At 72.8% G+C, this 57,671-nt stretch carries 46 protein-coding genes (2 of these 46 cut by a window edge); 16 read left to right on the top strand and 30 right to left on the bottom strand.

The genetic code is table 11. The features are described from left to right. Together ACWGPF_RS03190 and ACWGPF_RS03185 are read left to right on the top strand one after the other, a co-directional pair. On the top strand, positions 1 to 422 hold the 3' portion of the coding sequence (locus tag ACWGPF_RS03190; protein ID WP_452331447.1) for a TetR/AcrR family transcriptional regulator. The gene continues 169 nt to the left of window position 1, outside the view; only the last 422 of its 591 coding nucleotides appear in the window; its start codon lies off the left edge, out of view; its stop codon occupies positions 420 to 422. Between the two features lie 62 nt (positions 423 to 484). After that, entirely contained in the window at positions 485 to 3,085 is a 2,601-nt protein-coding gene (locus tag ACWGPF_RS03185) for a family 78 glycoside hydrolase catalytic domain (RefSeq protein WP_452331446.1), read from the top strand. 230 nt (positions 3,086 to 3,315) lie between these two features. Here ACWGPF_RS03185 and ACWGPF_RS03180 read toward each other — a convergent pair whose 3' ends face one another. From ACWGPF_RS03180 to ACWGPF_RS03160, 5 genes are all read right to left on the bottom strand, one after another. Continuing rightward, complete coding sequence (locus ACWGPF_RS03180; RefSeq protein ID WP_452331445.1) at positions 3,316 to 3,771, bottom strand: hypothetical protein; 456 nt, start codon at positions 3,769 to 3,771, stop codon at positions 3,316 to 3,318. 279 nt (positions 3,772 to 4,050) lie between these two features. Further along, the gene (locus tag ACWGPF_RS03175; RefSeq protein ID WP_452331444.1) at positions 4,051 to 5,604 is read right to left on the bottom strand and encodes a GMC oxidoreductase; all 1,554 of its coding nucleotides are present in this window, start codon (positions 5,602 to 5,604) and stop codon (positions 4,051 to 4,053) included. After that, the gene (locus ACWGPF_RS03170) at positions 5,601 to 7,124 is read right to left on the bottom strand and encodes an MFS transporter (protein WP_452331443.1); all 1,524 of its coding nucleotides are present in this window, start codon (positions 7,122 to 7,124) and stop codon (positions 5,601 to 5,603) included. Before ACWGPF_RS03170 ends, ACWGPF_RS03175 begins: the two co-directional genes overlap by 4 nt. A gap of 147 nt (positions 7,125 to 7,271) precedes the next feature. Next, positions 7,272 to 8,183 (bottom strand): alpha/beta hydrolase, encoded by a 912-nt coding sequence (locus tag ACWGPF_RS03165; RefSeq protein ID WP_452331442.1) that lies wholly within the window; start codon positions 8,181 to 8,183, stop codon positions 7,272 to 7,274. Next, a complete protein-coding gene (locus ACWGPF_RS03160) occupies positions 8,180 to 10,096 on the bottom strand; it encodes a Gfo/Idh/MocA family oxidoreductase (protein ID WP_452331441.1) in 1,917 nt (638 codons plus the stop codon). Before ACWGPF_RS03160 ends, ACWGPF_RS03165 begins: the two co-directional genes overlap by 4 nt. A gap of 125 nt (positions 10,097 to 10,221) precedes the next feature. Here ACWGPF_RS03160 and ACWGPF_RS03155 point away from each other — a divergent pair, with 125 nt between their 5' ends. Further along, entirely contained in the window at positions 10,222 to 11,487 is a 1,266-nt protein-coding gene (locus ACWGPF_RS03155; protein ID WP_452331440.1) for an ROK family protein, read from the top strand. Between the two features lie 80 nt (positions 11,488 to 11,567). After that, a complete protein-coding gene (locus ACWGPF_RS03150) occupies positions 11,568 to 12,947 on the top strand; it encodes a hypothetical protein (RefSeq protein WP_452331439.1) in 1,380 nt (459 codons plus the stop codon). Positions 12,948 to 12,987: 40 nt separating this feature from the next. Here the strand turns inward: ACWGPF_RS03150 and ACWGPF_RS03145 are convergent, their stop codons facing one another. The 18 genes from ACWGPF_RS03145 to ACWGPF_RS03060 all read right to left on the bottom strand — a co-directional run bounded on the left by ACWGPF_RS03145 (position 12,988) and on the right by ACWGPF_RS03060 (position 31,804). Continuing rightward, the gene (locus tag ACWGPF_RS03145; RefSeq protein ID WP_452331438.1) at positions 12,988 to 13,989 is read right to left on the bottom strand and encodes a sugar phosphate isomerase/epimerase family protein; all 1,002 of its coding nucleotides are present in this window, start codon (positions 13,987 to 13,989) and stop codon (positions 12,988 to 12,990) included. Between the two features lie 52 nt (positions 13,990 to 14,041). Then, on the bottom strand, positions 14,042 to 14,458 hold the full coding sequence (locus tag ACWGPF_RS03140) for a C-glycoside deglycosidase beta subunit domain-containing protein (protein ID WP_452331437.1): 417 nt from the start codon (positions 14,456 to 14,458) through the stop codon (positions 14,042 to 14,044). 11 nt (positions 14,459 to 14,469) lie between these two features. After that, on the bottom strand, positions 14,470 to 15,501 hold the full coding sequence (locus ACWGPF_RS03135; RefSeq protein WP_452331436.1) for a sugar phosphate isomerase/epimerase family protein: 1,032 nt from the start codon (positions 15,499 to 15,501) through the stop codon (positions 14,470 to 14,472). Then, positions 15,498 to 16,607, bottom strand: a complete 1,110-nt coding sequence (locus tag ACWGPF_RS03130; RefSeq protein ID WP_452331435.1) for a sugar phosphate isomerase/epimerase family protein — start codon at positions 16,605 to 16,607, stop codon at positions 15,498 to 15,500. The genes ACWGPF_RS03135 and ACWGPF_RS03130 overlap by 4 nt, the downstream gene beginning before the upstream one ends. Next, positions 16,604 to 17,002: a C-glycoside deglycosidase beta subunit domain-containing protein gene (locus ACWGPF_RS03125; RefSeq protein WP_452331434.1), complete on the bottom strand. Its 399-nt coding sequence runs from the start codon at positions 17,000 to 17,002 to the stop codon at positions 16,604 to 16,606. Before ACWGPF_RS03125 ends, ACWGPF_RS03130 begins: the two co-directional genes overlap by 4 nt. Then, positions 16,999 to 18,537: a GMC oxidoreductase gene (locus tag ACWGPF_RS03120; RefSeq protein ID WP_452331433.1), complete on the bottom strand. Its 1,539-nt coding sequence runs from the start codon at positions 18,535 to 18,537 to the stop codon at positions 16,999 to 17,001. Before ACWGPF_RS03120 ends, ACWGPF_RS03125 begins: the two co-directional genes overlap by 4 nt. A 127-nt stretch (positions 18,538 to 18,664) precedes the next feature. Then, on the bottom strand, positions 18,665 to 19,459 hold the full coding sequence (locus ACWGPF_RS03115) for a TIM barrel protein (protein ID WP_452331432.1): 795 nt from the start codon (positions 19,457 to 19,459) through the stop codon (positions 18,665 to 18,667). Between the two features lie 14 nt (positions 19,460 to 19,473). Further along, positions 19,474 to 19,845, bottom strand: coding sequence for a nuclear transport factor 2 family protein (locus ACWGPF_RS03110; RefSeq protein WP_452331431.1), 372 nt, complete (start codon positions 19,843 to 19,845; stop codon positions 19,474 to 19,476). Further along, positions 19,842 to 21,362 carry a family 43 glycosylhydrolase gene (locus tag ACWGPF_RS03105; protein ID WP_452331430.1) on the bottom strand — a complete coding sequence of 507 codons (1,521 nt, stop codon included), beginning with the start codon at positions 21,360 to 21,362 and terminating at the stop codon, positions 19,842 to 19,844. Before ACWGPF_RS03105 ends, ACWGPF_RS03110 begins: the two co-directional genes overlap by 4 nt. Further along, positions 21,359 to 22,195, bottom strand: coding sequence for a carbohydrate ABC transporter permease (locus ACWGPF_RS03100; RefSeq protein WP_452331429.1), 837 nt, complete (start codon positions 22,193 to 22,195; stop codon positions 21,359 to 21,361). The genes ACWGPF_RS03105 and ACWGPF_RS03100 overlap by 4 nt, the downstream gene beginning before the upstream one ends. A gap of 1 nt (position 22,196) precedes the next feature. After that, entirely contained in the window at positions 22,197 to 23,165 is a 969-nt protein-coding gene (locus ACWGPF_RS03095; RefSeq protein ID WP_452331428.1) for a carbohydrate ABC transporter permease, read from the bottom strand. A gap of 41 nt (positions 23,166 to 23,206) precedes the next feature. Further along, positions 23,207 to 24,493: an ABC transporter substrate-binding protein gene (locus ACWGPF_RS03090; protein WP_452331427.1), complete on the bottom strand. Its 1,287-nt coding sequence runs from the start codon at positions 24,491 to 24,493 to the stop codon at positions 23,207 to 23,209. A 170-nt stretch (positions 24,494 to 24,663) separates the two neighbouring features. After that, positions 24,664 to 25,947 (bottom strand): ABC transporter substrate-binding protein, encoded by a 1,284-nt coding sequence (locus tag ACWGPF_RS03085; protein WP_452331426.1) that lies wholly within the window; start codon positions 25,945 to 25,947, stop codon positions 24,664 to 24,666. 232 nt (positions 25,948 to 26,179) lie between these two features. Next, entirely contained in the window at positions 26,180 to 27,658 is a 1,479-nt protein-coding gene (locus ACWGPF_RS03080; protein WP_452331425.1) for a C-glycoside deglycosidase beta subunit domain-containing protein, read from the bottom strand. 127 nt (positions 27,659 to 27,785) lie between these two features. Beyond that, positions 27,786 to 28,799 (bottom strand): sugar phosphate isomerase/epimerase family protein, encoded by a 1,014-nt coding sequence (locus ACWGPF_RS03075; protein ID WP_452331424.1) that lies wholly within the window; start codon positions 28,797 to 28,799, stop codon positions 27,786 to 27,788. Positions 28,800 to 28,816: 17 nt separating this feature from the next. Then, positions 28,817 to 29,899: a Gfo/Idh/MocA family protein gene (locus tag ACWGPF_RS03070; protein WP_452331423.1), complete on the bottom strand. Its 1,083-nt coding sequence runs from the start codon at positions 29,897 to 29,899 to the stop codon at positions 28,817 to 28,819. Then, positions 29,889 to 31,004 (bottom strand): Gfo/Idh/MocA family protein, encoded by a 1,116-nt coding sequence (locus tag ACWGPF_RS03065; RefSeq protein ID WP_452331422.1) that lies wholly within the window; start codon positions 31,002 to 31,004, stop codon positions 29,889 to 29,891. Before ACWGPF_RS03065 ends, ACWGPF_RS03070 begins: the two co-directional genes overlap by 11 nt. A 35-nt stretch (positions 31,005 to 31,039) precedes the next feature. Then, positions 31,040 to 31,804: a sugar phosphate isomerase/epimerase family protein gene (locus ACWGPF_RS03060; RefSeq protein WP_452331421.1), complete on the bottom strand. Its 765-nt coding sequence runs from the start codon at positions 31,802 to 31,804 to the stop codon at positions 31,040 to 31,042. Between the two features lie 149 nt (positions 31,805 to 31,953). Between ACWGPF_RS03060 and ACWGPF_RS03055 the strand changes: the two genes are divergently transcribed. Then, positions 31,954 to 33,117 (top strand): ROK family protein, encoded by a 1,164-nt coding sequence (locus tag ACWGPF_RS03055; protein ID WP_452331420.1) that lies wholly within the window; start codon positions 31,954 to 31,956, stop codon positions 33,115 to 33,117. 65 nt (positions 33,118 to 33,182) lie between these two features. On the opposite strand, the gene ACWGPF_RS03050 is transcribed toward ACWGPF_RS03055, so the two are convergent. After that, positions 33,183 to 35,408 carry a beta-glucosidase gene (locus tag ACWGPF_RS03050; RefSeq protein WP_452331419.1) on the bottom strand — a complete coding sequence of 742 codons (2,226 nt, stop codon included), beginning with the start codon at positions 35,406 to 35,408 and terminating at the stop codon, positions 33,183 to 33,185. Positions 35,409 to 35,512: 104 nt separating this feature from the next. Here ACWGPF_RS03050 and ACWGPF_RS03045 point away from each other — a divergent pair, with 104 nt between their 5' ends. Next, positions 35,513 to 36,496, top strand: coding sequence for a LacI family DNA-binding transcriptional regulator (locus ACWGPF_RS03045; RefSeq protein WP_452331418.1), 984 nt, complete (start codon positions 35,513 to 35,515; stop codon positions 36,494 to 36,496). A 142-nt stretch (positions 36,497 to 36,638) separates the two neighbouring features. Here the strand turns inward: ACWGPF_RS03045 and ACWGPF_RS03040 are convergent, their stop codons facing one another. Together ACWGPF_RS03040 and ACWGPF_RS03035 are read right to left on the bottom strand one after the other, a co-directional pair. Then, positions 36,639 to 37,457 carry a M56 family metallopeptidase gene (locus tag ACWGPF_RS03040; RefSeq protein WP_345440973.1) on the bottom strand — a complete coding sequence of 273 codons (819 nt, stop codon included), beginning with the start codon at positions 37,455 to 37,457 and terminating at the stop codon, positions 36,639 to 36,641. A gap of 11 nt (positions 37,458 to 37,468) precedes the next feature. Then, positions 37,469 to 37,825: a BlaI/MecI/CopY family transcriptional regulator gene (locus ACWGPF_RS03035; RefSeq protein WP_452331417.1), complete on the bottom strand. Its 357-nt coding sequence runs from the start codon at positions 37,823 to 37,825 to the stop codon at positions 37,469 to 37,471. Positions 37,826 to 37,997: 172 nt separating this feature from the next. Here ACWGPF_RS03035 and ACWGPF_RS03030 point away from each other — a divergent pair, with 172 nt between their 5' ends. The 9 genes from ACWGPF_RS03030 to ACWGPF_RS02990 all read left to right on the top strand — a co-directional run bounded on the left by ACWGPF_RS03030 (position 37,998) and on the right by ACWGPF_RS02990 (position 54,793). Next, a complete protein-coding gene (locus ACWGPF_RS03030; RefSeq protein WP_452331416.1) occupies positions 37,998 to 39,578 on the top strand; it encodes a cytochrome ubiquinol oxidase subunit I in 1,581 nt (526 codons plus the stop codon). 12 nt (positions 39,579 to 39,590) lie between these two features. After that, positions 39,591 to 40,628 carry a cytochrome d ubiquinol oxidase subunit II gene (gene cydB, locus ACWGPF_RS03025; RefSeq protein WP_452331415.1) on the top strand — a complete coding sequence of 346 codons (1,038 nt, stop codon included), beginning with the start codon at positions 39,591 to 39,593 and terminating at the stop codon, positions 40,626 to 40,628. Beyond that, the gene (cydC, locus tag ACWGPF_RS03020; RefSeq protein WP_452331414.1) at positions 40,625 to 44,014 is read left to right on the top strand and encodes a thiol reductant ABC exporter subunit CydC; all 3,390 of its coding nucleotides are present in this window, start codon (positions 40,625 to 40,627) and stop codon (positions 44,012 to 44,014) included. Before cydB ends, cydC begins: the two co-directional genes overlap by 4 nt. Positions 44,015 to 44,093: 79 nt before the next feature. Next, positions 44,094 to 46,109, top strand: coding sequence for an APC family permease (locus ACWGPF_RS03015; protein WP_452331413.1), 2,016 nt, complete (start codon positions 44,094 to 44,096; stop codon positions 46,107 to 46,109). Positions 46,110 to 46,179: 70 nt separating this feature from the next. After that, entirely contained in the window at positions 46,180 to 49,458 is a 3,279-nt protein-coding gene (locus ACWGPF_RS03010) for a transglutaminase family protein (RefSeq protein WP_452331412.1), read from the top strand. Further along, on the top strand, positions 49,455 to 51,950 hold the full coding sequence (locus ACWGPF_RS03005; RefSeq protein WP_452331411.1) for a circularly permuted type 2 ATP-grasp protein: 2,496 nt from the start codon (positions 49,455 to 49,457) through the stop codon (positions 51,948 to 51,950). The genes ACWGPF_RS03010 and ACWGPF_RS03005 overlap by 4 nt, the downstream gene beginning before the upstream one ends. Beyond that, positions 51,947 to 52,852: a transglutaminase family protein gene (locus ACWGPF_RS03000; RefSeq protein ID WP_452331410.1), complete on the top strand. Its 906-nt coding sequence runs from the start codon at positions 51,947 to 51,949 to the stop codon at positions 52,850 to 52,852. The genes ACWGPF_RS03005 and ACWGPF_RS03000 overlap by 4 nt, the downstream gene beginning before the upstream one ends. Beyond that, positions 52,849 to 53,826: a zinc-binding metallopeptidase family protein gene (locus ACWGPF_RS02995; RefSeq protein WP_452331409.1), complete on the top strand. Its 978-nt coding sequence runs from the start codon at positions 52,849 to 52,851 to the stop codon at positions 53,824 to 53,826. The genes ACWGPF_RS03000 and ACWGPF_RS02995 overlap by 4 nt, the downstream gene beginning before the upstream one ends. Before the next feature lies 1 nt (position 53,827). Then, on the top strand, positions 53,828 to 54,793 hold the full coding sequence (locus tag ACWGPF_RS02990; protein ID WP_452331408.1) for a GlxA family transcriptional regulator: 966 nt from the start codon (positions 53,828 to 53,830) through the stop codon (positions 54,791 to 54,793). Positions 54,794 to 54,902: 109 nt separating this feature from the next. Here the strand turns inward: ACWGPF_RS02990 and ACWGPF_RS02985 are convergent, their stop codons facing one another. The 3 genes from ACWGPF_RS02985 to ACWGPF_RS02975 form a co-directional block, all read right to left on the bottom strand. Next, positions 54,903 to 55,901 (bottom strand): PHP domain-containing protein, encoded by a 999-nt coding sequence (locus tag ACWGPF_RS02985; RefSeq protein WP_452331407.1) that lies wholly within the window; start codon positions 55,899 to 55,901, stop codon positions 54,903 to 54,905. A gap of 213 nt (positions 55,902 to 56,114) precedes the next feature. After that, on the bottom strand, positions 56,115 to 56,633 hold the full coding sequence (locus tag ACWGPF_RS02980; protein WP_452331406.1) for a DUF1697 domain-containing protein: 519 nt from the start codon (positions 56,631 to 56,633) through the stop codon (positions 56,115 to 56,117). Between the two features lie 9 nt (positions 56,634 to 56,642). Then, positions 56,643 to 57,233 (bottom strand): TetR/AcrR family transcriptional regulator, encoded by a 591-nt coding sequence (locus ACWGPF_RS02975; protein ID WP_452331405.1) that lies wholly within the window; start codon positions 57,231 to 57,233, stop codon positions 56,643 to 56,645. Between the two features lie 86 nt (positions 57,234 to 57,319). Here ACWGPF_RS02975 and ACWGPF_RS02970 point away from each other — a divergent pair, with 86 nt between their 5' ends. After that, positions 57,320 to 57,601 (top strand): hypothetical protein, encoded by a 282-nt coding sequence (locus ACWGPF_RS02970; protein ID WP_452331404.1) that lies wholly within the window; start codon positions 57,320 to 57,322, stop codon positions 57,599 to 57,601. Here the strand turns inward: ACWGPF_RS02970 and ACWGPF_RS02965 are convergent, their stop codons facing one another. Beyond that, on the bottom strand, positions 57,602 to 57,671 hold the 3' portion of the coding sequence (locus ACWGPF_RS02965) for a DNA topoisomerase IB (RefSeq protein ID WP_452331403.1). Its footprint extends 932 nt past the window's final position; only the last 70 of its 1,002 coding nucleotides appear in the window; its start codon lies beyond the right edge, outside the window; it ends in the stop codon at positions 57,602 to 57,604.

Here is a 57,671-nt window from a genome sequence, read left to right as displayed (position 1 = left end):
GCAAGACCGAGCTGCTGCGGGCCGTGCTCGAGCGCCGCGACCAGGCCGCAGAGGGACTCCTCGACCACCGCACGGGCCGCGATTTCCTCGCCGCACTCGTCGACATCTCCCGGACGCAGCGCGACCAGCGCGGCGTCGTGCAGCTCTACACGATCCTCGCCGCCGAGGCCACCGACCCCGGTCATCCCGCCCGCCCGTACTTCACCGAGCGCTTCGCGCGCATCGCCGACGCCGTCACGGCCGCGTACGAGCAGGTGCGCGCCGAGGGCGGTCTCCGCGACGGCGTCGACCCGCGCCGCGCCGCGGTGAGCACCCTGTCGTCCGTCGAGGGGCTGCAGCTGCTGTGGCTCAACGGGCTCGACGTCGATATCGCCGACGACAGCGCCCGCGTCATCAGCGGGTTCCTCGTCGACCCCCTCTGACCCGGCCGTCCCGTCCATCCTGACCGACCCGGCCATCCGACACCGTCGTCCCTGGAGCACACATGAGCACCGTCGTCCGACCCGCCGTCATCGAGCACCATCGCGAACCCCTCGGCATCGGCGAGGCGTCGCCGCGCCTGTCGTGGACGGTCGACACCGACGTCGCCGGATGGTCGCAGGCGGCCTACGAGATCGAGGTCGACGGGCACGCGCACGGCCGCGTCGACTCCGCCGAGCAGGTGCTCGTCGCGTGGCCAACGGCGGCGCTCGACAGCCGCGAGCGCCGCACGGTGCGGGTGCGCGTGTGGGGAGCGGATGGCGGCGCCTCCGCCTGGAGCTCCCCGACCGTTCTCGAGACGGGTCTCCTCGACCCCGCTCTGTGGCGGGCCGACCTCGTCGCGCCCCGGCTCCCCGAGACGGGCTCCGGCGGCGAGCCGGCCACCCTGCTGCGTGGGGAGGCCGAGATCGGCGGCGGCATCGTGCGCGCCCGCATCCGGGCGACAGCGCACGGCGTCATGACCCTGCACGTCAACGGCGCGCTCGTCGGAGACGACGCGCTCCACCCCGGCTGGACGAGCTACGCCACGCGGCTGCGCTACCGCACGTGGGACGTCACCGACCTCGTCCGCCCCGGGCGCAACGCGATCGGCGTGCACCTCGCGGACGGCTGGTACCGCGGCTACCTCGGCTTCGGCGGACTGCGCGACCTCTACGGCGACCGCACGGCGGCACTCGTGCAGCTCGAGGTCGAGCACGCCGACGGCTCGCTCACGGTCGTCGGCACCGACGCGTCGTGGCGCTCGGCGCTCGGACCCGTCACGCGCGCCGACCTCTACATGGGCGAGACGTTCGTCGCCGACCGGGTCATCGCAGGATGGTCGGAGCCCGGCTTCGACGACACCGCATGGGACGCCGTCGAGGTCGTCGATCTCGACCCCGCGACTCTCGTCGCGCCCGATGGACCTGCCGTCCGCGTGACCGAGACCATCCGCGTGACCGAGACCCTCCGATCGCCCTCGGGACGGACCATCCTCGATTTCGGTCAGAACCTCGTGGGTCGCCTGCGCGTGCGCGTGCCGGAGGGGGCGGGGACGATCGTGCTCCGTCACGCCGAGGTGCTCGAGGACGGCGAGCTCGGCACGCGCCCGCTGCGCCGGGCCCGCGCGACCGACGAGATCGTGTCGGACGGCACGGCGTTCACGTGGGAGCCGTCCTTCACCTTCCACGGCTTCCGCTACGCGGAGGTGACGGGATGGCCGGGGACCGTCGACCCGGCGGCGTTCGAGGCCGTCGTCCTCCACACCGACATGCGGCGCATCGGCACGTTCTCCTGCTCCGACCCGCTCCTCGACCGCCTGCACGAGAACGTCGTCTGGGGCATGCGCGGCAACTTCCTCGACGTGCCGACCGACTGCCCGCAGCGCGACGAGCGCCTCGGATGGACGGGCGACCTCATGGCGTTCGCCCCGACCGCGGCGTACCTCTACGACACCGCGGGCATGCTCACCGGCTGGCTCGCCGATCTCGCCGCCGACCAGCACGACGACGGGAACGTGCCCGTGTACATCCCGTGGGCCGACGTCGACCCGCAGATGCCGCCGCTCGGCGCGGAGGCCGGATGGGGCGACGCCGCGACGGTCGTGCCGTGGACCCTGTACGAGCGGTACGGCGACGTGGGCATCCTGGAGCGGCAGTGGGCGTCGATGACGGCCTGGGTCGACGCGTTCGCGCGGCGCGCGGGGGATGCGATCGACTTCGTGAGCGGAGGGTTCTCGTTCGGCGACTGGCTCGACTCCGCCGCACCCGACGACCAGCCGTGGGCCGCGCGCCTGCCGTGGCAGGCTGTCGCGACGGCGTACCTCGCGCAGTCCGCGCGCATCCTGCGCGACGCCGCCGACGTGCTCGGGAAGCCCGAGGCCGAGGCGCGCTACGGCGCCCTGTTCGACCGGGCGGCGGCCCGGTATCGCGCCGAGTACGTCACGCCGACGGGGCGCGCGGCTTTCCCGTCGCAGACGGCGTACGCCCTCGCCCTGCGCTTCGGACTGCTCGACGAGACGCAGACCGCGCACGCCGGCGCGCTCATGGCGGCGCAGGTCGCGGCCGACGGCTTCCGCATCGGGTCGGGCTTCCTCGGCACGCCGCACGTGCTCGACGCCCTCGTCGACGCCGGCGAAGCCGCGACGGCGTGGAGGCTGCTGCTGCAGCGCGAGGTGCCGTCATGGCTGTACGCCGTGACGATGGGCGCGACGACGATCTGGGAGCGGTGGAACTCGATGCTCCCCGACGGGTCGATCAACCCCGGCGAGATGACGAGCTTCAACCACTACGCGTTCGGCGCCGTCGCCGACTTCCTGCAGCGACGTGTCGCCGGGCTCGCCCCGGCGGCCCCGGGGTACCGCCGCATCCGCGTCGCTCCCGTGCCGACGCCGGAGCTCACCTGGGCGCGGACGGAGCACGAGACGCCGTACGGCAGGGCGGCGGTGTCGTGGACGCTCGAGGACGGCGCCTTCGCGCTCGAGGTCGTCGTGCCGCCGTCGACCGAGGCCGAGGTCGCGCTGCCCGACGGCTCCGACACGGTCGTCGTCGGGTCGGGCTCGCACCTGTTCGCCTGCGCCTTCGCCCCCGGAGAGGCCGCCGGTCTCGCCGCGTCGTTCGGGGACTGAGCCCGCCGCGGGCCGTCGCCCTCTCGCCCGACGGTCCTCCCCTCGTCTTCTCGCCCGACCGACCTCCTCGTCTTCTCGCCCAACCGACCTCCTCCTCTTCTCGTCCAACCGACCTCCTCCTCTTCTCGTCCAACGGATATCCCCTTGTCGAGAGGACACCGGATTTCGCGTTATCGGATGGGCTCTCGGCAAAGGGATATCCGTTGGCGGAGAAGGCGAGAGGAGGACACCTAGCGGGGCAGCGACGTGCCGCGCTTCACGGCGTGCGCGCGGCGCTCGGCGCGCTCGACGGCCTTGCGCTCGCGCGCCTCGCGGCGGATGGCCTCGGCGCGCCACGCGGGGATGCTCACGACGAGGTACAGCACGATGACCGCGACCGCCATGGCGGCCCATCCGCCCGCGGCGACCCACCACGGCAGCGACGCCGCCTGCCCGGCGCCCGCCGCGAGCATGCCGCCGGCGAAGAGCAGACCCAGCGCACCCGCACCCCTGCGGATGCCGCGCGCGATGAGCCATCCGGCGACGAGGATCGGGCCGGCCACCGACACGGCGACCACGGCGATGGCCGTCGGCATGATCCATGCCTGCCCCGTCGCGCTCGCGACGACGAGCGCGACGCCGCCCAGCACGAGGCCCGCGGCGAGCCAGATGCCGAGCCACATCGCCGCGCGCTTCGGCGGGATCACGCGCCGCGGTCTCTCGGCACGGGCGGCGGGAGGAGCGGGGAGGGTCGAGCGGGCGCGCATGCGCCCATCCGACCGCCCGCGGCTATGAGCCGGTTATGCGCGGCGTAAGTGCGAGCCGAGCACCTCCCCTCCCGCCCAACGGATATCCGATTGCCGAAAGCCCATGTGATGACGCGTTATCGGATGGGCTCTCGGCCAACGGATATCCGTTGGCCGAGAAGCAGGAGAAGCAGGAGAAGCAGGAGAATTAAGGAGGAGAGACAGGCACTCGCCAGACCGCTACACCCGTCCCGCCGCGTCGCGCGCGCCGCGCACGGCGAGCGCGAGCGACATGAGCGTCGGGTTCATCGTCGTCGCCGTGGGGATCGTGCCGTTGCCGCCGACGTAGACGTTCTCGAACCCCCACACGCGCGAGTACGGGTCGGCCACCGAGGTGCCGTCGTCGGCCGTGCCGAGGCGCGTCGTGCCCTGGAAGTGCAGGCTCGACCCGTTCGGCAGCAGGCGGGGCTCCGCGATGAAGGTGCCGAGCGTCTCGCCGATGCGGCGCAGCCGCGCCGTCGCGTCGGCGATCTCCGCCTCCTCGGCCTCGGTCAGCGCGTACTCGATCGTCATGTTCGGCAGCCCTCGGTAGTCGAGCTCGTCGTCCGAGAACGTCACGCCGTCCTCCACCCGCGGGCGCTTGCGCATGCCGTAGCCCATGTTGACGTACCCCCACCGGTTGCCCGCGTGCGGGTGGTCGGCGGGCAGGGGGAACGGCGGCTGCTCGGCGTACATCACCTGCAGCGAGAACGGGTGCCCCGGCTCGGCGAACGGGATGCGGTTGACGGCGGCGACGGGATCGACGGGGTTCAGCGCGCGGCGGGCGAGCTCGGCGTCGAGGTCGGTCTCGGTCGCGAACCGCGACATCTGCCCGGCCGACAGCGCGACGGTCGAGATGACGACCGGGTGCTCGCTGAGGTAGCGGCCGAGCGCGGCGGGGCGGATGCCCGACGCCCACAGCAGCTGGGGGGTGCGGAACGCGTCGGCCGCGACGACGACGAGGTCGGCCGCGACCGTCGTCGTCTCGTGGGTGCGGAGATCCTCGACCTCGACGCCCGTCGCGCGTGCACCGTCCACGACGATGCGGCGCACGAGCGACAGATCGCGCAGCTCGAACCGCGCGGCGAGCGGCGAGGCGGGGTCGGCGAGCGGCCCGAGCACGACATCGGCGCCGGCCCAGCGCATGCTCCCGTCGGGCTGCGGATCGCCCGCGACGGGCAGGGTGGATGGCGCGGGCCCGTCTCCCTGCGCCTCGGCCAGCAGAGCGCGGATGGCCGCGCCCACGCCCGAGTCGGCGAACGCGGCGCTCTGCACGTGCAGCAGCTCCTCCGCGCGGCCGATCAGCGCCTCCCACTCGCGGTCGTCGATGAAGTCGACGCGCTCGGTGTCGGACGGCCGCGGTGTCGCGCACGTCCAGTGCGCGCCCATGCCGCCGACGTTCGTCGATGCGGCGGCCGCGGGGAACGTCGGCGCGTGGGCCGACCCCTCGCCGCCGAAGTCGAGCAGATGCGTGCCCTGCCGCGCCGTGAACATCCCCTCCACGACCGTGCCGGACGGCAGGCCCAGCGAGGCGCGCAGCGCGCCTGCCTGCGGCCCCTGCGAGCGCTCCCGGGCGAGGTCCTTCTCGCCCGGGTCGGTGATGTTGCGCACGCTCGCACCCGGCACGGCGGTGAGCTGCGGACCGGCTTCGAACATGACCACGCGCGCGGTCGGATGGGCTTCGAGCAGCTCGCGCGCGTAGGCGGAGCCGATGGGACCGCTGCCGACGACGGCGATGACGGGGGTGTCGTTCACGGGGTCTCCTCGAGGGATGGGCGGCCGGCGGCCTGGGACACGGCGTCGCCCCGGGCGGGCGGCACGACATCGTGCTGCTCGTCGGAGAGGCGCCCGGGCGGGAGCAGCAGGGCGACGGCGAACCCCGCCGCGTAAACGAGGGCGAGCGCGCCGAAGACGGGGCCGAGCACGGCGGCGTAGGCGGCGGCGACCTCGGCCTGCACGGCTGCGGGGGCCGCGTGCACCTCGTGCGGCGTGAGCCCCGCCGATGCCGGCACGAGGCGGGCGATGCCCGTGCCGATGACTCCTCCGATGACGGCCGTCCCGAGGGTCGAGCCGATCTGGCGCACGAGGTTGACGGCGGCGGTGGCTGCGCCCGTGGCCGAGCGCGGCGCCGAGCTCTGCGCGACCGCGACGACGAGGCTCATGAACAGCCCCGTGCCGACGCCGACGAGGGCCATGAGCGCCATCGGCACCCATAGCGGCAGCCCGAGCGGCAGCACCGACATCGCCGCGAGGCCTGCCGCGGCGAGCAGCGGGCCCGTGATCGCGAAGCGCCGGTACCTCCCGCTGCGGCCGACGAGCCATCCGCTCAGCAGGCTCGAGACGAGCATGCCGAACACGGTCGCGATGGGCACGAGCCCCGACACGGTCGCGCTCGTGCGGTACGCCATCTGGAAGAAGGTGGGCAGGTACGCCGTGACCGAGAACAGCCCGATGCCGATGATCGCCGACAGCGCGGTCGAGGCCGCCATCCGCCGGTCGGCGAAGAGGCGGAGGGGCACGAGCGGATGGGCGGCCCGCAGCTCGACGGCGAAGAACGCCGCGAAGCCCGCAGCCGCGCAGACGCCGGCGGCGCCCGCCAGCGCCGCCATCGCGGGCTCGGCCGCCCAGGTGACGGCGAGCACGAGCGCGACCATCCCGACCGCGAACGTCACGGCGCCGAGTACGTCGATGCGGCCGCGAGCGGCCCCGCTCTCGACGTGCGGAAGCACGAACGCCGCGAACGCGAGCGCGGCGCCGCCGAGCGGAAGGTTGATCCAGAACACCCACGGCCATCCCCAGGTGTCGACGATGAGGCCGCCGAGCACGGGCCCGGCGAGGATGGCGACGGGGAACGCCGCGCCGATGACGCTCATGTACCGCGCACGCTGACGGGGCGTCGTGATGTGCGCGACGATCGTCTGCGACATGAGGTGGAGGCCCGCCGATCCGATGCCCTGCACGACGCGCGCCGCGATGAGCCAGCCGATGTCGGGCGCGAAGCCGCACGCGAGCGACGCGATGAGGAAGACGGCGAGCGAGACGAGGAAGACGAGCCGCGCGCCGACCGTATCGCCGAGGCGCCCGATGACGGGCATGAGCACGGTGCTCGCGAGCGTGTAGGCGACGACGATCCAGCTCATGTGCGCGAGCGCGTCGAGCTCGCCGGCGATCGTCGCGAGCGACGTCGACACGATGGTGTGGTCGAGCGCGCCGAGGAACGACACCGTGAAGAGGGCGGCGACGAGGAGGCGGATGCGGAGCGGGGAGAGGTTCATGCGGGGGACCCGGACGCCCGGGCGTCGACACGACGGGGTGCGCTCCGCCAGCGCCATCGCCGACGGAACAGGCCGCGAGGCCTCGATGTCGCGTCCAGCCTAGCAGGCTTACGTCGAAAACCTACCTAAGTAAGGTGAAAAGCTGCTTCAGCGCTCCCGGATCCAGTCCGCGATCGCGTCGATCGTGCGCAGCGCCCCCGCGTCGCCCGGATGGTCGATGTGCCCATGGGCGGCACCCGCCTCGAGATGCACGTCGATCTCGCCGCCGGCCTGGCGGACGCGGCGCGCGAAGGCCTCGCCGGAGGGCCGCAGCGCGTCCTCCTCGCAGACGACGACGAGGATGGGCGGGTAGCCGGCGCCGCTGCCCAGCCCGGGGAAGGCATGAGGGTCGGCGAGCGCCTCCGCCGACCCGGCGAAGTTCAGCGAGAGCTGCGCGCCGGGCGAGGCGGGGTCGACGGCCCCTCCCGGCGCCGCGCCATCCGGATGCAGAGCCGGGTAGACGGGGACGACACCCGCCGGCATCGCGCCGTCCGCGCCGTCCCGCAGGCGCGCGACGACCCCCGTGACGAGGTTGCCGCCCGCGCTCGCACCCCCGATGACGAGCCGCTCGGCCGGCAGCCCGAGGAGCTGCGGAGCCGCATTCCACGCGGCGAGCACGTCGTCGGACGGCACAGGGAAGTGCGCCTGGCCGAGGCACTTCGTGTAGTCGACGGCGAGCACGGGGATGCCGCGCGCGGCGATCTCGCGCGCGACCCAGTTCGACTCCGGCATGTCGAGGGAGCCGCCGATGAACCCGCCGCCGTGCACCCAGACGAGCGCGGTCCGCGCCGCGCGCCCCGGCTTGCGGTATCGGCGCACGGGCACGGAGCCGTGCGGGGCGTCGACAGCGGCGTCATCCGCCTCGACGCCGCGCAGATGCGGGAAGCGCCGCTCGAGCGACGCGGTGTCGACGTCGTCGCGCGGGTCGGCCGGCTCCCCGTTCTCCGCGAGCCAGCGGATGGCCTCGGGGATCGGCAGCCGGCGGAAGTCCGGCAGTCCTGGCGCGTCGAGGTCGGTCATGTCGATGGCCTTTCGGTCAGCTGCGCCCGCAGGCGCTCATCGTGGAGGAGGTCGGCGATGTCGTCGGCGCCCTGCGCGGCGCGGCGGAGGGCCTCCCGCGCAGCGGATTCGCGGCGGGGCGGGAGCAGCAGCTCGCCTTCGGCCGTCGCGATGCGGATGGCCGTGCCGTCGACCTGGACGACGGCCTCGAGCCGCACGGGCCCGAGGGTGCGGGCCGTGATGCGCGACGGGCCGGCCGTCTCGGTCGCGATGAGCGTCACGGGAGCCCCCGTCGCCCCGTCGAACGCGGCCAGGAGCGACGTCGCCGTCGCCTCGACCGCCGATGCCGTGAGCGGGCCGCCGAGGAGCCGGCACCATCCGACGGCGTCCCGCAGCCAGGGTGCGGGGTCGGAGACCGGGAGCACGGCCTCGACGACGACCGCGACCGCCTCGCGCGCGGCGCGCTCGGCCGCCTCCGGAAGGGGCCGCACGCGCGCACGCTCGACGACGGCGTGCAGGCCGGCGAGCGCCGCCGCGTCGACGCCCGCCGGCTCGGGGAGGACGACGGCCTCCCCGCCGTCGCGCACGAGCACGACCCGCTCGGCGCGCGGACCGGATGCCCTGGTCGACGCCGTCGCACTCCCGGCGATCGTGAGCGGGAGCTCCGCCGCCGCGACGCGGAAGCGGTCGGCCGCGTCGCCCGCCGCCGGCAGGGCGATGCGCCAGGACGCGCCGGCGGCCTGCGCCGCCTCGTCCTGCGCCGCCTCGTCCTGCGCCGCCTCGTCCTGCGCCGCCTCGTCCGGCGCCGCCTCGTCCTGCACCGCCTCGTCCTGCACCGCCTCGTCCTGCGCCGCCTCGTCCGGCGCCGGCACCTCGCGCTCCGTGCGCGCGGGCGGCGTCCGGACGGCGCGTGCCGCGGCGTCTGCGAGCAGGACGCCGTGATGCGCGTCGGCGGCGATCTCGTCGTACTCGACGGGCTGCGTCCCGTCGAGCTGGGACGCGAGCGCCCGCCACAGCGCCGTGTGGCCGTCGACCGCATCGCGCTCATGGCGCACGACCCGCCCGTCCGCATGGGTCACCGTGACGGTCGCGGAGCCGTCGTGCACGAACGCGGGCGGGAAGTCGATGTCGATGCGGTCGTCCCCCGCGCCGATGCTCATGTGCCAGAGCGCCTCCGCGCCGCCGCCCGTCATCGCCGCGCCGATCTGCACGAGCGCGCCGCTCGCGACGAAGCCGAGCGCGCAGCCGACGGGCAGCAGGAGGCGCGCGAACGCCATCCGCTCGAGCGCGGGAGCGAGATCGCGCAGCAGCGGGACGTCGTGCACGCACAGTCCGCCGACGAGCCGGCGCACGATGTCCGCCGCCACGCGAGGGTCGGCCGCATCCGGCGGGGTGCTCCGCGGGGCGCCGCCGCGGCGTGCGCCGAGCGGGGCCTCGGACACGGCGGCGTGATAGCGGTCGTTGGGCGGCAGCGAGATCGTGAGGGAGACGTCGCGGACGGCGGCACCGCGCGCCGTGAGGTGGTGCCTGACGTGCGCCCAGGCGGGGTCGTGGAGGTGATGGGTCCCGACGACGAGCGCGACCCCGGCGGAACGGCAGGCGGCGACGACGGCGTCCACGTCGTCATGCGTCGTCGCGAGCGGCTTCTCGCAGAGGATCGCGCGCTTGCCCGCCGCCACCGCGGCGAGCGCATGCGCGGCGTGCCGCTCGGGCGGCGATGCGATGACGACGACGTCCACCCCCGGGTCGCCGAGCAGCTCGGCGGCATCCGACGACGCCCGCGCCCCGGAGCGCGCGGCGAGCGCCTCGGCGCGCCCGCTGCCGCCGTCGGCGACGTGAACGAGCGCGAACCGGTCGCCCAGGCGCGTCAGCGTCGGCGCATGCAGCGCCCACCCTCCGGGCCCCGCGCCGATGATCCCGACTCCCGTGGGCATCCGACCTCCTCGTCCGCGCCCGCACGGTGCCGATGGCACCCCACTTATGCATAAAGTACACGTAAGTAGCGACGCAACGTGCGATAGGAGCCGCGAAACCGCTCCCCGTGTGCCAGAATCCGAGGATGGCGAACGAGTCCACCCTCCGCTTCGGCGCCCAGACCGACGAGGTCACGAGCCTCCTGCGCATCGTGAACCTCGTGCGCACGGGTGAGGCGACGACGCGCCCCGAGATCGGACGGCTCACGGGACTCGGCCGCGGGGTCGTCTCGCAGCGGGTCGACCGCGCCATCGACGCCGGCTTCCTCGAGGACGCGGAGCTCGGGCCGTCGTCAGGCGGCCGTGCTCCCCGCAACCTGCGCTTCCGCTCCGACCAGGCCCGCATCGTCGTGTGCGCCCTCGGCGCGCTGCACATCCGCGTCGGCATCACCGACCTCGACGGAGACGTCCTCGCGCACGAGCACCGGCCGTGGGACATCGTGCGCGGCCCGGAGGAGACCCTCGACGCGGCGATGACACTCGTCGACACGCTGCTCGGACAGACGGGGAACACCCCGATCTGGGCCGTCGTCGTGGGCGTCCCCGGCCCCGTCGACTTCGCGACGGGGCGGCCCGTCGCGCCGCCGATCATGCCCGGCTGGAGCGGTCACGATGTGCGGGCCCGCTTCGAGGAGCACCTCGACGCCCCCGTCTGGGTCGACAACGACGTCAACCTGCTCGCCCTGAGCGAGCGCGCGCGCCGACGCGACCAGGATGCCGATCTCATCTTCTGCAAGATCGGCTCGGGCATCGGCGCGGGTCTCCTCTCGCGGGGCCGTCTGCACCGCGGCGCGAACGGCGCGGCGGGCGACATCGGGCACGTGCGCGTCCTCGGCTCCGAGGAGGTCTGCCGCTGCGGCAAGGTCGGCTGCCTGGAGGCCGTGGCGAGCGGATGGGCCCTCGTGCGCGACGCCGAGCGCGCGATCGCCGAGGGCGACACGGGAGCGCTCGCGCACCTGCGCGCGGAGGGCGACACTCTCACCCCCGAGATGATCATGATCGCCGCCAATCACGGCGATGCGCTCGCGATCTCGCTCGTGCAGCACTCGGCACGCATCATGGGCGAGTCGATCGCAACGCTCGTGAACATGTTCAACCCCGCGGTGATCGTCATCGGCGGTGCGATCGCATCGGCGGGCGAGGTGTACCTCGCCGAGGTGCGTCAGCGCGTCTACGAGCTGGCGATCCCTCTCGCCACGCGCGACCTGCAGGTCGTGACGTCCGCGAACGACATCACCGAGCCCATCCGCGGAGGAGCGCAGCTCGCGATCGAGCAGCTCTTCGACACGACCTTCCCGCGGTGGTTCGCGGACGGCCGGCCGACGGCGGCGGGAGTGCTCGCCGCCGCATAAGACTTCTTCCACTTTCAGACCTAAGTGAGTATGTTCTGAAGGGAAGCTGCGCGACGGCGCGCAGCGCGAAGGAGCGCCCGATGACCCTTCCCGTGCTCGCGGACGACGCCCTGTCAGCGGAAGACCTCGGCTTCTCGCTGCGGGTGTGCCTGCCGTGGATCCGTTCCCTGCCGCTCACCTCGCTGCAGGACGTCGCCGTCTCGATCGACGGCATCTCCGCGCCCGTGAGGGTGCGGCTCGGCGATCACGACATCGCACCGCCCGACCTCTCGGCCGAGCCCGGCTGGTGGTTCCTGCAGGACCGGGTGACGCTCGTCGGCGATCTCGTGCTCGCCGGCGCCCGCGAGGTCGCCGTGTCGTTCCGGCTGCTCATCCCGTATCTGCCCGCGGGGCCGGACTCCCCGCTCGTGCTGCCGTTCGCGGCGACGGCTCGGCTGGTCGCGAACGCGGCGCACGCCGCGCGCACCGCCGAGCGCCCGCCCGCGCGCGCGCAACCGGCGCCATCCGTCTGGCGGCTCGCCGCGAGCGCGTTCAACTGGACGCCAGAGGTCATCCGTGCGGGGCGCGACGCGGCCGACATCGCGGCCGGCATCGTGGCGGATGGCACGGCGTCCGAGATCGAGCTCGAGCTCGGCCAGTCGCTGCGCTCGTTCCCCGCGCTCGCGGGCGATGAGGCCGCCCGTCTCGGGCGGCGCATCCGCGACGCGGGAGGGCGCGTGAGCGTCGTCGGCGCGAGCATCGACGACTGGGCGGCGCCCTCGCGCAGGCGCTCTGAGGACGAGCGCCTCGCGTTCCTTCTCCCTCAGCTGCGCGCCGCGCACGCGCTGGGCGCCGAGGGCGTGCGGCTGCCGATCGGGCAGGCCGGCGAGGCCCTGCTGCGACGGCTGCTGCCGATGCTGCACGAGCTCGACCTCGTCCTCTACGAGGAGGTGCAGGGGCATCAGACGCCCGCACGCGAGGAGGCGGCGATCGACGCCGTCGCGCGCATCGACGATGCGCACGTGCGGCTGCTCGTCGACATCAGCATGCTCATGCCCGCGCTGCCCGTCACCTACCTCGAGCGGATGACGGCCCTGCCCGCCGACCTGCGCGCGCGTCTTCGCGACGCATGGCGCGACCCCGCGACGCACGGTGCCGTGCTCGCCGCGCTGCGCGCGGGCGACGTGCCGCCCGACCTGCACACGATGTTCATGAACCTGCTCGTGCGCTTCGGCCGCTCCGAGGCGTCGGAGCTGCGGCCCGTCCTGCCGCTCGTGGGCGCATTCCATCTGAAGTTCTGGGATCTCGACGACGACGGCGGCCGAGTGAGCCGGCCCATCCGCGACCTCGGCGACCTGCTGCGCGGCACGGGGTTCGCAGGGTCGCTCTGCAGCGAGTGGGGCGGCCACGAGTGGCTGGACGACGACCCGACCGCGATGACGCGCGCGCACCTCGCGCTCGCGCGGGAGGCGCTGGGCTGACCGGTCGGTGAGCGGGAGTGCTCACCGACCGGATGCGCCGCTACTTCGTCGAGAAGGCCGCGTCGAAGGCGGCCGCGGGCGGCGTGATGGCGTTGAGCTCCCGCACGAACGCGAGCGCCTCGGGTGCGCCGTGCAGCCGGTCCATGCCGGCGTCCTCCCACTCGACGCTCGTGGGGCCGTCGTAGCCGATGGCGTTGAGTGCACGGAACAGCGGCTCCCACGGCACCTCGCCGTGGCCCGTCGAGACGAACGTCCATCCGCGGCGGGGGTTCGCCCACGGCAGGTGCGAACCGAGCACGCCGTTGCGGCCGTCGAGGTTCGTCACCGACTCCTTCACGTGCACGTGCAGGATGTGCTCGGCGAAGTCGAGCACGAACGCCACCGGGTCGAGCTGCTGCCACATGAAGTGCGACGGGTCGAAGTTGATGCCGAAGCCGGGGCGGTGCCCGATCGCCTCGAGCGTCGCCTTCGCCGTCCAGTAGTCGTAGGCGATCTCCGACGGGTGCACCTCGAGCGCGAAGCGCACACCGACCTCCTCGAACACGTCGATGATGGGGTTCCAGCGGTCGGCGAAGTCGCGGTAGCCGGCCGCGATCATCTCATCCGAGGCGGGCGGGAACATCGCGACGTACTTCCAGATCGACGAGCCCGTGAACCCGGTCACCGTCTTCGCACCGAGCTTGGCGGCGAGCCGAGCGGTGTTCTTCAGCTCCTCTGCGGCGCGCTGCCGCACACCCTCGGGGTCGCCGTCGCCCCAGACGGCGTCGGACAGGATGTCGCGGTGGCGCTGATCGATCGGATCGTCGCACACGGCCTGCCCCTTCAGATGGTTGGAGATCGTCCAGACCTTCAGGCCGTGCCGCGCGAGGATGTCGAGCCTGTCCTGCACGTAGGCGTCGTCGTCCCACCGCCACGGGTCGAGATGATCGCCCCAGCAGGCGATCTCGAGGCCGTCGTAGCCCCACTCGCCCGCGAGGCGGCACACCTCCTCGAAGGGCAGATCGGCCCACTGGCCGGTGAACAGCGTGATCGGTCGCGTCATCGCGAGCACCTCCGGATTGTGGTTTGCTCCAACATAATCAGAGGGCAGCGGATCACGCCAGCACCACCTCGCGCGCGACCGGCACGCGGTTGGTCACGTACCGCCCCGGCCCGCCGTCGGCCCCCGGCACGATCTGCATGTAGAGCAGGCGCATCGTCAGGACGACCTCGACCTCGATCCGCTCCCCCGGCGCGGGAGCCGGGTCGAGCGGAATGACGATGTCGGGCCGGTCGGCGACGAACCAGAGCGTGTCCCACTGCTCGGGCAGCTCGGCGATCGTGTACGAGCGGCCCTGCAGTTCGAACCGCAGATCCTCCTTCGGGATCGCGACGCCGTTCACGGTCGCGGCGACGTCCGACACCGCCGAGAGCCAGAGGCTGCGGTACCAGGGCAGCTGCACCGAGACGGCGATGCCGCCCTCCCGGCGCACGACGTCCTTCTCGGCGAACAGCGAATTGTGCGTGGCCATGTCGTCTCCTCCTACACCGCTGCCGTCTCGGCGACGGCCTGCTCGATCGCGCGCGTCATGAGCGCGTGCTGCTTCTTCACGAGGTCGATCGGATCCGCCTCGCCGAGGTCGCTGAAGGCGTGCCCTTCCCACTCGCTGGAGAGGTAGCCCGTGTACCCGCCCTGCACGAACTGGCGCACGATGCGCGGGATGTCCATGGCCGGCTCCTCGCCATCCGCCCCGAGTCCAAAGAACTTCGCGTGCACGTGGAAGATCCGCGGCATGATGTCGAGCCACTCCTCGGCCGGGACGAGCCCGTGCATGTTGAACGCGAGGCGCGTGAACGGGCCGAAGCGCAAGTGGTCGACGCCCTCGCCCGCGAGGTAGTCCTCGAACGCCTGGTTGCGCACGTGCATGGGCTCGGGGCGGTGCCAGATCTCGTCCATGACGGCGAAGTGCCGCTCGTCCATCCCCATCTGCCCGAGCGTGCGCAGCAGGGTCGGCGACAGCGAGTGCATGGTCGACGAGAAGTCGGCCGTGAAGCCGAGGCGGTCGCTGCCGAGCTCGTCGTAGAGCTCTCGGATGGCCACGACCTTCGGGTCGTTGGGGCCCTGCGGCGCGTGGATCTCGTAGCCGAGCCGCTGGTCGTACTTCTCCGCGAGGGGCAGCAGGCTGCGCAGCAGCTCCCTGCCTGCCGAGCGGATGACGATGGTGCGGAACCCGAGGGTGTTCGCCGTCTTCAGCTGCCGGGCGAAGAAGTCGTGCTCCTCCTCCGGCGTCATGTCGCGGTCGACCCTGCGCCCCATGTCGAGGTTGGTGCCGACGGCGCTCGCCTCCAGGCCGTGCTTCTCGAGCGAGTCGAACCACAGCCGGGTGAAGTCGGCGTCGACGTCGGGGTACGTGCGCAGCAGCTGCGCGATGTTGAACTCCACGCCGGGGCCGATGCCGTGCTCCGCGACCGCGGCGATGAGCGTCTCGGGCGTGTAGAGCCCCGCCGCGAACTCGCTCGTGAGCGAGTACAGCGTCGTGCCGAGCCGGATGCCCGTACCCGCGATCCCGCTCATGCGCGCACCCCCGCGTTCGACGTGGAGAGGTGCGCGGCGAGCTGCCGCCGCGCCTCGTCGGCATCGGTCACCATGCGCGATCCGGCGGCCTCGGCCGCCGAGCGCTGCACCACCTGCTCGGCCGCGATGATGTCGAACGGGCTCTGCCAGTGGTTCCAGTGCCATCCCTCGTACTCGCTCGAGATGGCGCCCTGGTAGCCGTGCTCGACGAGCAGGCGCACGAGGTCGCGCACGGGCACCGAGGGCTCCTCGCCCGACTCGTCGATCCCGAAGAACTTGCCGTGCACGTGACGGATCCACGGCATGATCTCGAGCCAGTCGTCGACGGGGGCGGGGCCGAACAGGCCTGTCCCGTTGATGCCGAAGTCGATGCCGAACTGCGGCTGGCCATGCTGCCCGGCCAGCCCGATGAACCGGCCGAAGCGCTGCTCGTGCTCTGCCTGGTCGGCAGGCGGTCCCTGGCGGTAGAACTCCTGCCACAGGTCGACCACCGCGGCCAGCAGCTCCTCCGACGCGCCGCGACGGCGGTACGCCTCGACGAGCGACGGGGCGAAGCCGACGGTCGTGGCACCCCAGTCGGCCGTGAAGCCGAGCAGGGGCGAGCCGACCTTCTCGTAGCGGTCGCGCAGCGCGAGGATGCGCGGGTGGCTCGCGTACTGGTCGGCGTGCACCTCGAGCGCGAGCGTGACGCCGTAGCGCTCCGCGACGGGCGCGAGCGCCTCCATGGAGTCGGGCGTGAGGGAGATCTGCACACGGGCGATGGGGAAGCCGAGCTTCGCCGCCGCCTCGATCTGACGGCGCATGTACTCGATGAGCTCGTCCTGCGTGAGCAGGCGGTCGCGGTGGATGCCGATATCGGCATTGATGGCGAGCGACGTCTGCACGAGCCCCGTCTCGGCGACGAGGTCGCGGAACCATCCAGCGAACCGGTCGTCGACGTCGGGGAAGCCGCGGAAGCTCGAGAAGCCGATGATCTCGAGACCGGGGCCGAAGCCATCCGCCGCCGTCTTGCGGATGAGCGACTCGAGATCGTGCTCGCGGCCGTGGAACGCGCGCGTGAAGCTGTAGAGGGTGACGCCCTGGATGGGCGCGCCGAGAGAGGTCATGCTGCTGCCGCCTTCATGGTCTTGGCGTCGCGCTCCTCGATGTGGAGGGTCTCGTCGTCGCCGATGATGATGTACGGGATGTACAGGGTGAGGCCGACCTCGACCGTGTGGTCGGCGCCGTCGGCCGGCACCGCCACCCCGCCCGAGAGCACGGCCGAGTCGAGCGGGAACCACCAGCTGTCGGTGTCGTCGACCATCTCGGCGAAGGTGCGCTCCTCGCCGTTCAGGGTCCACCGCAGCGAGTCTGCGGGCGCCTCGACGCCGTCGACCGTGAGCGAGGCGCCGGCGATGCACGAGGCCGGCAGCGCGCGGTACCAGGGGATGCGCACCTCGACGGCGGCGCGGGCGCCGTCCGTCGTGAGGGTGCCGGGTTCGATGATGCGGTCGGGGATCACGATTCCTCCTGTGTGTCCGGGAAGATCCTGCTGATGATGCGGCGAGCGCCGCGGATGGCCAGTGCGACCGACGTCAGCGTCGGGTTGCAGGCCGTGGACGTCGGGATGACCCCGTTGCCGGCGACGAAGACGCCGGGGGCGCCCCACACCTCGCCGAACGGGTCGCACACGCTCGTGCCGTCGTCCACCGCGCCCATTCGCACGGTGCCCTGGTAGTGCAGCGACGAGCCGAGCGGCATGACGAACGCCCGCTCGTCGAGCGGCTCGCCCACCACGGCGCCGAGGCGCACGATCTCGTCTTTGGCGCGCTCGATCACGGCGTGGTCGGCGGCCGTGAGCGTGTAGTGGATCCGCATGGCCGGCATGCCGTAGCCGTCGACCTCGACGTCGTCGAACGCGACCCGGTCGGAGGCCTGCAGGTCCTTCGCGCAGAACAGCCCGAGCCCGACGATGGAGCCGGGGACGACCGGGTCGTCGTCGGCGAGGGGGACGGGCGACGCGTCCAGCTGCATGATCTGCCCGTGGAACGGGAACTCCTCGGTGAACGGCACCCAGCTGACGCCGCTCGTCTCGTTGAGCGCTCCCGCCGCGTCATCCCGCACGGGCGCCTCGACACCCCGCAGCCGCGACGCGAACACGACCTGCGCCTGGTCGTTGAGGTAGCGTCCGAGCGCCGCGGGGCGGATGCCCGACGCCCACAGCACCTGCGGGGTGCGCAGGGCGTCCGCTGCGACGACGACGTGCGGGGCGGCGATCTCGTGCACCGTGCCGTCGCGCAGGTCGCGGACCTCGACGCCGGAAGCGCGGCCATCCGTCTGCCGGACGCGCGTCACGAGCGTCTCGTCGAAGAGCGCGAACCGGGGGTTCGCGCGCGTGACGTCGCCGAGCACGATGTCGGAGCCCGACCACACGAGGCGGCCGTCGTCGCGGCGGTGCACCGCGAGCGGCATGCGCTGCACGCGGCGATCGGCGGGCCTGCCGTCGTCGACGACCGGCGCGAGGCGCTCGCGCACGATCGCGGCGAACGGCGCCGCGTCGAACGCGTCGGCCGTCACGCCCAGGATCCGGTCGGCGTCGTCGAGCAGCTCGTCGAGCTCGCCGTCGACGTCGAGGAACGCGATGCGCTCGCTGCCGCCGGGCCGAGGGCACGCGGCCGTCCAGTGCGCGCCCATCCCGCCGACGTTGCTCGAGAACGCCGCGACGGGCAGGCCGTCCTCCCCCGCCTGCACGTAGCCGTCGGGGAGGAGGTAGGTGCCGGGGCGCGCGCGACGGTCGCCGGCCTTGACCGCACCGGGCCCGTTGACGGTGGGCTCGCCCTCGCCCGGCCCCTGCGAGCGGCGCTGCGCGGCAGCGCGCTCGTCGGCGTCGACGATGTTCTTCACGTGCGCACCGGGCGGGTTCGACACGGTCGGCCCGACCTCGAGCATGGCGATCGTCGCGCCGGGCGCCTGCTCCGAGAGGATGCGGGCGTAGGCGGCCCCGGTGGGGCCGGAGCCGACGATCACGACGTCGACCTCCGCGGGGTACCTGCTCATCGCGCACCCCGCTCACACCCTCGTCCAACGGATATCCGTTGGACGAGAGGCCATCGGATAACGCAGAATCCGGTGTGCTCTCGGCAAGCGGATATCCGTTGGGCGAGAGAGGAGGAGGAGGAGATGCTCATGCGCCGGCCGCCCAGTCGACGATGCGGCGGACGGACGCGGAGGACTCCGTCGTCGGGTAGTACTCGAGGCCGATCGGGCCGGCGTAGCCCGCGGCTCGGAGGATGCCGAGGCGCTCGGGCCAGTCGAGCTCTCCCGTTCCCGGCTCGCCGCGGCCGGGGGCGTCGGCGAGCTGCACGTAGTGCACGAGGTCGCCCGCGTTCGCGAGCTCCGCCGCCATGTCCTCGCCCTCGACGGCCGAGTGGTAGATGTCGTACAGCACGCCGAACGCCGGCGAGTCGACGCCGCGCGCGACGTGCACCGCCTCGGCCGTGCGGTCGAGCAGCGAGCCGGGATGGTCGACGCGCACGTTGACGGGCTCGAGCACGAGCCCCACGCCCGAGCCGTCGATCTGCGCGACGGCCTTCCGGTAGATCTCGACGAGCTTGTCGAGCTGGACCTGCCGCTTCCAGCCGCCGAAGCCCGTACCGCTGCCGACGACGATGCGCGGGCAGCCGAGCTCGTTCGCGATGCCGACGCCCTCGTCGAGCTTGCGGAAGAACTCCGAGTGGTCCCACGGCGGGATCATGAACTGCGTGCGCGGCTCGGCGAGCTGCGCCGTCAGCTGCGTGCCCGTCTCCTCGAGCGCGGCCTTGAGCGCGGGGAGGTCCTTGGGCCGGGCCGGGGCGTCGACGCCCGTCGGGCCCCACATCTCCACGGCGTCGAAGCCGGCCGCTGCGGCGGCGCGCACGCGCGCGGCGTAGTCTCCCGCCTCGGTGAACAGCAGCTCGATATTGGGTGAGAGCCGGTACATCGGCGCTCCTCTCGTCAGAACATCGGATGGTCGTGGACGGCATGCACGGGAACGGGCTGCAGCACGTCCCAGTGCTCGACGATCCGGCCGTCCTCGAATCGGTAGATGTCCGCGACGGCGGCGTCCGGAGCGCCGGGTCGGGAGGCCTTCACATGCACCATCGCGAGGTCGCCGTCGACGATGATCCGCTGGATCTCGAAGCGGGCCTCGGGCGAGCCGTCGAACTTCGGGGTGAGCGCGGCGACCGCCGCCGCCGGTCCGTCGGCGATCGCCGGGTTGTGCTGCCGGTAGTCGTCCGACACGAGGAAGGCGAAGGCCTCGGCGACCCGCTTGCGCGTGTAGAACAGCTCGCAGAATCGGGCGAACGCAGGGCGGTTGCCGGTCATCGCGTCTCCTCCCCCACGACGCCGTATCGGAACGACCGGAAGGCGACCTCGCCGCTCCCGGCGGAGAACAGCGCGGGTCGGAGGCTCTTGAGGTCCATGACGGTGGCGGAGTGCGCGCCCTCGGTGTCGTACCGCACGCCGTAGCGGGTCCATTCCTCGCCCGGCCGGCGGAACCAGCCGGTGACGATGTGGGCGTCGTTCCGCAGCCGCAGCTGGATGACGTCACCCGGCTCGGCGGGCTCGCGGTGGTGCGTGCGGATGCCGCCCGCGTACCCGGCGAGCGCCTCGCCATCCCAGCCGAGCCCGAAGAAGAGCCGGCGGTTGAACCACAGCAGCAGGCCGCCCTGCGCCCCGCCCGACACCTCGAGCTCGACCTCGACCTCGTAGGCGCTGTCCATCGACCAGGTCGTGAGCGGCGACGCGTCGGCGGGACCGTCGCCCTTGCCGGCCAGAACGAGCGCGCCGCCGTCGAAGCGCGCGCGGTCGCGCTCGTCGCGCGCGGGGTCGTCGAAGACCCAGCGCTCGCCCCACGCCGGGGCGTCGAAGTCGTCGGACGGCGCCGGCACCGCGGTCGGATGGCCCTCGCCCGCCGGTTTCACGAGCGGGGCGCCCAGGTCGCGCGCCGGCGCGACGGGCCATCCGTCCGCCGTCCACTCGATCGGCTCCAGCAGGGTCTGCCGCCCCAGGGTGCGGTACCGGTTCGCGTACCCGTGCGAGACCATCCACCACCGTCCGTCGTGTCCCTCGAGCAGGGTCGCGTGGCCGCGCGACCACCACGCCTCTTCGGCGGACCAGGTGCGCGCGACGGGGTTGCCGGGTGCGTTCTCCCACGGGCCGTTCACCGAGCGCGACCGCGCGACGATGACCATGTGACCTGTCGCCGGGCCGCTCGTGCCGCCGATGGCGCTGACGAGGTAGATCCACCCGTTCCGGCGGAAGAAGGTGGGGCCCTCGAGCGCGTACGCCTCTGTCACCCAGTCGTCGGGGTGGCGCCAGCCGTCGTAGGCCTGCTCGAGCGGCGTCACGGCGGTCAGTCCGTCCGCCGAGAGCCGGCAGCGGCGGATGCCGTTGACGAACAGGTAGCGCTCGCCGCCCTCCCCCACGACGTGCCCCGGGTCGATGGCTCCGGAGATCCCCGTGAAGACGGGCTCGCTCCATGGCCCCGCGGGATGGTCGGCCGTCGCGACCCAGATCTGCGGGCTGTCGATGCGCTCGTCGCCCCAGGCGCTCGGGACGAACGGGATGTAGAGGAAGTACCGCCCGTCGTGCGCGACCAGCTCGGGGGCGAACACCGTGCTGAGCGGATGCTCGAGCGCGTTCGCCGCGAAGGTCCAGTTCACGAGGTCGGGCGAGCGCCAGATCTGCAGCCCCGGCGCCGCGTCGAACGACGAGAAGGTGAGGAAGTACTCGTCGCCCACACGCAGCACGGAGGGGTCAGGACGGTCTCCGGGCAGGACGGGGTTCGCGAACGTCCCGTCGCCGAGGTCGGCGGGCGTCCGCGGGGAGAGCGCGGTCATCCCTTCAGACCGCCCGCGAAGCCCTGGATGAACTTCTTCTGCGCGACGAGGTAGAAGGTGAGGATCGGGATCATCGAGACGAGCACGATCGCGAAGATCTTGTTCCACTGCGAGACGAGCGACCCGATGAAGTAGTACATCGCGACGGGCAGCGTCTGCGCGTCGGAGCCGCCCAGGAAGATGAGCGCCGTCATGAAGTCGTTCCACACGATGAGCCCCGTGAGGATGGCGACGGTGCCTGTCGCGGGCGCCATCAGCGGCAGCACGATGCGGAAGAAGATCTGCGTCTTCGTCGCGCCGTCGATCGCCGCTGCCTCCTCGTACTCCGTGCCGAGACCGCGGAAGAACCCGGCGTAGAGGAAGATCGCGAGCGGCAGCATCATGCCCGTGTAGAGGATGATCATGCCCCAGAGCGTCCCCGTCAGGCCGATCGCGCGCGCTCCGATGTAGAGCGGCACCGTGCCGAGCTGGGCGGGCAGGATGATCGCGATGAGGAAGAGGTAGTAGGCGCCCTTCGTCCACCGCTGCGTCGAGCGCATGATGACGTAGCCCGTGAGCGAGCCGAGGAGGACGAGACCCAGGATGGCGCCGAGCGTGAGGATCACCGAGTTCACGAGGCCGAGCACGATGTTGCTCTGCCCCTGCGCGGTGAACAGGTCGGCGAAGTTGCCGAACTGGGGAGCGGCCGGCAGCGCCAGCGGGGAGGACTGGAAGACCTCCTCGTCGGTCTTGAGCGCGGTCGACACGAGGAAGAAGAACGGCAGCAGGAAGACGAGGGCGAGCACCCAGATGAGCACCTCGCGCACGGCGGTGAGCTTGGTATAGCGGAACATGTCAGTCCTCCTTCTCCTGCGTCACGCGCTGCTGGATGATCGCGAAGACGAGGATGATGGCCGTGAGCACGAGGGCGAGCGCGGCGCCGTAGCCGAACTGGCCGAGCGAGAACGCCTGCTTGTAGACCTCGGTCGCGAGGGTCTCGGTGGCGCCGGCGGGGCCGCCGCCCGTGAGCGCCATGATCTGGTCGAAGATCCGCAGGCCGTTCACGAGGCCGAGGGTCGTGGCGATCGCGACGGCGGGGCGGATGGCCGGGAGCGTGACGTGCCAGAACCGCTGCCAGAGCGTCGTGCCGTCGATCGTCGCCGCCTCCTCGATCTCGACGGGCACGCCGGCGAGGCCCGCCGCGTAGATGACCATCGAGAAGCCCGTCTGCTGCCAGACGATGACGATGAGGATGGTCCAGATCGCGAACGTCGGGTCGCCCACCCATGCGCGGGCGAGGTCGCCGAGCCCGATCGCCGTGAGCGCGGCGTTAAGGGGCCCGTTGTAGTCGAAGATGAACTTCCACACGTAGGCCACGGCGAGCGGGCTGAGCACGACCGGCATGAAGAAGAGCGTGCGGAGGATGTAGCGCGTCTTGAGGAGCCGGTTGAGGGCGACGGCGAGACCGAGGCCGATGACGTTGGTGAGGATGACCGACCCGAACGCCAGGAAGAGGGTGTTCCCCAGCGCGAGCATCTTCGACGGGTCGGCGAAGATGCGGGTGAAGTTGTCGATGCCGATGAACTCGAACGCGCCGATGCCCGTCCAGTCCGTGAAGGCGAAGAATCCTCCCGCGATCGTCGCGGCGTAGTGGATGCCGAGCACGAGGACGATCCCCGGCAGCGCCCACCACCAGTGCCCGAAGGTCAGCAGGCCCGTGCGGCGCGGTCGTGCCTGGGCTCGGAAGCCGTTCCTCCGTCCGCCGCGTCGGGGGACGACGACGGCCTCCGTGGCCGATTCGCCTCGAGTCTGCGGCTGCATCATCGCAGTCATCTCGTCTCCTGTGCCTCGGTCTCGCCGTGCGGTCACTCGCCCCAGGCGCTGTCGAGGTCGGCCAGCACCTGGTCGACCGTCTTCTGCCCCGTGAACAGCCCCTGCACGCCCGTGCCGAGCGCGTCGTACACGGCCGAGTTCGCCCAGTCCGAGTTCGGCAGCGGCACGAAGTCGCCGTTCGCGAGCATGTCGGCGAGCGGCTCGAACGCCGTGCCGGTGAAGTCCATGTCGGCGTAGCCCGTGATCGGAAGGGTGCCGGACTCCTCGGCGATCCTCTCGGCCTGCTCGGGCTCGGCCATCCAGTCGAGGAAGGCGTGCGCGGCCTCCTTGTTCTGCGACGAGGCCGCGATCGAGTAGGAGTAGGTCGAGCTCGCGAAGCCGAACACGCCGTCGGCCGCGTCGACCGGTGGGAAGGTCTCGGCGAGGAAGGTGGCGGCGCCGTCCGCGGCCTGCGTGAGGTCGCGTGTCGTCCCGCTGGGGCCGAACATCGCCGTCGAGGTGCCCTGCACGAGACCGTTCGTGATGGCGTCGAACCCGGCGCCCTCGACGCCGCCCTGGAAGCACCCGGCATCGTTCATGTCGACGACGGCCTGCAGGGTGTCGGCCCATCCCTCGGAGTCGGCGAAGGTGACGTCGCCGTCCGCGCGCTGGGTGTTCCAGTCGGGCGTGTCGGCATACACGCGCGTGGCGGAGATGGCCTGCGCCATCATCCCCGCGTTCGCGCCGACCGCGCCCGCGACCACGAAGAACGATCCACCCGTCGCGGCGACCGTCTCGCAGGCGTCGAGCACGCCCTCCCAATCCGAGGGGTACTCCGTGATGCCCGCGGCCTCGGCGGCGGTCTGGTTGAACACGACGCCTGCCGCGGCGATGTTGAGGGGCTGGCCGTAGACGGTGCCGTCCACCTCGAACTGATGCTCGGAGCCCTCGGGGATGAGGCCGGCGGCCGTGTCCCCGAGGGGCTCGACCAGCCCGGCCTCGCCCAGCGGGAGGATGCTGATCGCCTGGCCGTTCCCCGGCGCGGAGAGGAACACGTCGGGAGCGTTGCCGCCCTGCAGCTGCGTGCGGATGTTCGTGTTGTAGCTCTCGCCCGGCATCCGGTTGATCGTGATCTCGACGTCGGGGTGCTCGTCCATGTACTGGGTGGCGAGGATCTCGTACGCGGTCTCCTCCTCGTTCGAGACGGGGAAGCCGAGCGAGAAGCTCGTCGACCCATCGGAGTCGTCGGTCGTGCCAGAGCAGCCGGCGAGGACGATCGCACCGATGGCGAGAGCTCCTGTGAAGGCGCCCGTCCGGATGAGGCGGCGGTGCTGTGTCATGATCTGTGCCCTTCTGACGTCGTCGTCACGCGGTGCAGGAGCCTCGCCCAGGTGCGGGGCTGAACCCAGTATGGCCGACCTAGGTAGAAAACACACATAAGTAATTTCGATAACCGACATAAGGGGCGAGGGCAGCCCGGGAGCCGCCCTCGCCCCTCGACCGGGGAGCGTCACTCGCCCCAGGCGGCGTCCATGTCGGCGAGCACGTCGTCGATCGACTTCTGACCCGTCAGCAGGCCCTGCACGCCCACCCCGAGCTTCTCGTAGACCTCGCCCTTCCAGAAGGCGTTGGGGAGCCCCGCGTACGCGCCCGACTGCAGCAGCTCCGCCACCGGCTCGTACATCGTCCCCTCGAGGTCGAGACCCTCGATGCCCGCGACCGGCAGCTCGCCCGAGAGCTCGGAGTAGCGCTCGGACTGCGCGGGCTGCGCGAGCCACTCGAGGAAGTCGGCCGCCGCCTCCTTGTTCTCGGATGCCGCGTTGATCGAGAGCGTGTAGTTCGAGCTCGCGATGAGGTACGGCTCGCCGCCGTCCGCCGCCGGGAACGGCTCGATGGCCCACTCGACGTCGGGCGCCGCCGCGCCGATCTCGACCGCCGCTCCCGAGGGGATGAAGCCGCCGAGCGACGCCCCCTGGCCGAGCCCGTTGGTGATGGCGTCGAAGCCGGCCCCCTCCGCACCGGCCTGGAAGCAGCCGGCCTCGCTCATGTCGACGATCGTCTGCAGCGTGTCGTGCCAGCCCTGGCTGTCCGAGAACGTCACCTCGCCCGCCGCGCGCTTGGCGTTCCACTCCGGGTCTTCCGCGTACACGCGCGTCGCCGAGATGGCCTGGGCCGCCATTCCCGTGTTGGGTGCGGCCGCACCGGCGAGCACCACGAGGGATGCACCGGCGTCTGCGGCCGTGGCGCAGGCGGCGAGGAGATCGTCCGTCGTCGTCGGGAACTCGTCGATGCCCACGCCTTCCGCGGCGGTCACGTTGAGCACGAGCGACGACAGGGTGAAGTCCAGCGCCTGGCCGTAGACCTCGCCGTCGATCGCGAACAGCGCATCGGCCCCCTCGGGCACGAGCGACGCCGCGGTGTCTCCGAGCGGCTCGAGGAAGCCGGCTTCGGCGAGGGGGATGATGCTGCGGGGATCACCGGATCCCGGCGTCGTCTGGATGACGTCGGAGGCGTTGCCCGCCTGCAGCTGCGTGCGCACGGTCTCGCCGTACGAGTCGTTGGGAACCGCGTTCGCCGTGATGGTGACGCCCTCGTGCGCCGCCATGTACTCCTCGGCGAGCGTCTGGTAGGGGCTCTCGAGGCTGTTCGACGTCGCGAAGGTGAAGCTGAACTCGACCTGCTCGTTCGTTCCCTCCCCTTCCGTCTCGGTGCTGCTCGTGCAGGCGGAGAGGGCCAGGAGGCCCACGGCGGGGATGGCGAGGGCGGCGAGGGGCCGCAGGGTGCGCTGTGTCATGGAGTTGCCTTTCTGACGTCATCGTCGGAAGTGCGCGGGTACGGGAGCCTTGCTGCTCCTGAGGAGAAGCATGCCCTCGTTCTGCCGGAAAGACACATAAGGGTTTCGGATGCCGCGCATCAGCTCCATGGAAGCGCGCGGCACCCGCACCATCCGCACGAAGCTCGCCCCCGTCGTCGAAACCCATGCCGGGAGCACTGGTTTCGACGACGGGGCTGGTCTCGAGGGCGGTTCAGGCCGGCTGCACCGCCCGGCGCATGCTCGCGCGGATGAGGTCGTGCTGCCGGCGCACGAGCGCGAGCGGGTCGACCTCGCCGAGCTCGGCGAAGGCGTGGCCCTCCCACTCGCTCGACCAGTAGCCGCGATATCCGCCCTCGACGAAGACGCGCACGAGCTCGGGGTAGTCGATCGCGGGCTCCTGACCCGTGTCGTCGATGTCGTAGAACTTGGCGTGCACGTGCAGGATCTGCGGCATGATGTCGGCCCACTCGCGCGGGTCGACGTGGCCGTGCATGTTGAAGGCGAGGTGCGCGAAGGCCCCGAGCCGGCCCGGGTCGAAGCCCCTCCCTCGCAGGTACGCGATGAACTGCTCCTGCCGCGCGCGCATGGGCTCGTCCGTCGCCCAGATCTGCTGCAGATGGCGGATGGCCTCGTCGTCGAGACCCGCCCGGCGCACGGCCCTCAGCAGCGTCGGCGACATCGCGTGCATGGTCGCCGAGAAATCGGCGACGAAGCCGAGCAGCGGGGAGTCGAGCTCGGCGTAGAGCTCGCGGATGCGCATCACCTCGGGGGCGTTCGGGCCCGACGGCGCGTGGATCTCGTAGGCGAGCTGCAGGTCGAGCCGTTCCGCGACGGGCAGCAGCCGTCGCAGCAGGTCCGGCTTGGCCGACTGGATGCGCACGAGCGGGAACCCGAGCCGCTTCGCCCCCTCGAAGAGCAGCTCGCTGACCTCGAACTCCTCGTCGGGCGTCATGTCGCGGTCGCGCCGGCGGCCCATGTCGAGGTTGGCGCCGAACGAGCTCGCCGCGAAGCCGTGCCGGTCGAAGGCGGCCCGCCACGTGCGCTCGAACTCGTCGGAGACGCGCGGGTACGTCGGCACCATCTGCGAGGCGACGATCTCGATGCCGGGGCCGATGCCCAGCTCCGCGACGCGGTCGAGCAGGCCGTCGAAGTCGTACCACCCGGCGCGGAACTCGGCGCTCGCGGAGTAGAGCGTGAGCCCGAGCCGGAACGGATCGCGCTCGTCGTCGACGGGGGCGGGCGGCACGGCCGTCTCGAGACCGACGGGGGCCGCGTCATGGTCGGTCGCCGTGAGGCGGAGCTCCTGGTGCACGACGTTCGGGACGTAGACGCCGGGCCCGCCGTCGGCCCCGGGCGCGATCTGCATGTACGGCAGCCGCAGCTCGCCGTGGATCACGACGTCGAGCGTGTCGCCGAGGGCGATGGGCTCGTCGCGCCGAATGACGAGCACCGGATGGCTCTGCAGGTACCAGAGCACGTCGCTCTGCGCGGGGAGGGCGCCGAGGGCGTATCGCACGCCGTCGAGCTCGAACGCGAGGTCCGCCTCCGCGACGGGCTCGTCGTCGATCCGGACGGCGAGCGATGTCACCGACGAGAGCCACAGGCTGCGATACCACGGGATCGTGAGCTGCAGCGCCGCGCCATCGGGATGGACGCGCAGGCTCGATGCATCGAGCAGGCCGTTCGGCATGGTGACTCCTTCGTCAGGGGATTTGTGTCGAGACTAGACCTACTTCTGCTGCTTTTCAACATAAGAGCTCGACGACGCGCAGAACGCCGCCCCGGACTTCCGGGACGGCGTTCTGTGCGTGCAGCGCCTACTGGTTGCTGAAGGCGGCGTCGAACGACGCCGCAGGGAGCTTCCACAGCAGCGAGCGGATGTAGGCCACCGCCTCCGCGGCGCCGTGGAGGCGGTCCATGCCGGCATCCTCCCATTCGATCGAGATGGGGCCGTCGTAGCCGATCGCGGCGAGGGCGCGGAAGGCGTCCTCCCACGGGATGTCGCCGTGCCCGGTGGAGACGAAGTCCCAGCCGCGGCGCGGGTCGCCCCAGGGGAGGTGGGATCCGAGGACGCCCTGGCGCCCCGAGGCGGCGCGGATGCGGGTGTCCTTGCAGTCGACGTGGTAGATGCGGTCGGCGAAGTCGCCGATGAACGACACCGTGTCGACGCCCTGCCACGCCATGTGGGAGGGGTCCCAGTTGAACCCGAACGCCGCGCGGCGGTCGATCGCCTCGAGGGTGCGCACGCTCGTCCAGTAGTCGTAGGCGATCTCCGACGGGTGGACCTCGTGCGCGAACCGCACGCCCTCGGCGTCGAACACGTCGAGGATGGGGTTCCAGCGGTTCGCGAAGTCCTCGTAGCCGGCGTCGATGACGTCGGCCGGCACGGGCGGGAACATCGCCACGTACGGCCAGATCTTCGAGCCCGTGAACCCGACGACGGTGTCGACGCCGAGCTTGCGCGCGACGCGCGCCGCGCGCTTCATGTCCTCGGCCGCTCGCTGGCGGACGCCCTCGCCGTCGCCGTCGCCCCACACGTAGTCGCGCAGGATGGCCTGGTGCCGGAAGTCGATGGGGTCGTCGCACACGGCCTGGCCGGCGAGATGGTTCGAGATCGCCCAGACCTTGAGGCCGTACTTGTCGAGGATGTCGAGCCGCGACTGCACGTAGGCGTCGTCCTCGTCGGCACGCCGCAGGTCGAGGTGGTCGCCCGACGCGGCGATCTCGAGGCCGTCGTAGCCCCACTCCGCCGCGCGCTGGGCGAGCTCCTCGAACGGCATGTCGGCCCACTGGCCGGTGAAGAGGGTGACGGGATGCCGTGCCTCGCTCATGGTTCCTCCTGGTCGGTTCATTCGTCGAATGGCGTCTCGACCCACGCGCCCGTGCGCGCGGACTCGACGACCGCCTCGGTCAGCTGCGCCGCGCGGAGACCGTCGCGGAACGTGGCGAGCCCCTCGGGCTCCGCGCCCGCCGTCGCCGCGTAGGCATCGGCGACGAACGCGTTGAAGGCGTCCTGGTACCCCATCGGATGGCCGGACGGCACACGGCACAGGCGCGCGGCGTCGGGCGAGAGGATGCCCTCCTCGCGCGGCAGCAGCAGCACGCCGTCGCGGCGCCCGATCCAGAGGTCCTCCGGCCGCTCCTGCTCGAAGCGGTATGCGGCGTCGCCCGTGTGCACCTCGAGCGTGAGCCCGTTCTTGCGGCCCGCCGCCATCTGGCTCACGAGCGCCGTGCCGGGCGCCCCGCCGGAGAGCTGGAACAGCACGGCGGCGATGTCCTCGTTCGCGACGGGATGGCCGGCGCGCTCGGCGAACACGGTGCGCGTGAGGGCGCTCAGCTTCACGACCCGCTCGCCCGTGACGAACTCGACGAGGTCGAACAGGTGCGAGCCGATGTCGGCGAAGGCCCGCGAGGCGCCGCCCGCGGCGCCCGCGCGCCAGTTGCCGTCCTCCTCGCCGAGCAGCCAGTCCTGCAGGTAGGCGGCGTCGACCGACAGCACGGCCTCGCCGCCCGCCGCGACGCGCGCCCGCGCCTCGCGCACCATGGGGTGGTACCGGTAGACGAACGGCACGGCGCCGACGAGACCCGAGCCGGCCTGGGCGTCGACCAGGCGGCGCGCGTCCGCCGACGTCGTCGCGATGGGCTTCTCGCACACCACGTGCTTGCCTGCGGCGAGCGCCGACAGGGTCTGCTCGGCGTGCTGCGCGTTGGGCGTGACGACGTGGACGACGTCGACGTCGTGCTCGGCGAGCAGCGCGTCGTAGCCCGCGAACGCGTTCTCGATGTCGAGGTCGGCCGCGGCCGACGACGCGCGCTCGGCCGACGACGAGCTCACGCCGACGAGGCGGGCGCCGGCGGCGCGCGCGGCACGGCTGTGCACGCGCGCCATGAATCCTCCGCCGACGAAGCCGGCGCCGATGTCAGAGCTCATAGGGCGTCCAGTCCGCGGGGATGGGCGCCGGCCGCTCGATGCGGCTCTCGACGGCGACCGTCTCGCCCGTCGCGATCGATCGGTCGATCGCGATCATCGTCTCCAGCACGTGCAGGCCGATGTCGCCCGATGCACGGTGCGGGCGGTTCTCGCGGATGCCGCGCACGAGGTCGACGACGCCGAGGCCGCGCCCTCCGACGATGCCGTCGACGGGGAGGTCCTCCCACTCCTGCTCGCGCGGGTCGCCCACGCCGCCCCGGAGGATGCGCAGCGGGCCCTCGAACATGTTCGGGTCGGGGATGACGAGCGTGCCCTCCGTCCCCGTGATCTCCACGACACCCATCCGGGTGAGCCACGACTCCCAGCTGAAGATGCTCGAGCTCGTGCCGCCCTCCACGAACTCGAGGTTCGCGTTCACGAGCGTGGGCACGAGCACGGGGAACTCCTGCCCTGCGCGGTCGCCGGCGACGACGGTGCGCGTCTTCGTGCTCGACAGGCCGAAGGCGGAGGCCTTCGCAACCGATCCGAACACGTTGACGAGCGTCGTGAGGTAGTACGGCCCCATGTCGAAGACGGGGCCGGCGCCCGGCGCGAAGAAGAAGTCGGGATTCGGGTGCCACTTGTCGGGGCCGATGCTCATCATCTGCGTCGATGCGCCGATGGGCTGGCCGATGTCGCCGCGCGCGATGGCGCGCAGCGCGCTCTGCACGCCCTGGCCGAGAACGGTGTCGGGGGCGATGCCGACGCGCAGGCCCTTCTCGGCCGCGCGGCGCACGAGCTCCTGGCCGGAGGCGAAATCGACGGCGATGGGCTTCTCGCTCCACACGTGCTTGCCGGCGTCGATCGCGGCGAGCGACACCTCGGCGTGCACGGCGGGGATCGTGAGGTTGACGATCAGCTCGACGTCGGGGTGCGCGAGGACCTGGTCGGGGGTGCCGGAGAACGGCACGCCGTGCTTCTCGGCCTGCGCCGCCGCACGGGCCGTGTCGATGTCGCCGACCGCCACGACCGTCACGTCGGGGAACTGCCCGAGGTGCTCGAGGTAGGTGTCGCTGATCATGCCGGCGCCGATGAATCCGACGCCGACGGGCTGCTGTCCGCTCACGGGACGCTCGCTTTCTCTCTGGTTCCGGGTGGACGTCAGGCGCCGAGGAGGGCGCGCGTGCCCGCGAGCCCCTGGGCGATGCCGTCGAAGATGTCGCCGCGGTACTCGTCGAACTCGACGACGAGCAGCTCGGCGTGGGGGGCGGCGGCGAGGACCGGCTGCCACTCGATCGCGCCCTGGCCCGCGGGGAGCTGGTCTTCCCGGTCCTTGCTGAGGGCGCCGTCGACGAGGGGTGCGTCCTTGATGTGGAGCTGCCGGACACGCGAGCCGAGCGACGCGAGCAGAGCCGGCACGTCCGCGCCGCCCACGGCGGCCCAGTAGGCGTCGACCTCGAGGCCGACCTCGGCCGGCAGGGCGCCGGCCAGCACCTCGAGGGCGGTCTCGCCGTCGAAGACGTTCTCGACCTCCCAGAAGTGGTTGTGGTAGCCGAACGAGAGTCCGTACGCCTTCGCCTTCTCGGCGTGCGCGGCGAGCTCGTCGGCGATGCGCAGCACCTCGTCGCGGTCGGCCCAGCGCTCGGGGGCGATGAACGGGTCGATGAGGGTCGTCACGCCGAGGGCCTGCGCGGCCTCGAAGAACGCCTCCGGCTCGCCGCTGGAGAGCACGGCGTGCGCGGTCGGGGCGGTGAGGCCGTTGGCGGCGAGACCCTTCTCGAGCTCGGCGCGCCACTCGACGATGTTGAAGAGCTCGATCTGCTCGAAGCCGATCCCGGCGGCGCGCGCGAGGGCGGCCCCGGCGTCCGCGGTCACCGCCTCCCGGATCGTGTAGAGCTGGAGCGCGATGGAGGGGGAGGCGGACATGGTTCTCTCTTCTCTGAGTCTGCGGGTCCTGATGACCGCGCTCTCACGGCCATCCCTGCGATGCTATCCGCACTTCTGTCGATGGACAAGCAAAAGTCTGGGTAACGGCGGCGGAAATCCTCTACGCTGGCACCCGACGAGGAGGACGGATGCCCGAAGCCCCAGGACCGCTGACCGCAGGCGGGCTGTTCCAGCCCTTCCGCGACGGCTCGGCGCGCACGCGCGGCGAGGTCGTCGCCGACACCGGTCTCGGTCGCGCCGCCGCGTCGACCCGGCTCGACGCGCTCGTCGGCGCCGGGCTGCTCGTCCCCGCGGGCGCGGCGACGTCGACGGGCGGGCGCCCCGCCCAGGTGCTGCGCTTCGACCCGCAGGCGGGGGTCGTGCTCGCGATCGACTTCGGCGCGCACCACGCGACGATCGGGCTCGCCGATCTCTCCGGATCGCCCATCGCGACGGTGTCGCGCGAGCTCGACATCACGGCCGGCCCCGCGGCGTGCCTCGACATCGCCCTCGGGCACGCGAGCGAGCTGCTCGCCGACGCCGGCACCGAGCTGTTCGGCATCGGCGTGGGGATCCCCGGCCCCGTCGAGCATTCTTCGGGGCGCCCGGTGAACCCGCCGATCATGCCCGGATGGGACGGGTTCGACATCCCCGCCGCCGTGCGCGCGCGGATCGACGGCGAGGTGCACGTCGACAACGACGTCAACATCCTCGCCATCGGCGAGCACGCGCTGCGCGGGGGCGAGGTCGACGACCTCGTCTACGTCAAGGTCGCCACAGGCATCGGAGCCGGCATCATCTCCGGCGGACGCATCCAGCGCGGCGCACTCGGCTCGGCCGGCGATCTCGGCCACATCCACGTGCGCCTGCCCGACTCGCCGCTCGTCGCCGACCCCGACGGCGATCTCGAGGCGGTCGCGAGCGGCACCGCCGTGGCCGCGGCGCTCCGGGCCCGCGGCGTCGACGCCGCCTCCAACGCGGATGTCGTCCGGCTCGTGCAGACGGGCCATCCCGAGGCCGTCGCGCTCACGCGCGAGGCGGGCCGCATCCTCGGCGAGGCGCTGTCGATCGTCGTGAACCTCGTGAACCCGTCGCTCATCGTCATAGGCGGAAGCCTCGGTCGCGTCGCCGACCACCTCATCGCCGGAGCGCGCGAGGTCGTCTATCGCCGGTCCATCCCTCTCGCGACGCAGCACCTGCGCATCGAGCCCTCGCGCGGCGGCGTCACGTCGGGTGTGCGGGGAGCGGCGACGATGACGCTGCAGTACGCCCTGTCGCCCTCCGCGATCGACGGGCGGCTCTCGCGCGCCTGAACGCGAGGCCCGCACGCGCCCTGAACGGGAGGCCCGCGCCCTGCCGGGTGCGGGCCTCCCGTTCGTCACACCTGCGCGAGCAGCTGCTGCGCGGCAGCCGTGCCGTCGACGTCGCCGCCGAATCCGAGCACGGTGCGCAGCGGCATCGACTCCATCATGCGGCTGATCTCGGGGTCGGCGAAGATCGCCGCCGACGCCCCGCCGTTCCCCGCGAGGGCGGACTCGAGGACGCCGGCGCCCTTCGGATGCCGCTGCCAGTCGCCGATCGTCGACTCGATGTCGAGCGTCGACTCCGGCACGGGCACCGCGAGCTCGATCTCGGCGGACGCCGTGATGTCGCGCGACGACGTACCGACCTCGACCGTGAACGCACCGGGCTCGACGGTCCATCCGTTCTCGCCCCAGAACGCGAAGGCGCGCTCATCGAGCTCGATGCGCACCCGCTCCGACGCGCCGGCGGCGAGGCGCACCTTCGCGAAGCCCTTGAGCTCGCGCACGGGGCGGTCGACCGACGCCTCCACGTCGCCGACGTAGACCTGCACGACCTCGGCGCCCGCACGCGCGCCGGTGTTCGTCACGGTGACCTCGACGACCGCGTGCGCGACGGCGGGGTCGGCGACCGACACCGCGACGTCCGACAGCGCGAACGTCGTGTAGCCGAGGCCGAATCCGAACGGGAACGCGACCTCGCGCTCGGTGCGGTCGTACCAGCGGTAGCCGACGTAGATCCGCTCGCCGTAGACGACCTTCTTCGGCGTGCCGGGGAAGTTCACGTGGGCGGGGTTGTCGGCGAGGCGCAGCGGCACGGTCTCCGCGAGGCGGCCGCCGGGCTCGGCGGCGCCGAACAGGATGTCGGCGGTCGCCGACCCGGAGGCCTGGCCGCCGAGCCACGTCTCGAGGATGGCCGGCACGCGCCCCGCGATGCCGTCGAGCGCCACGACGGCGCCGTTCGACAGCACGACGACGACGTTCGCGTTCACCTCGACCACGGCGTCGACGAGCGCGCGCTGCACGGCGGGCAGGTCGATGTGCGTGCGGTCGAAGCCCTCCGACTCCTCGGCGTCCGGCAGGCCGAGGAAGAGCACGACCGTCTCGGCCCCGGCGGCGAGGGCGACGGCCTCGGCGCGCAGCGCCTCGTCCTCGACGCCGTCGAGGCGGAAGCCCGCCGCGAAGCGCACCTCGCGGGACGCGGTCGTGCGGATGGCCTCGAGCGCGGTGTCGAGGCGGGTCGGCTGGATGTGCGAGGAGCCGGCGCCCTGATAGCGCGGGGTCTCGGCGAAGGCGCCCACGACGGCGATCGCCCCGCCCTCCGCGGGAGACAGCGGCAGCACGCCGCCCTCGTTCACGAGCAGCACGGCACTCTCCGCGGCGATTCGGCGCGCGAGCGCGTGGTGCGCGTCGACGTCGACCGGCTGGGTCTCGCCGCGCGCGTCGCGGAGGCGGTCGTGCACCGTGAGGATGCGCGAGACCGCGAGGTCGACGACCGACTCGTCGAGCGCGCCCGACTCGAGCGCGGCGCGGACGTCCGCCGCGTGTCGGGGGCCCGCGGCGGGCATCGTCAGGTCGAGGCCGGCCGCCACGGCGGCGGCCGGGTTCGACACGGCGCCCCAGTCGGAGACGACGTAGCCCTGGTAGCCCCACTCGTCGCGGAGGACCTCGGTGAGCAGCCAGTGGTGCTCGGAGGCGTACGTCCCGTTGATGCGGTTGTAGGAGCACATCACGGTCGCGGGCTGGGCGTCGGTCACGGTGCGCTCGAAGGCGGGGAGGTAGATCTCGCGCAGCGTGCGCTCGTCGACCTCGGCGCTCACGCGCATGCGCTCGGTCTCCTGGTTGTTGGCGGCGAAGTGCTTGAGCGAGGCGCCGACGCCCTGCGACTGGATGCCGCGCACCCATCCGGCGCCGAGCGCGCCCGCGAGGAGCGGGTCCTCGGAGAAGTACTCGAAGTTGCGGCCGCACAGGGGCGAGCGCTTGATGTTGACGCCGGGGCCGAGGAGCACGTCGACGCCGAGCGCCCGGCTCTCGCGGCCGAGCGCCTCGCCCATCTCCTCGAGGAGGGCGGGGTCCCACGTCGAGCCGGTGGCTGCGGCCGTCGGGAACGCCGTCGCGGGGTGGCTGTCGTTGATGCCGAGGTGGTCGGCGCTGCCCGACTGCAGCCGCACGCCGTGCGGACCGTCGGTGAGGACGGCGCCCTCGACGCCGGCGTGCGCGACGGAAGCGGTGGACCAGAAGCTGTCGCCGGTGAGCAGGGAGAGCTTCTCGTCGAGCGAGAGCTTCGAGACGGCGGGGTGCATGGGAGGCCTTTCTCTCGCGCGGACGCCCTCGTCGGCCATCCACTTACGCGCTTCAGTGTGGTGTTGAATGTATCTTGCCCGCCCCCTCGATCGCAAGGACGCGCATGGCTTCACAGGAATCCCGCCGGATCACGGCCGCCGACGTCGCCCGCGCCAGCGGCGTCTCGCGCGCGACCGTCAGCTACGTGCTGAACGACACCCCGGGGCAGACCATCCCGGAGTCCACGCGGCAGCGCGTGCAGCAGGCGGCGGATGAGCTGGGCTACGTCCCGAGCGTCCACGCACGCGCGCTCGCCTCGCGCAGCACGGGCATCGTCGTGATCGACAGCAGCACCATCCCGCCGGGCGCGCTCGTGGCGGGCGCGACGCGCTCGCTGTCGAGAGCGCTCGTCGACCGCGGCTACGTGCCGGTCGTGAACCAGTACACGGGCGCCGACGAGGCGGGAGAGGTCCTCGTCACGCTCGCCCAGCGACTGCAGCCCGTCGCGGTCGTCGCCCTGGGCGGGCTCGACCCCGCGCTCACCGCCCTCCTGGAGCAGGCCGGCGTCGAGCGCATCGTCGCCCCCTCACCCGGCGACGACCCCGCCTCCGAGCGCATCGGCGAGCTCGCGGAGGTGCAGATCGCGTACCTCGCGGATCGAGGCCATCGTCGTGTCGTCTACGTCACGCCCGCCGAGCCCGAGCTCGCGGCGCTCGCCGAGCTGCGGCTGGCCGGCGCTCGCGGCGCCGCGGCCGCGCACGACGTGTCGCTCACGGCCGTCCCCCTGCACGAGCAGGAGCGCCTCGCCGACGAGCTCGCCCGGCTGCACGCCGACGGTGCGACCGCCGTCGCGGCGTACAACGACGAGGTGGCCGTGGGCGTGCTCGGGGCCGCCGCGCGCGCAGGCGTCGACGTCCCGGGAGCGCTCGCGGTGATCGGCATCGACGACCTCCCCCTGGCGCGGCGCACGCACCCGCAGCTGACGACGGTGTCGCAGAGCGACGGGGCGGCGCAGTTCGAGATCGTCGACGTCGACGCCGTGCTCGCGGGCAGGACGGCCATCCTCCCCCACCCGCGCCCTCGGGTCGTCATCCGCGGGTCGGCGTAGCGGGCGGGGCGACTCGCGGCAGAACCGCTGCCGCGTTTCGCGGCGACCGTCACGCCGTTGGACGCGAAACGCGGCAGGGGTCCGGCAGAATCCGACTGTCGCCCCGAAACGCGGCGACACGCGCGCCCCGCCAGCGCCCCAACTACTCGGCGAGCCGACGGAAGCGGTCGCTCACGCGCGTCGAGCCGGAGACGGCCGCCTCGGCGCCCGGCACGCCGCTCGCGCCGACGTGCAGGATGGCCCGGGCCAGCACCTCGTCCCGCACCTCCCTGCGGGCATGGTCGTCCGCGAGCATCTCCACGAGCGCCGCGACCTCTGCCTCCGCGCGCGCCGCGATCGGGAACCACGGCAGCGCAGAGCGCCATGCGCGGAAGGCGAGGAGCAGGATGTCGTGCCGCTGCTCGACGTGCGCCCGCTCATGCGCGATGACGGCGACGAGCTCGTCGGCGTCGAGTCGGTCGAGCAGTCCCTGCGACAGCACCGTGACGGAGCCGGCGCCGCGGGGCAGGCAGTAGGCGACCGGCACGGCGTCGTCGATGACCCGCGTCCGCGCCCGCGTCGGGTGGGGCGACGTGAGCATGTCGAGGAGCGCCAGGTGCCGCCGGCGCTGGCGCGTGACCTGCACGACCGTGACGGCGAGGTGCACGAGCAGGTAGACCGTGAAGGCGATCGCCGGCACGACGGCGATCCATCCGTGCCGCGGGGCCACGGCATGGCCCGCGAGGGCGAGCGCCCCGATCATCGAGAAGCCTCCCGCGAGGCCGATCGCCTGCCACAGCAGGAGCGCGATGACGGGGTTGCGCATGGGCCACGTCGCCCGCGAGAGGGCGACGGGGACGGGCCACGCGAGAGCGAGCGCGACGACGCCGAGCACGACGGCGCCCCACACGATCAGATCGTGCGGGATGATCAGCGCGCCGTCGAGTGCCGGATCGGCGAGCGCGGGTAGCGCCGCGGCCATGGGATGTCGGCTCAGGCGGCGCCGCGCAGCAGCTTGCGGAGCACGGCGGCGTCCTCTGCCGAGACGCCGCCGACGAACCGCTCGAGCACGGCCATCCGGTCGGTCGACTCGCCGAGCACCTCGTGCATGAGCTCCGCGACGTGTTCGGCGCGGGACGCGACCGCCGTGTACCGGTGGGGGCGGACGGAGCGGTCGGAGGCGACGAAGCCCTTCTTCTCGAGACGGGAGAGCACGGTCAGCAGCGTCGTGGCGGCCAGCTGACGTCCGTCCCCCTCGAGCTTCTCCTTGACGTCGTACGCGGTCACGGGCACCTGCGCGTCCCAGACGGCGTCCATGACGGCGCGTTCGAGTTCGCCGAGCGTCCCCATGCGCACCTCCTCCCGGCCTGCGTCCGCGACGCGGACTCGCGATCAGGCCATCCTGCCATCCAATTCTACTCCCCGTCGAATTTCTTCTATGCTCTGTCGAAGTAGTTCTACAGAGCGTAGAATTGCGAGCAGGCCGGGAGACCCCGACCTCATCCCTGCGAAGGAGACCCGCGTGGACGTCCTCGACATCGCCCGCTGGCAGTTCGGCATCACGACCGTCTACCACTTCCTCATGGTGCCGCTCACGATCGGCCTCGGCATGACGGTCGCGATCCTGCAGTCGGCGTGGGTCCGCACGGGCGACGAGAAGTTCCTGAGGGCGACGAAGTTCTGGGGCAAGCTCTACCTCATCAACTTCATCCTGGGCGTCGCCACGGGTCTCGTGCAGGAGTTCCAGTTCGGGATGGCCTGGAGCGAGTACTCCCGCTTCGTCGGAGACGTGTTCGGCGCCCCGCTGGCCCTCGAGGGGCTGCTCGCCTTCTTCGCCGAGTCCACCTTCCTCGGCGTCTGGATCTTCGGATGGGGGCGCCTCCGCAAGGGCCTGCACCTCGCGGCGCTGTGGTGCGCCGTGCTCGGATCGTGGGTCTCCGCCTACTTCATCATCGTCGCGAACTCGTGGATGCAGCACCCCGTCGGCGTCGAGCTCGGCGACGACGGCCGCCCCGTGATGACCGACATCTGGGCCGTGCTGACGAACAACACCGCGATCGCGGCGTTCACTCACACCGTGTTCGGCGCGCTCGTCGTCGCCGGGATGTTCCTCCTCGGCATCTCCTGGTACCACCTGTGGCGCCGGCGCCACGACGGCATCGACACGGTCGACGCGTCCGGCCGCGTCGTCGTCGGCTCGGCTCCCGACGTGCCGGGCCGCGACGAGAAGGATCACGGCGTCTGGATCTGGTCGCTGCGCTTCGGCGCGATCGTCGCCATCCTCGGCTTCGCCGGCACCGTCGCGACGGGCGACATCCAGGGCAAGCTCATGTACGAGCAGCAGCCCATGAAGATGGCCGCGGCGGAGGCCGCCTGCCACACGGGCTCGGCGTTCTCCGTGCTCTCCCTCGGCGACCCCGGGTCGCGCGACTGCTCCGACGTCGTCACCCTCATCGAGATCCCCGGCGTGCTCGGGTTCCTCGGCACGGGCGAGTGGGGCGCGGAGATGCCGGGCATCAGCGACCTGGAGCCGCAGTACGTCGACCAGTACGGCGAGACCATCCCCGACGACGAGCTGTACGGCGACCGAGCGGGCAGCGAGGTCGAGTACGTGCCCGTCATGTGGGTCACGTACTGGGGCTTCCGCCTCATGATCGGCCTGGGCGGCATCGTCGCGGCGGCCGCCGTCGTGGCCCTGTGGCTCACCCGCAAGGGCACCGTGCCGCGCTCCCCCTGGATCATGCGGCTCGCTCTGCTCGGCATCGTCGCGCCCTTCGCGGCCAACATCGCCGGCTGGATCTTCACCGAGATGGGGCGGCAGCCGTTCGTCGTCGCGCCGAACCCCGACGCCACGGGCGTCGACGGCGTGTTCATGTTCACCGCGGCCGCCGTCTCACCCGGCGTCACGGCGGGCGAGCTGCTGTTCTCGGTCATCACCCTCGCCGCCGTCTACGGCGTGCTCCTCGTCGTCGAGCTCTTCCTCCTCGTGACGTACATCCGCGGCGGGGTCGCGAGCGCGATGCCCGAGCTCGCCCACGAAGCCGACGACGACCATCCCGACGACGACGCGAAGCGGGACGACGTCCTCGCGTTCGCCTACTGAACGGAGCTCCCCATGGACGCCCTTCCCGTCTTCTGGTTCATCGCCATCGCCGTCCTCTGGATCGGCTACCTCCTCCTCGAGGGCTTCGACCTCGGCGTGGGCATGCACATGGTCTTCTCGACCCGCGCCGAGAAGGACCGCCGCGTCATGCTCAACACGATCGGCCCCGTGTGGGACGGCAACGAGGTGTGGCTCATCACGGCGGGCGCGGCGATCTTCGCCGCCTTCCCGCACTGGTACGCGTCGCTGTTCTCCGCGCTCTACCTCCCGCTCACGATCACGCTCGTCGGTCTCATCGTGCGCGCCGTCGGCATCGAGTACCGCGGCAAGGTGGCGACGGCGCGCTGGGCGACGTTCTGGACGTGGATGATCGGCCTCGGCTCGACCATCGTCGCGTTCTGCATCGGGGCCGCGCTCGCGCTGACCTCGACCGGGCTGCCGCTCGACGAGAACGGCAACCGCGTGGGAGGGCCGTTCGTCTGGCTGACGCTCCCTGCCGTCGTGGGCGGCCTCGCCGTGGTCGGCTTCGCGCTCGCGCACTCCGCGACGTTCCTCGCGCTGAAGTCCGACGGCCCCGTGCGCGAGCGCGCCGGGCGCTTCGCGGCGCGCTGGGCTCCGCTGTGCCTCGTTCCCGCCGCCGTGTGGGCGCTGTGGGTGCAGCTGCGCTTCGGCGGCACGCCGCTGTCGTGGGCGCTCACGGCCCTCGCCGTCGCGGCCGCTCTGTTCGGATGGCTGCAGGCGCGGCGCCGGCGCGAGGGCCGCGCGTTCATCGGCTACGCGGCGTTCGGCTTCGCGGGCGCCGGGGCGATCTTCGCGGCCATGTTCCCGCGCGTGCTCCCCTCGACGATCGACCCCGCGTTCGACCTCACGGTGTGGAACGCCGCGAGCGGCTCGTACACACTGGGCGTCATGACCGCCGTCGCCGTCGTCGCCCTCCCCGTCATCCTGCTCTACCAGGCGTGGAGCTACTGGGTGTTCCGCAAGCGCGTGACGCCGGGCATGATCCCCGACGCGCACATCGTGCTGCCCGCCGTGCTGCGCGCGCGGTGAGCCGCCGCGCGGCCCCGGGCCTCGACCCCTGGGAGCTCGAGGCGGAGCGCGCGGCGTCCGCCCCCGGCTTCCGCCGCCCCGATCCGGGGCCCGTGCCGAGGGGGCGGCTGTTCTCGCTCGGCCTGCTCGCGGCATTCAGGGCGCTCGGCCTCGTGCTCGTCGCCGAGGCGGTCGCGCGCGGCATCACGGCGCTCGGCGCGGGCGGCATCGGGCCGGAGGCGACGCGGCTCATCCTCTCTCTCGGGCTCGCCGGCGCCCTCCTGCGCGCGGCCGCCGAGTGGGCGACCGCCGTGCTGGCACGGCGCATCGCCTCTGGCGTCAAGACCGAGCTGCGCGGGAGGCTCTGGCGGCGCATCGCACGGGGCGGGGCGGATGGCGGCGGCACGGCCGTGCTCGCCGCCGACGGGCTCGACGACCTCGACGACTACTACACGCAGTCGCTGCCGTCGCTCGTCGCCGCCGCCGTCGTCCCCCTGCTGGTCGGGGTGCGCATCCTCGGAGCCGACTGGCTGAGCGCGCTCGTCATCGTCCTCACGGTGCCGCTCGTGCCGCTCTTCATGACGCTCATCGGCAAGCACACCCAGCAGCGCACGGACGCCGCGCTGACGGCGCTCACCCGGCTGGGCGACCACCTCGCCGAGCTCGCGCGCGGCCTCCCCGTGCTCGTGGGCCTCGGCCGTGTCGAACGGCAGACGCAGGCGCTCGACGGCATCCAGCGGGAGTACCGCGCGCGCACGCAGGAGACGCTGCGCTGGGCGTTCCTCTCCGCTCTCGCCCTCGAGCTCGTCGCGACGATCTCGGTCGCGGTCGTCGCCGTGTTCCTGGGGCTGCGGCTCCTCAACGGCACGATCGGGCTGGAGGCGGCGCTCGTCGCCCTCATCCTCGCGCCCGAGTGCTTCGCGGCGCTGCGCGAGGTCGGCACGGCCTTCCACGCCTCGCAGGACGGCCTGTCGGCGCTCGAGCGCACGACGCAGCTCATCGCACGCCCCGCAGCGCGCGACGTGCGCACGGGCCCGGCGGGGGCCATCCGTCTCGAGGGGCTCGCCGTGCGCTACGCGGGTCGGGCGGATCCCGCCCTCCGCCCCGTCGACGCGGAGCTGTCGGGCGTCGTGTCGATCGCCGGCCCCTCGGGAGCGGGGAAGTCGACGCTGCTGGCGGCGCTCGCGGGCACGCTCCCCGACGACGCCGACGTCTCGGGCCGGATCGTCGGGGTCGACGCGGATGGCCTCGGCTGGGCGCCGCAGGCCCCGCACGGGTTCGCGGCGACACCGCGCGCCGAGCTCGCCCTCTACGGTGCCGATCCGGAGCCGGCGCTCGCCGAGCTCGGGCTCCGCGACCGCGCCGACGCGGCCGTCGCGGAGCTCAGCCCCGGCGAGCAGCGCCGGCTCGCCGTCGCCCGCGCGCTCGCCCGCGTCGACGCGGGCGCGAAGCTGCTCGTGCTCGACGAGCCGACCGCCCACCTCGACTCCGCCTCGGCGGAGCTCGTGCGCGCGGCCATCCTGCGCCGTGCCGGCCGCGCCGTCGTCGTGCTCGCGAGCCACGAGCCCGAGACCCTCGCCCTCGCGACAGCGACGGTGCCGGTATCCGGCCCCGCCGCTGCCCCCGCTGCCCCTGCCCCCGCCCCCGCCGCCGCCGCTGCTGCCCCTGCCGCTGCTCCTGCTCTCTCGTCCAACGGATATCCGTTTGACGAGAGCCCATCCGAAAACGCGTCTTCGCATGTCCTTTCGACAAGCGGATATCCGTTGGGCGAGGAAGGAGGCGGCGACGAAGCGGCACGACGGCGACCCCTCACCCTGTTCGCGCTGCTGCGGCCGCAGCTGTGGTCGTGGCTCGGCGCGGTCGGGCTCGCCGTCATCGCGACGGGGCTCGGCCTCGCGCTCACGGCCGTGTCGGGATGGCTCATCGTGCGGGCGAGCGTCGAGGAGTACATCATGTACCTCCTCGTCGCCATCGTCGGCGTCCGCGCGTTCGGCATCGGCCGCTCGGTCGGCCGGTACGCCGAACGGCTCGCGACGCATCGCGCGGCGTTCCGCGCCGTCGACGCGCTGCGGCTGCGGCTGTGGCGCGCGATCGCTGCGCGCGGAGCGGGCTCTCGGCGGCTGCTGGAGGGCGGTGCGCCCCTCGACTACCTCGTCACCCTCGCCGACGACCTGCGCGACCAGCTGCCGCGCGTGGTCGCCCCGCTCGTCGTCGGACTGCTCGTCGTCGCGGGCGCCGGCGTGACGACGGCATTCGTCGTGCCGCAGCTCACGTGGCTCGTCGTCGCCGTCCTCGCGGTCGCCACGGCGGCCGGGGCGGTGCTCGCCGTCGTCTCGGCGCGGGGGTCGGGGGCGGCGGGGCTCTCGGCCCGCTCGGGGATCGTCCGCGGCACGACGTCGCTCGCCGCGGCGGCCGGAGACCTGCGCGGCAACGGGCGCGTCGACGCCGCGCTGGCGGATCTCGACGCCCGCGCCGCAGCGCTCGCGCGCGCCGAGCGCCGGTCGGCGTGGTCGGCGGGGCTCGGCGCGGCCGTCGTGACGGCAGGCGCGACGGGTCTCGCCGTCGTGGTGCCCGTGCTCTCCGGGGGCGTCGCCGCCGAGAGCGCCTCTGTCGTGGCGCTGCTGTCGCTCGCGGTGCTCGAGCCGCTCGCCGCGTCGGTCGCCGCGGCGCACCGCGTGCCCGCCCTGCGCGCCGCGCTCGCACGACTCGGCGACGTGCTGCGCCCGGCCCCGCAGCCGGAATGGGGAGACGGCGACCCCGGACGGCCCGTGGCGGAGGTCGCGCTCGACGACGTCGCGATCGGCTACCCCGGCGCGACGGCCCCCGCGGTCGACGGGGTCGACGGCACGGCGCTGCGCGGACGCTGGCTCGTGCTCGACGGGCCGTCGGGCGCCGGCAAGTCGACCGTGCTGTCGGCCGTCATGGGCGCGCTCCCGCTCGCCAGGGGCGCCGTGCGCGCCGACGGCACGCCCCTCACGGCCTTCCGCGAGCGCGCCTGGAAGGACGCCGTCGCGTGGTGCCCGCAGGACGCGTACGTCTTCGACTCGACCCTGCGGGGCAACCTCCTGCTCGCCGATGCGTCCGCCGACGACGCGGCGCTCGAGGGCGCCCTGCGCCTCGCGGGCCTCTCCCCCCTTCTGTCGGCGCTCGACGAGGGCCTCGACGCGCGGGTCGGCGCGGGCGGCTCCGCCCTGTCGGGCGGCGAGCGCCAGCGGCTCGCCGTCGCGCGGGCGCTGCTGTCGCGCGCCGACGTCGTGCTCCTCGACGAGCCGACGGCGCACCTCGACGCCCCGACCGCGGCCGCGATGATGGCGGATGTGCGCGCCGCGACGCGCGACCGCGTCGTCGTGCTCGTATCGCATCGGATGGCCGACCGCCACGCGGAGGACGCCGTCGTGCGGCTGTGACGTGATCCGCGTCACAGCGGGCGACACGCCGTCGCCCGCTGCTTGCACGGAGGCCCGCGCAGGCGTAGTTTCGCCCGTCGTGACGAACGAGCCCCGTGATCCGGGTGACGGGTTCACCGCGAAGCGGTGGATCATCGGCGAGACGCTGCCGACCGACAAGCTGGACGACCAGCTGCTGCCGAAGAAGATGGCGCTGCCGATCTTCGCCTCCGACGCGCTCTCCTCCGTCGCGTACGCGCCGCAGGAGCTGCTCATGATCCTCATGACGGGAGGGCTCGCGTTCCTCGCGTTCAGCCCGTGGGTGGCGGTCGCGGTCGTCGCGCTGCTCGTCGTCGTCGTGACGAGCTACCGGCAGCTCATCAAGGCGTACCCCTCCGGCGGCGGCGACTACGAGGTCGCGCGCACCAACCTGGGAGAGATCCCGGGGGTGGTCGTCGCGGCCGCGCTGCTCGTCGACTACGTGCTCACGGTGGCGGTCTCGGTCGCCTCGGGCGTCGACAACATCATCTCGGCGGTGCCCGAGATCGCGCCGCTCCGGGTCGAGCTCGCGGTGCTGTTCGTCGTCCTCATCATCGTCGTGAACCTGCGCGGCGTGCGCGAGGCCTCGCTCGTGTTCGCCATCCCGACGTACCTCTTCATCGGCTCCGTCGCCCTCATGATCGTCGTCGGCGTGCTCCGCACCGTCGCCGGCGATCCTCCCGTCGCCTCGAGCGCCGAGTTCGCCGTGCAGGCGGAGGACCTCACGCAGGCGGGCGTCATCCTCCTCGTGCTGCGCGCGTTCTCGAGCGGATGCTCGGCCCTGACCGGCGTGGAGGCCGTGTCGAACGGCGTCCCCGCGTTCCGGCGGCCCAAGGTCCGCAACGCGCAGCTCACGCTCACGATGATGGGCGGCATCGCGATCGCGCTGTTCTCGGGGCTCACGCTGCTCGCGCTCGTATCGGGAGTGCACTACGCCGAGGACCCGTGCGCGCTCATCGGGTTCGACTGCGCGACCCCGCAGCCGAGCCTCATGGCGCAGGTGGCGGCGGCGACGTTCGGGGGCGGCTCCGTCCTCTTCTACGTCGTGCAGGCCGCGACGGCGTGCGTCCTCCTCCTCGCCGCCAACACGGCGTTCAACGGCTTCCCGCTGCTCGGCGCGACGCTGGCCCGCGACGGCTACGCGCCCAAGGCGCTCAACACGCGCGGAGACCGCCTCGTGTTCTCGAACGGGATGGTCGTCCTCGGGATCGCGGCGATCGCCATCCTCGTGGTGTACCAGGCCAACCTCACGACCCTCATCCAGCTGTACATCATCGGCGTGTTCGTGTCGTTCTCGCTCGGCCAGCTCGGGATGGTGCGGCACTGGCGGCGCGTGCTGCGCGAGCTCCCCTCGGCGTCGGCGGAGCGGCGGCCGGCGCGCACGGGGCTCGTCATCAACGGCGCCGGCGCGGCGCTCACGGTGCTCGTGCTCGTCATCGTGACCATCACGAAGTTCACCCACGGGGCATGGCTCGTCTTCCTCCTCATCCCGGTGCTCGCGACGCTCATGGTGGGCGTGAACCGCTACTACCGCGATGTGGAGCACGAGATCGCGGCCGACGACGACACGCACTTCGGATCGCGCGGCGACCTCGCGCTCGTCCTCGTCAACCGCGTGCAGAAGCCCGTCCTCAAGGCCGTCGACTACGCGCTCGCGGCCCACCACGAGAAGACCCTCGCCGTGCACGTTGCCGTCGACCCCGAGACGGCCGAGCGCGTGCAGCGGGAGTGGCGCGAGCACCGCATCCCCGTGCCGCTCGTCATCGTCGAGTCGCCCTACCGCGAGTTCGCGCATCCGGTGAAGGCGTTCATCGAGGCGTACCGCGAGAAGCACGGCCCCACCGTCGCGACCGTCTACCTGCCGCAGTACATCGTCGGGCACTGGTGGGAGGGGCTGCTCCACAACCGCCGCGCCCGCCGCATGGCGAGCCAGCTCATGCTCGTGCACGGCGTGAAGATCGCGCTCGTGCCGTGGCTGCTCGACTCGTCCGAGCTCATCTACGGGCGGCGCTCGCGTCCCGTCCCCGGGCAGGAGCGAGCCGGCCGGCCGGTCGAGCGCGCCCGTTCCGACGGCTGAGCCGGCTCGCGGTCGTCATCCGTGCGCATTCCGTAACCACCCCGCAACCGATTCGCGACACGATAGGCGCATGTCGATCAAGGTCGCGCTGACGCATGCCACCGAGTACCGCTTCGCGAAGCCCGTGGCGGTGTCGCCGCATCTCGTCCGGCTGCGCCCTGCCCCGCACACGCGCACGCCGATCGAGGCCTACTCGCTCGACATCAGCCCCGCGAACCACTTCGTCAACTGGCAGCAGGATCCGTTCGGCTGCTGGGTGGCGCGCGTCGTCTTCCCCGAGCGCGTCGACCACGTCGCCATCACGGTGGGCCTCGTCGCCGACATGAAGGTCATCAACCCCCTCGACTTCTTCATCGAGGAGCACGCAGAGCGGTTCCCGTTCTCGTACGTGCCCGAGCTGGCCGCCGATCTCGCGCCGTACCTGCGCCCGGTCGACGACGCGGAGGCGGCGGAGGCCTGGCGCACCCGCCTCCCCGCGCTCCCCGCCGACGGCGTCCCGACGGTGCAGTTCCTGTCCGACCTCAACGCCGCCGTCTACGGCGCCGTCGACTACGACATCCGCATGGAGCCCGGCGTGCAGGCGCCAGACGTCACGCTCGACCGCGGCATCGGCTCGTGCCGCGACAGCGCGTGGCTGCTCGTCAGCCTGCTGCGCGGGTACGGGCTCGCGGCGCGCTTCGTCTCGGGCTACCTCGTGCAGCTCGCGGCCGACGAGGAGTCGCTCGACGGTCCGAGCGGGCCGGCGAGCGACTTCACCGATCTGCACGCGTGGGCCGAGGTGTACGTCCCCGGCGCCGGATGGATCGGGCTCGACCCGACGAGCGCCCTGTTCGCGGGCGAGGGGCACATCCCGCTGAGCGCCGCTCCCCATCCCACGTCGGCCGCGCCCATCGAGGGCGCCACCGAACCCGTCGAGGTGACGTTCGCGTTCCGCAACGAGGTGCGGCGCGTGCACGAGGACCCGCGCACGACGAAGCCGTACTCCGAGGAGCAGTGGCGGCGCATCGACGCGCTCGGCGAGGAGGTCGACGCGCGGCTCCAGGCGGGTGACGTGCGGCTCACGATGGGCGGCGAGCCGACGTTCGTCGCGCTCGACGACCAGGTGAGCGCGGAGTGGAGCACCGAGGCGGACGGCCCGCACAAGCGGGAGCGCGCGAACGACCTCGCCGAGCGCCTGCGGAGGGCGTACGCCGAGAACGGCGTCGTGCACCGCGGGCAGGGCAAGTGGTATCCCGGAGAGCCGCTGCCGCGCTGGAACATCGCGCTGCAGTGGCGCACGGACGATGTGCCGCTCTGGCGCGACGCCGACCTCTTCGCCGATCCCTGGGCGGCGGAGCGCAACCCGCGGGCAGAGGAGGAGGCGGCCGAGCTCGCCCGCGTCGTCGCCGACCTCCTGCGCCTTCCCGCGACCTCGCTGCACGCGGCGTTCGAGGATCCGCTCATCGCCCTCCACACGCGGGTGAGCCGCCCCGAGGGTCCCCGCCCCGACGGCGACGACCTCGACGCCGACGGGCTCGCCGCTCTCGACCGCGAGGCGGGAGATCCGACCGCGTGGGTGCTGCCGATCGCGATGGAGTTCGGACGCTGGTCGAGCCCCGCATGGCGCTTCCGCCGCGGGCGGCTCTTCCTCTCCCCCGGCACGAGCGCCGCGGGGCTGCGCCTTCCGCTCGACTCCATCTCGTGGCGCGACCCCTCGTCGCAGGGCGAGCCGTCGTACGCGCGCCCTGAGCCCGTCTCCGTCGCGCCGGGAGCGCCCCGGCCGGTCATCGTCGAGCCGGAGGGGGCGGCGCGGACGGCGCTCGCCTTCGAAGCGCGCGACGGGCAGGTGCACGTGTTCCTCCCCCCGACGGCGACACTCGACGAGTACGCGACGCTCCTCGTGGTCCTGGAGGAGGCCGCGGCCACGGTCGGCACGCGCATCGTCCTGGAGGGCTACATGCCGCCGCCCGACGCGCGGCTCGCGCAGATCGTCGTCACGCCCGACCCCGGCGTCATCGAGGTCAACGTCCACCCGACCGCGAGCTGGGCCGCGCAGCGCGATCTCACCTTCGACCTCTACGAGCATGCACGGCAGGCGCGGCTGTCGACGGAGAAGTTCGACCTCGACGGCCTCCACACCGGCACGGGCGGCGGCAACCACCTCACGCTCGGCGGTCCGACACCCGCCGACTCCCCGCTCCTGCGCCGCCCCGACGTGCTCGCGAGCCTGATCGCGTACTGGCAGCGCCATCCGTCTCTCTCGTACCTCTTCTCCGGGCGCTTCGTCGGGCCCACGTCGCAGGCGCCGCGCTTCGACGAGGGACGCCCCGAGGCCGTGTACGAGATGGAGATCGCTCTCGTCGAGCTGGGGCGCCAGCTCGACATGGCCGCGTCGCTCGGGGAGGAGCCCGTGCCGTGGCTCGCCGACCGGTCGTTCCGCCATCTGCTCACCGACCTCACGGGCAACACGCACCGCGCCGAGTTCTGCATCGACAAGCTGTACGACCCCTCGACGAGCCGCGGGCGCCTGGGCCTGCTCGAGATGCGCGGCTTCGAGATGCCGCCGCACCCGCAGCTCGCGCTCGTGCAGGCCCTCCTCGTCCGCTCGCTCATCGCGATGTTCTGGGAGCGCCCGTACCGCGAGCCGCTCGTCCGCTGGGGCATGCGGCTGCACGAGGACTTCCTGCTCCCCGAGGGCGTCACGCGCGACATCCGACAGGTCGCGGCAGATCTGCGCGCCCACGGCATCGCGTTCGACGACGCCTGGCTCGACCCGTTCGTCGAGTTCCGGTTCCCGCGGATCGGCACGCGCACCATCCCGACGCCCGCGGGAGCGGTCGACCTGGAGCTGCGGCAGGCGATCGAGCCCTGGAACGTGCTGGGAGAGGAGGCGACCGGACGGGGGACGGCGCGCTACGTCGACTCCTCGGTCGAGCGCGTCGAGGTGCGCGTGTCGGGATTCGATCCCCGCACCGCCCTCGTGACGTGTCAGAGTATTCCGGTGCCCCTCACTGCGACCGATCGACCCGGCGTGTACACCGCCGGCATCCGGTACGTCGCGTGGCAGACGTGGTCGTCGATGCACCCGTCCATCGGCGTGCAGGCGCCGCTCGTGTTCGAGGTCGTCGACGCGTCGACGGGCGTGAGCCTCGGCGGCGCGACGTACCACGTGGTGCACCCGGGAGGGCGCGCCTACGAGCATCCGCCCGTCAACGCGAACGAGGCGGAGGCACGGCGCGGCGGACGCTTCGAACCGTTCGGTCACAGCACGGGCCGCCACAGCATCGCCGAGCTGCGCGAGCGCGGCGCGCGCGCCGCGAGCCCCGATCTGCCGCGCACGCTCGATCTGCGGAGGGCCGCCATCGGGTGACCCTGCTCCGTGACTACGCGGCATCGCTGTCGCAGCCGACGCTCCCCCTGCACCCGACGGGAGGGGCCGGTGCGGCGCGCTTCGACGAGGTCGTGGGGGCCGACGGACGGCTGCGCCCGGCGTGGCGCGACCTCGCATCGGTGGTCTCCGACCTGACGCCCGACGAGCTCGCGCGGCTCTCCGCCGAGGGAGCGGAGCTGCTCGCCGACGACGGCGCGAGCTACGCGCAGCAGGGCACGAGGCCGCGGCCGTGGCGGCTCGATCCCGTCCCGCTCGTCCTGGACGCCGCGGAGTGGGACCGGCTCGAGGTCGGGCTCGCGCAGCGCGCCGAGCTGCTCGGCGCCCTGCTCGCCGACCTCTACGGACCGCAGCGGCTGCTCGCGTCGCGCGTCGTGCCGTCGGCGGCGGTCTTCGGCCACGCCGGGTTCCTCCGTCCGCTCGTCGGAGCGTCGGACCCGGCGCCGCTCGTGCTCACGGGAACCGACCTCGGCCGCGGCGCCGACGGCGAATGGCGCGTCCTGTCCGACCGGGTGCAGGCGCCGTCGGGGCTCGGCTACGCCATGGAGAACCGCCGCGTCACGGCACGCGTCCTGCCGGGGCTCCACCGCGAGACGCGCGCCCACCGCGTCGAGCCGTTCCTGTCGGCGCTGCGCACGGCGCTCGTGCAGGCGGCGCCTGCGGGCGCCGACGGCCCGCGCGTCGTCGTGCTCTCACCCGGCACCCGGTCGGAGACCGCCTTCGACCAGGCGTTCCTCGCGCATGCGCTCGGCTTCCCCCTCGTCCGCGGCGGCGACCTCGTCGTGCGCGACGGCCACGTCTGGATGACGCCGTCGGGATGGCCGCGGACGGCGCCCGTCGACAGGGTCGACGTCATCCTGCGCCGCGTCGACGCCGACTGGAGCGATCCGCTCGAGCTGCGCGGCGAGTCGCAGCTCGGCGTCACGGGTCTCGTCGAGGTCGTGCGCCGCGGCAACGTGCGGATCGCGAACGGCCTCGGCGCCGGCGTCCTGGAGAACCCCGCGCTCCTCTCCGTCATGCCCGCGATCTGCGAGGCGCTGCTCGGGGAGGAGCTGCGCCTGCCCGTCGCGGAGACCTGGTGGTGCGGCGACGACGCGCAGCGGCGCACCGTGCTGGACCTCCTCCGCGCCCACCCCGACGAGGTCATCGTGCGGCGCATCGACGGCGGGCCCGACCTCGCGTCGGCTCCCCCGGACCAGCTGCGCGCACGCATCGAGCGGGAGCCGCTCCGGTACGCGGCCCAGCGGCGCGTCCCGCTCTCGCAGGCGCCCGTGCTCCGCGAGGGCGCGCCGGACCACGAGCGCATCGGCGCGGCGCCCGTGACGCTGCGCGCGTTCACGGTCCGCGACGGCGCCGCGCAGCGCCCCTTCGCGGGCGGCCTCGCCATGGTGGCGGATGCCGGCCCGCGCGCGCGGGCGCTCCGCCCTGCCGGCGGCGCGGTGCCGATCACGAAGGACGTCTGGGTGCTCAAGGCTCAGGCGGACGACCCCGATCAGGGCATCGACCGCGTCGTCCGCACCGCCCTCGCGCGCGCGACGCCCGTGTTCTCGCCGCGGGCGCTCGATGATCTGTTCTGGGCGGGCCGGTACGCCGAGCGCGCCGAGGACCTCGTCCGCATCGTGCTGACGGCCGACGCGCTCGCCCGCGGCAGGCGGCGCTCCGACGGCGCGGACGCCCTCGGCTCGGCGCTCGCCCACCTGGCGGGAACGCGCGGAGAGGACCGCGATGCCGACCATCGCTCCGTGCTGCTCGACGCCGACCGGCAGGGATCGGCTGCGGAGGCCCTCGCACGGCTGCGCGACGCGCTCGCCGGAGTGCGCGACCAGCTGTCCGACGACACGTGGCGCGTCTTCGGCACCACCGACCGCGCCGCCGACCTGCTGCGGGCGGACGAGAGCTATCCCATCTCGGATGCCGCCGCTCGCACCCTCACGGGTCTGCTGTCGCTGCACGGCGTGACCCGGAGCATGATGCGCGACGACGGCTGGAACGCGCTCGAGTCGGGGCGGCAGCTGGAGCGCGCCATCCAGGTGTGCCTCCTCACCCAGGCGACGCTGCCGGCGCTCGCGGGCGCCGGCTCGGAGGAGGCGCTCGAGGGCGTGCTCACGGCGGCGGAGAGCGCCGTGACCTACCGGCGCCGGTACGGCGGATCCGGGAGGTCGGCCGAGGCCCTCGAGCTGCTGCTGATCGATGCGGACAACCCGCGCTCGCTCGCCGCGGCCGTCGGCGCGCTCGCCGAGCACCTCGGCGCGCTGCCCCTGTCGACGGGGTCGACGCGCCCCGAGCGGCTGCTCGAGGACCTCGCCTCGCGCATCGGAGGACGCACGCCGCTCACCCCTGGCACGGCGCTCGAGGAGTTCCTGCGGGCGGCGCTCGCCGACCTCCGCCAGCTCGGGGAGGCCATCGCTGTGGTGCACTTCGAATCCGGGCCGCTGCCGCGCTCGATGGGCGCCGCCGCGGAGGTGCCCGCATGAGGTATCTCGTGACCCACACGACGACGTACACCTACGACGACGACGTGCACGACAGCTACGGCGTCGGGCATCTCGTGCCACGGCCGCTCCCGTGGCAGTTCGTCGCCGCACACGACGTGCGCATCGCGCCGGCGCCCGCCGCCCTCCGCACGGAGCTCGACGGATACGGCAACGAGCTGACGTACTTCCAGGTCGTCGAGCCGCACCGCGAGCTCGTCATCGCCGCGACGAGCGATGTGCGCATCGACGACCCCGTGTACGACGCGACGGCGCTCGCAGCGCCGTGGGAGGCGTCGCGGCCGCTGCGGTCCGACGCCGCGTCGGCCTGGTCGGCGACCGAGTTCGCCCTCGAGTCGCCCCTGGCCGCGCATGCCGAGGAGGCGGGGGCGTACGCCGCCGCCTCGCTCGTGCCCGGCCGCCCCGTCGGCGAGGCGGTCACCGACCTCGTGCACCGCATCCACGCCGACTTCGAGTACGACAGCACGGCGACGACCGTGACGAGCACCGTCGCCGAGGTGCTCCGCAAGCGCGCAGGCGTCTGCCAGGACTTCGCCCACCTGACGCTCGCCTGCCTGCGCGGCCACGGGGTCGCGGCACGCTATGTCAGCGGCTACCTCGCGACCGAGCCGCCGCCCGGCAAGGAGCGCATCGTGGGGGCCGACGCGTCGCACGCGTGGGTCGCCGTCTGGCTGCCGGGGTCGGACGAATGGCTCGCGGTCGATCCCACGAACGACCAGTGGGCGGGGGAACGGTACGTCACGGTCGCGTGGGGGCGCGACTACGGCGACGTCTCCCCCGTCAAGGGCGTCATCTTCACGGAGGCGCGTCGGTCGACGCTCGCCGTGTCGGTCGACGTCGCCCCCGTCGATCCCGCCCCCATCGCGAAGGAGACCACGTCGTGAGGACCTACTCGTGCCGCGTGTGCGGCAACCGCCTGTACTTCGAGAACTCGGTCTGCGTGAGCTGCGGATCGGCGCTGGGATACTCGCGCGTCGAGCAGGAGATCGTCCCGCTCGACGACGAGGGCGCGTACGTCGACGCGGAGGGCCTCGTCTGGCACGTGTGCGCGAACCTCGACCTCTCGGGATGCACGTGGCTCGCGCCCGCGCCCGGCGCGCAGTGCGCGGCGTGCGATCTGACGCGCACCCGCCCCGCCGACGACGACGCGGAGGGCCTCGAGCAGTTCCCCGTCGCGGAACGCGCGAAGCGGCAGCTCGTGGCCGAGCTCGACCGGCTCGGGTTCCCCGTGGTCGGGCGCGACGACGACTCGGAGGGCGGTCTGTGCTTCGACATGCTCTCGAGCGTCGGGGAGGACGTCGTCATCGGGCACGCCGACGGCGTCATCACGATCGACCTCGCGGAGGCGAACGCGTCGCACCGCGAGCGCGTGCGCGACGAGCTGGGAGAGCCCTACCGCACCATGCTCGGCCACCTGCGCCATGAGTCGGGCCACTACTTCCAGTGGCTCCTGGTCCGCGACGACGCGCTCGTCGCCCGCTCCCGCGAGCTCTTCGGAGACGAGACCGCCGACTACCAGGCAGCCATCGACCGACACTACGCCGAGGGCGCTCCCGCCGACTGGCCCGAGGCCTTCATCACGACGTACGCGACGATGCACCCGTTCGAGGACTTCGCGGAGACCTGGGCCCACTACCTCCACATCACCGACACGGTCGAGTCGGCGCGCGAGACGGGGCTCGTGTCGACGCCTCTGCCCGACGCCTTCGAGCGCGTCGTGGCCGACGTGTGGATGCCGCTCTCGCTCGGGCTCAACCTCATCAGCCGGTCGATGGGCAAGGACGACCTCTACCCCTTCGTCATCCCCGCGCCCGTCGTCGACAAGCTCGCCTTCGTCGCGTCGCTGCGCCCGTCCTGACGTGGCCGACCCGTCCGACCCGCCGCTGCGGCGCGTCGCCGTCGTCGTGCTCGAGGGCGCCAAGCCCCTCGACGTCGGCATCCCGGCTCAGGTCTTCACGACCCGTGCGAGCATGCCCTACGAGGTGCGCGTGTGCGGGGCCGACCCGGGCCTCGTGACGGGCGGCGACGGCCTGTCGTACCACGTGGCGCACGGCCTGGAGGCGCTCGCGTGGGCCGACCTCGTCTTCATCCCCGGCTACCGCGACCCGGCACGCGAGGATCCGCCCGGGGCCGTCGTCGATGCGCTCGTGGCGGCCCATGCGCGCGGCGCGCGCATCGCGGCGATCTCGACGGGTGCGTTCGCCCTCGCGGCGACGGGCCTGCTCGACGGACGCCGCGCGACGACCCACTGGCACTACACCCGTCAGCTGGCGCGCCGCCATCCGCGCGTGCACGTCGACGAGAACGTGCTCTTCGTCGACGAGGGCAGCGTGCTCACCTCGGCGGGCGCCGCGTCGGGGATCGACCTGTGCCTGCACATCCTGCGGTCGGACCTCGGCGTCGCGGCCTCGAACCACGCCGCCCGCCGGCTCGTCGCGGCGCCGTACCGCAGCGGAGGGCAGGCGCAGTACGTGCCCCGCAGCGTGCCGGAGCCGATCGGCGAGCGGTTCGCCGCGACACGGGAGTGGGCGCTGCACCGTCTCGGCGAGCCGCTCACGCTGGAGGCGCTCGCACGGCACGCGGCGGTCTCGCCGCGCACCTTCTCCCGTCGCTTCGTCGAGGACACGGGCTACACCCCCATGCAGTGGATCATGCGCGCGCGTATCGACCTCGCCCGCGAGCTGCTGGAGCGGTCGGAGCGCGGCGTCGAGCAGATCGCCGCGGACGTCGGGCTCGGCACGGGCGCCAACCTGCGGCTGCACTTCCAGCGCATCCTCGGGACGACCCCGAGCGACTACCGCCGCACGTTCACCCAGGGAGAGTGAGCGGCACCCAGGGAGAGTAAGGGGCACCCAGGGAGAGTAAGGGGCACCCAGGGAGAGTGAGCGGCACCCAGGGAGAGTAAGGGGCACCCAGGGGGAACGAGCGGCACCCTCAGCCTCGCGGCCGGTCGAGCCATGCGCGCAGCCGCTCGAGAGGCCAGGTGGTGACGATGCGCTCGGCCGGCACGCCGGCTCGTTCCGCCCTCGCCGCCCCGTGGTCGAGGAGCGACAGCTGACCGGGCGCGTGGGCGTCGCTGTCGATCGCGAAGAGGCAGCCCGCATCGAGGGCGAGGGCGATGAGCTCGTCCGGCGGGTCCTGCCGCTCGGGGCGGGAGTTGATCTCGACCGCGACGCCGCGCTCCGCGCACTCCGCGAACACGGCGGCGGCATCGAAGGCCGAGGCGGGCCGCGTGCCGCGCGCGCCCTCCACGAGGCGCCCCGTGCAGTGTCCCAGCACGTCGGCGTGCGGATGGCGGACGGCGGCACGCAGGCGCCGCGTCATGTCGCGCGCGTCCATGCGGAGCTTCGAGTGCACGCTCGCGACGACGACGTCGACACGCGCGAGCAGGGAGTCGTCCTGGTCGAGCTCGCCGTCGTCGAGGATGTCGACCTCGATGCCGCCGAGCAGCGCGAAGGAGTCGTCGGAGAACCCGCCGACGAGATCGAGCTGGCGCGCCAGCCGCTCGGCCGACAGCCCGTTCGCCACCGTGAGGCGGGGCGAGTGGTCGGTGAGGGCGAGGTACGCGTGCCCGAGCCGACGCGCGGCATCGGCCATGAGGTCGATGGGCGCGAGCCCGTCCGACCAGTCTGAGTGCGCGTGCAGGTCGCCGCGCAGCAGGCCGCGCAGCTCCGAGCGGACGGCCGCGGCGGCCGTCGCGCGGAGGTCGGCGAGATACGTCGGCACCTCGCCGGCGAGAGCCTCCTGGATGACGCGGAACGTCGTCTCGCCGATGCCCGCCCGTCGTCGCAACCGGGCGGCGTCGCGCAGATCGGATGGCGACAGCTCCGCGACGACGGCCGCCGCGGAGCGGAACGCCTTCGATCTGTATCGCGACGATCGTTCGCGCTCCAGCAGCCACGCGATCTCCGTGAGGGCGTCCAGCGGGTCCATGCCGACAGTCTGCCCCTCCCGAGCGGTGGTCGCTCGTGGCGGGATGGCGAGATCCTTTCGGACACTGTCTTTCTCGCCGCTTTCCCGCGCGCATCATCCGCGAGAGCCTGTGAGGGTATTCGACGGGTTCAGCGCTCGCACCGCCGCCCGTCCGCCATACCTTTCGAACGGGCCCGACGCACAGCGGGCCCGTTCGGCTGTCTCCGGGGCCGGTCAGGCGACGATCTTCGCGACCGTCCGGATGTTCCGGGTCGTCGTCACGGCCTTCCAGCGCGGGCGCGCGAGCTCCTTCGCGAACGGCGTCGAGACGCTCGCCCCCTTCGGCGGATGCCAGAACAGCACGCCGGGACCGGCCTCGACGGGGTCCTCGTCGGTCGACGACGCGAGGGCGAGCACGGCGTCGCGGACGTCGCCGTCAGCGCAGAACACGATGTACGGCTGACGGGTCGGATCCGCCGCGTCGAAGGGGAAGGCCGTCAGCGCCGTGCGCAGCTCGTCGCACGACGCGAGCACGATCCACGCCTCGTAGCCGAAGCGCTCGCCCAGGGCGCGCTCGATGCGCTCCTTGACGGCGGCGCGGTCGCCCTCCGCCGTGAAGCGCACATTGCCGCTCGCGACGTAGGTGCGCGCATCCGCGTACCCGAGCTCGACGAAGAGGGCCTTGAGGTCGGCCGAGCGCACCGTGATGCCGCCGACGTTCACTCCGCGCAGCAGCGCGACGAGATCCGCCATGCCCCGACTCTACGGCGCGACGAGGCACTCGACGAGGGCGCGCACGGCCCCGACGACGAAGTCGCGACGCGCCGCGACGCGCTCCGGCCGGTCCGCCGCGTCGCCGACGTACAGCCGATCGACGGAGCGGAACACCTGCCATCCGTCGGCGAGCGTGACGATCGTGAGGAGCAGCTCGGCCGCCGCCGGCGCGTCGAGCGCGGGCAGCACGGACCGGATCTGCGCGATCTTGCGCGCGTGCGCCGCCGACCGGGCCTCGAAGGCGACGGGCGCGTCGCGCTCGAGCCCCTCCCACGCGAGCAGGCGCGACAGCTGCGGATGCGCGGCGTGGTAGTCGAAGACGGCCTCGGCGTACCGCAGCACGGCGTCGACGCCTTCCCCCCTGATCGGGACGGCGTGGATGACCGCCAGCAGCTCCGACTCGAGCGCCGCGCCGAAGAGCCCCTCCTTGTCGCCGAAGTACGCGTAGATGCGCTCCTTGTTGACGCCTGCCGCGCGGGCGATGCGGTCGACGCGCGCGCCGGCGAGTCCCGCCGCACTGAACTCGTCGACGGCGGCGGCAAGCAGGCGCCGTCGCGTCTCCTCCGGTGCGTAGGCCATGCCGCGACCCTATCCCAACCGTCTGGTTGCAACCGCTGACGGGCTGTGCTTCACTTATCCCAACCGCTTAGTTGGAAGGCAGCCCCGTGTCCACTCACCGCCCCGTCGCTCCGCCGTCCGTCCACGTCCGCGCTGCTCTCACCTGGCTCGCGATCTTCCCCCTCGTCACGCTCGGCTTCTACGCGACAGCGCCCTTCAGCGAGAGCTGGCCGCCCGTGCTGCGCTCGTTCGTCCTCACGCTCGTCGTCGTGCCGCTCGCGGTCTACCTCGTCGTGCCGCAGCTGCTGAGGGCGTGGATGTCGCTGGCCGCGCGGCGTGCGCGTGCGCTGCCGGCGGACGCCGCGGCCGACTCCGTGGCCGACGCCTGATCAGCCCCGGATGAGGCGCAGCGTGGCCCGCTCGAGAGCGAGCTGCCGGGCGTCGTCGTCGGTGTGCCTG

Source organism: Microbacterium sp. NPDC055683, from assembly GCF_053617895.1.
This window is presented reverse-complemented; position numbering and strand designations above follow the sequence as displayed.

Excerpts from the sequence above, each read along its gene's own strand:
- ACWGPF_RS03105 (WP_452331430.1), bottom strand. The coding sequence starts at position 21,362 with ATGACCGCGCTCTCCCCGCGGACGCCCGCCGACCTCGGCGACGGGACG.
- ACWGPF_RS03145 (WP_452331438.1), bottom strand. The coding sequence starts at position 13,989 with ATGACGCGACCGATCACGCTGTTCACCGGCCAGTGGGCCGATCTGCCC.
- ACWGPF_RS03035 (WP_452331417.1), bottom strand. The coding sequence starts at position 37,825 with ATGGGGACGCTCGGCGAACTCGAACGCGCCGTCATGGACGCCGTCTGG.
- ACWGPF_RS02980 (WP_452331406.1), bottom strand. The coding sequence starts at position 56,633 with ATGGCGGATCTCGTCGCGCTGCTGCGCGGAGTGAACGTCGGCGGCATC.
- ACWGPF_RS03140 (WP_452331437.1), bottom strand. The coding sequence starts at position 14,458 with ATGGCCACGCACAATTCGCTGTTCGCCGAGAAGGACGTCGTGCGCCGG.
- ACWGPF_RS02975 (WP_452331405.1), bottom strand. The coding sequence starts at position 57,233 with ATGGCCTACGCACCGGAGGAGACGCGACGGCGCCTGCTTGCCGCCGCC.
- ACWGPF_RS03080 (WP_452331425.1), bottom strand. The coding sequence starts at position 27,658 with ATGCCGAACGGCCTGCTCGATGCATCGAGCCTGCGCGTCCATCCCGAT.
- ACWGPF_RS03165 (WP_452331442.1), bottom strand. The coding sequence starts at position 8,183 with ATGACCGACCTCGACGCGCCAGGACTGCCGGACTTCCGCCGGCTGCCG.
- ACWGPF_RS03085 (WP_452331426.1), bottom strand. The coding sequence starts at position 25,947 with ATGACACAGCGCACCCTGCGGCCCCTCGCCGCCCTCGCCATCCCCGCC.
- ACWGPF_RS03135 (WP_452331436.1), bottom strand. The coding sequence starts at position 15,501 with ATGAGCGGGATCGCGGGTACGGGCATCCGGCTCGGCACGACGCTGTAC.
- ACWGPF_RS03050 (WP_452331419.1), bottom strand. The coding sequence starts at position 35,408 with ATGCACCCCGCCGTCTCGAAGCTCTCGCTCGACGAGAAGCTCTCCCTG.
- ACWGPF_RS03010 (WP_452331412.1), top strand. The coding sequence starts at position 46,180 with ATGTCGATCAAGGTCGCGCTGACGCATGCCACCGAGTACCGCTTCGCG.
- ACWGPF_RS03185 (WP_452331446.1), top strand. The coding sequence starts at position 485 with ATGAGCACCGTCGTCCGACCCGCCGTCATCGAGCACCATCGCGAACCC.
- ACWGPF_RS03170 (WP_452331443.1), bottom strand. The coding sequence starts at position 7,124 with ATGAACCTCTCCCCGCTCCGCATCCGCCTCCTCGTCGCCGCCCTCTTC.
- ACWGPF_RS03000 (WP_452331410.1), top strand. The coding sequence starts at position 51,947 with ATGAGGTATCTCGTGACCCACACGACGACGTACACCTACGACGACGAC.
- ACWGPF_RS03155 (WP_452331440.1), top strand. The coding sequence starts at position 10,222 with ATGGCGAACGAGTCCACCCTCCGCTTCGGCGCCCAGACCGACGAGGTC.
- ACWGPF_RS02985 (WP_452331407.1), bottom strand. The coding sequence starts at position 55,901 with ATGGACCCGCTGGACGCCCTCACGGAGATCGCGTGGCTGCTGGAGCGC.
- cydB (WP_452331415.1), top strand. The coding sequence starts at position 39,591 with ATGGACGCCCTTCCCGTCTTCTGGTTCATCGCCATCGCCGTCCTCTGG.
- ACWGPF_RS03075 (WP_452331424.1), bottom strand. The coding sequence starts at position 28,799 with ATGAGCGAGGCACGGCATCCCGTCACCCTCTTCACCGGCCAGTGGGCC.
- ACWGPF_RS03130 (WP_452331435.1), bottom strand. The coding sequence starts at position 16,607 with ATGACCTCTCTCGGCGCGCCCATCCAGGGCGTCACCCTCTACAGCTTC.
- ACWGPF_RS03045 (WP_452331418.1), top strand. The coding sequence starts at position 35,513 with ATGGCTTCACAGGAATCCCGCCGGATCACGGCCGCCGACGTCGCCCGC.
- ACWGPF_RS03070 (WP_452331423.1), bottom strand. The coding sequence starts at position 29,899 with ATGAGCTCTGACATCGGCGCCGGCTTCGTCGGCGGAGGATTCATGGCG.
- ACWGPF_RS03060 (WP_452331421.1), bottom strand. The coding sequence starts at position 31,804 with ATGTCCGCCTCCCCCTCCATCGCGCTCCAGCTCTACACGATCCGGGAG.
- ACWGPF_RS03090 (WP_452331427.1), bottom strand. The coding sequence starts at position 24,493 with ATGACACAGCACCGCCGCCTCATCCGGACGGGCGCCTTCACAGGAGCT.
- ACWGPF_RS03110 (WP_452331431.1), bottom strand. The coding sequence starts at position 19,845 with ATGACCGGCAACCGCCCTGCGTTCGCCCGATTCTGCGAGCTGTTCTAC.
- ACWGPF_RS03055 (WP_452331420.1), top strand. The coding sequence starts at position 31,954 with ATGCCCGAAGCCCCAGGACCGCTGACCGCAGGCGGGCTGTTCCAGCCC.
- ACWGPF_RS03160 (WP_452331441.1), bottom strand. The coding sequence starts at position 10,096 with ATGCCCACGGGAGTCGGGATCATCGGCGCGGGGCCCGGAGGGTGGGCG.
- ACWGPF_RS03150 (WP_452331439.1), top strand. The coding sequence starts at position 11,568 with ATGACCCTTCCCGTGCTCGCGGACGACGCCCTGTCAGCGGAAGACCTC.
- ACWGPF_RS03095 (WP_452331428.1), bottom strand. The coding sequence starts at position 23,165 with ATGATGCAGCCGCAGACTCGAGGCGAATCGGCCACGGAGGCCGTCGTC.
- ACWGPF_RS03040 (WP_345440973.1), bottom strand. The coding sequence starts at position 37,457 with ATGGCCGCGGCGCTACCCGCGCTCGCCGATCCGGCACTCGACGGCGCG.
- ACWGPF_RS03100 (WP_452331429.1), bottom strand. The coding sequence starts at position 22,195 with ATGTTCCGCTATACCAAGCTCACCGCCGTGCGCGAGGTGCTCATCTGG.
- ACWGPF_RS03115 (WP_452331432.1), bottom strand. The coding sequence starts at position 19,459 with ATGTACCGGCTCTCACCCAATATCGAGCTGCTGTTCACCGAGGCGGGA.
- ACWGPF_RS03120 (WP_452331433.1), bottom strand. The coding sequence starts at position 18,537 with ATGAGCAGGTACCCCGCGGAGGTCGACGTCGTGATCGTCGGCTCCGGC.